Origin of the sequence: Clostridium sp., assembly GCF_017888565.1 — a bacterium.
Lineage (GTDB): Bacteria > Bacillota > Clostridia > Clostridiales > Clostridiaceae > Clostridium.
The window spans coordinates 1-41,682 of the sequence record NZ_JAGHFX010000046.1; the positions used below are offsets into that span (position 1 = coordinate 1).

Here is a 41,682-nt window from a genome sequence, read left to right on the forward strand (position 1 = left end):
ACTCTGAAATCTGGTGATGATGGCGTAGAGGAAACACTCCTTTCCATTCCGAACAGGAAAGTTAAGCTCTACAGCGTCGATGGTACTGCATGGGAGACTGTGTGGGAGAGTAGAACGTTGCCAGGTTGTATGGCTCGATAGCTCAGTCGGTAGAGCAGAGGACTGAAAATCCTCGTGTCCCTGGTTCGATTCCTGGTCGAGCCACCAGGTAAAAAGCACTAACATCTGTTAGTGCTTTTTTATACTTTATAATCCTTTTATTTAAGTTCTTCTAAGACAGCATCAATGTGTCCTTTAACCTTAACTTTTCTAAACTCTTTTACTAAATAACCTTTTTCATCAATAATAAATGTACTTCTTTCTATTCCTAAAACTTTTTTACCGTACATGTTTTTTTCTTTGATGACATCATATAATTCACAAACAATCTTATCTTCATCACTTAATAAAATGAAAGGTAAATTAAATTTTTCAATAAATTTATTATGTGAATTTAAATTATCTTTACTTATTCCAAGTACTATAGCATTTTGATTTGTTATTTTATCTATATTATCTCTGAAATCACATGCCTCTGTAGTACACCCTGGTGTATTATCTTTAGGATAAAAGTATAATATGACTTTTTTTCCTATATAATCGCTTAATTTATGATCTTTTCCATCAGAACCCATAAGAGTAAAATCCGGTGCTAAACTTCCTATTTCCATTATAACATCCTCCTTTTAGATATAATACTAATAATAATTATAATACTATTAATAATTATTATCAACAAATAGTCTAAATATTAATCGTAAATTTAGATTAATTAGATTAATTAGATAAATATTATATATTTTATTATAAACTCTGTTATAATTAATAATGATTAGAATTTAGAATAAAGGAGATATTTCAATGGAAGATAAAATTTTAGCTACCATATCAGGTAGAGAAATTAAGGAATCAGATTTACAAAATATGATAATGAAGTACCCAGCGGATAAAAGAGCATATTTTGAAACAGTAGAGGCAAAGAAGCAGTTATTAGAACAAATGGTTTCTTTTGAGTTAATCAATATGCTAGGTAAAGAGTTAAATATACAAGATACAGAAGAGTATAAGGAAAATGTAAAGCAGGCAGAAAATGATATATTAACTCAGCTAACTTTAAATAAATTATTATTAGAAGTTACTGTTACAGATGAAGATGCATTAAATTATTATAACAATAATAAGGGAGAATTCACTCAACAGCCTACAGTTTCTGCAAAGCATATATTAGTAGATTCAAAAGAACTTTGTGATAAAATTAAGAGTGAAATAGATTCAAAGGAGTTAACTTTTGAAGAAGCAGCTATGAAATACTCAACTTGTCCTTCTAAAGAGGAAGGTGGAAATCTTGGTGCATTTGGAAGGGGAATGATGGTTCCAGAATTTGAAGATGAAGCTTTCAAATTAGATATAAATGTTGTAAGTGAGCCGGTTAAAACACAATTTGGATATCATTTAATAAAAGTTGAAGATAAAAATGAAGGAAGAGAAATACCATTTGAAGAAATAAAAGCTCAAATAGTTAATAAGCTATTACAAGAAATGCAACAAAGAAAATATTTAGATGTTGTAAAAGAATTAGAAAAGAAATATGGAGTTACTAGATCTTAAGAGTTATTAAAAAAGGAATTGATTCATCAATTCCTTTTTTATTTTATAACAATTCATTAAAGCTAAGTATGTATCTATCTGATAGCTTTATTAAAGTATCTTTTTGATTTTCTGATACTTTATCATATATTGAGTAAACGTGCATACCAGCAAGTTTAGCTCCTTTAACAGCTTGTACTATATCTTCAAATACTAAGCAATTTTCTGGTACTATACCTAGTTTTTTTGCAGATAATAAATATATATCGGGATTATCCTTTGATTTTTTTACTTCTTCAGTTGTAGTTATTGCATCGAAATATTGATATATATTATTATTTTTTAATGTAGCCTCTAATAATTCAACTGAATTACTAGTTGCTAATGCTATTTTAATTCCATTTTCCTTTAATAAATCTAAATATGAGATTACGCCATCCTTTAATTTAATAGTATTAGAATAATGATAAAAGGCCATGTCATGCCATGTAGAAATTATTTTATCTACATCATCATTTATATTAAATTTGTTTTTAAAGTATACTGCTGTTTCTGTTAAAGTAAGATGAGTTATTTCCTCTTGAAGATTTTCAGGAACAGGATAACCAAAGTTACCTAGATACTCTTTATCTATTTGAGCCCATATTCCCATTGAATCTATTAATGTTCCATCTAGATCAAATATTACTGCTTTAATATTATTCATATATGTAAACCTCCCATTATATATTATTCAATATGGTATTGTAATGAATTAAGTATTTAGCTTAAGTATAGTAATGATTTTATTAAAAGTTTTATTTTTATATAAAAAGTTCTAAAAACTTATAACAATAGTGAAATCTTTTTCATATACTTATTTTAAGTAGAATTTTGAAAAGGGGATAAGATTTATGTGGATATTAATATTGTGTGCCTATATATCCATAATACCAATAGTATTAATTTCTTGTAAATCTATTGGATTTGATGATAAGCTTAAGGAAGTACATGATTATATAGATTGCAATTAGCTATATAAATAAATATGTGAATACTAAAATAAATCCAATTTTATTTTATAATTATAAAATAAAAAATCCTCTCAAATAGAGAGGATTTTTTTGGTCGGGGTGACAGGGATTGAACCTGCGACCTCATGGTCCCAAACCACGCGCGCTCCCATCTGCGCCACACCCCGAAGTACAGTATAATTATAGTAAGTATAATCTATTATGTCAACACTTTTAAAGTAAAATATTAAAATTATTTTGTACAAATTATAAGTATAAGTTCATAGTACTAGTATCAAATTACGTATAAAATAATAGAGAGTTTATACATTAAAATATAAATATAGTCATATTAGATTATCTTTACTTATGACTATTAAATATGATATCTTTTAAGTAAATTATAAATTTCGGTTATAGTATATTTATCTTTAAGTTATTTAAGATATTTAAAAGTAAATATTAATACATTTAATGAAGAAATATTAAATCTATATTTTTAATTTAAGGTTTTTATAAATTTAATTTGATTGGAGGTCAAAGTTATGAGGGGAAGTACTATAGTTATTATTTTGGGTAGTATAGGATTTATACTAATGGGGTTTTTGTCATTAAAAAGTAAAAAGATGAGGAATTTTTTGAAAGACAGTGGAGCCTATAGTGATATTGAAAAATTTATGAAGCTTAACGGAATATTTAATATATCTATAGGTTTTGTTGGGATTATTTTAGGATTATTAGATTACACATTCATAGAACAATCAAAGTATATAGTAATAATATTTATACTTGTTATTGCTATTGCATCTTTTATCCAAAATAAGCTACTGAAAAAATACAGGAATATATAATTTTATATTCCTGTATTTTTTATTTGAATAAATTTTTTTCACTTACAGTAATATAAATAACAGCATAGATAATTTTATATAGAAATTATTTATAAAACTATTATAAAAATGGTTATATATAACATATAATTATAAAGAGATTTAGATTAATTTAGTTATGTTTACATAACTAAGCATTATCCAGATATGTACAGTATACATTTACATTGTCTAAACATCTCGTTTTTTTAAAAATTACCATTGTCCAAGCTTTCCATAAGTGTTATAATGGTAATATATCACGTAGGGAGAGGGGGATGGTCTAAGGACCAAACACTTATGAAAAAGAAGATTTTATCTATTGTTATGGCAGGTGCTTTAACAATAACTTCGGTAACGCCGGTTTTTGCTACTCCTAATCAGGAAGTAATAGAAAATCAACAAAAATATAATGACATAAATAAGAAGATTGAGGATATTCAAGGGAAGATATATGGTTTAAATGAACAAATAGCACCGTTAGCAGAAAAGGTTGACAACAATCAAAAGCAAATGGATTCTATTAAGGATGAAGTAGAAAACACTAAGAAAGAAATAGAAACTTCAAAGGTTGATATTGCAGAAAAAGAAGAAGTATTAGGAAAGAGATTAAGAGAGCTATACAAATCAGGTGGACAAGGTAGTTACTTAACACTTTTATTTAGTGCGGATAGTTTTAGCGATCTTATATCTAAATTAGATTCTGCTACTAGACTTGTAAACATTGATAAGAAAATAGTAAAAGATTTAGTAGATAAGAAAGAAAAATTAGATGAGAAGGTTACTTCACTAGAAGAAAAAAGAAATGAAATCGCTAAGATAAATGAAGAAATTAAGAAAGATTTAGATGCGTTTAATGAAAAGAAACAGGAGCAAGAAGTTCTTATTGCAGAAGTAGAAGCAGAAAGAGCTAAATTTGATGAAGAGTTTTTATCTGTTGCAGAAAGAAGTCTAGTTGAACATCAACTATCAATACTAGAATCATCTAGTTCAATCACTGAACTTCAAAGTTCTATAAGTAATTTAAGAGATATTATAGATAAACAATTAAAAAGCCCTACTGTAATAGAAGAGATTAATAATTCAATAGAAGCTGCTAAGGTTAAATTAGAAAACTTACAAGCTCAAGAAGCAACAGCGAGTATACCAAATAGAGGATCTGGATCATCAGCTTCAGGTAATGCAATAGTAGATTTTGCATATGGATATCTTGGTACACCTTATGTTTATGGGGCTACAGGTCCGAATAGTTTTGACTGTTCAGGATTTACTAGCTTTGTATACAGAAATGCAGCAGGAATAGATATAACAAGAACTACTTATTCACAAATTGGAGTTGGAACTCCAGTTTCATATGGAGAATTGCAACCAGGAGATTTAGTATTTACTTATGGTTTAGATCACGTAGGAATATATGTAGGTGGAGGTCAATATATACATGCTCCACAACCTGGAGAAGGTGTTAAGGTTTCGCCAGTTACATCATTCTACGCTGCTAGAAGAGTACTTTAATTAGAATTTAATTAATATTTATTATAAACTCCGTCAAATTAGGCGGAGTTTATTTTCTTTAATATTATATTAGCGAATCTTTTATTAATTGAAAGTTTATTAAATAGTTATAAAGTAATTGTTTTATATGATATAATTTAGGATGATTATAAATTTGATAATATGTATATAAATAAAAGCCAATCTGTTCGTAAATAATAGTATTAGTTTATAATAATGGTTGGTAATAAGAAGATATCATAAAAATAATTTGAGGTATTTAAATGAATAGAGAAGTTAGTTTATTAGAAGATGAATCTATTGATGATTTACAATTAGATAACTTATATTTGATCCAAAAAAAATCTGGATTTAGATTTGGAGTAGATGCTGTTTTACTATCAAACTTTGCAAATGTAAAGAAAAAACATAGAGTTATAGATTTATGCACAGGTACTGGAATAGTTCCTTTTTTATTATATGGAAAATATAAACCATCAGAAGTTGTAGGAATAGAAATTCAAAATGAAATGGTTGAAATGGCTAAAAGAAGCAGTAAGTATAATGAATTGGAAGATATTATTAAATTTGAAAATGCTGATTTAAAGGATATGAAGCTGTTGAATCAATTAGGTAAATTTGATGTTTTAACAGTTAATCCTCCATATAAGTTAAATAATTCGGGGATACTGAATCCTAATGATAAGTTAGCAATAGCTAGGCATGAAGTTTTATGCACATTAGAAGATGTGATAATAGCAGCTAGAAAACTTTTAAAAGATAATGGAAGAATGTACATGGTACATAGGCCTGAAAGGTTAATAGATATATTTGAGCTTATGAGAAAGCATAAGATTGAACCTAAAAGAGTTCAAATGATTCAGCCAAATAGCAAAAAGGCTCCTAATATAGTGTTGGTTGAAGGTCAACGTGATGGTGGGGCTTATTTGAAATGGGAAGCACCTCTATATGTATATAATGAAGATGGTAGTTATTCAGATGAATTAAATAAAATATATGGTAGGGAGGTATAGATTTATGGAAAAAGGTAAGTTATATTTAGTACCAACTCCAATAGGCAATTTAAAAGATATAACATTAAGAGCTTTAGAAGTTTTAGAAAATGCAGATATAATAGCGGCAGAGGATACTAGGCAAAGTTTAAAGTTATTAAATCATTTTAAAATAAAGAAAAGTTTATTTAGTTATCATAAACATAATGAGCAAGGTAAGAGCGAAGATATAATAAATAAATTGAAGAATGGTATGAACATAGCACTAATCACTGATGCAGGTACTCCAGGGATATCTGATCCGGGAAGTATTATAGTTGAGAAATGCATAGAGCAAGAAATTGAATTTGAAGTATTACCAGGCGCAACAGCAATAACGACTGCTTTAGTTTATTCAGGGTTAGATACGACGAAATTTATATTTAGGGGGTTCTTACCAAGAGAAAATAAGGAAAGAAATCCTATGGTAGAAGAAATTAAAAATGTTAGAGATACTATAATTTTATATGAAGCTCCACATAGATTATTAGATACCTTAGAATATTTATTAAATAATTTAGGGGATAGAAGAATTGCGATATGTAGAGAGCTTACGAAGCTCCATGAAGAAATTTATAGAGGTAGAATATCATTAGCATTAAAATATTTCATAGAAAATAGACCGAGAGGTGAGTTTGTATTAGTTATTGAAGGTAAATCTGACGATGAAATAAAAGCTGAAAAAGAGGCTTTATGGAGCGATTTAACAATAAAAGAACATTTGATAAAGCTAATAGAAAGTGGAATAGAAAAAAAAGATGCTATAAAATTAGTTGCAAAAGAAAGAAATTTACCTAAAAAAGAAGTTTATAAATACTCAACAGAATTATAATTAAATCCCCTATGATTATATAAAGTCATAGGGGATTTAATTATAAATAATATTTTAAGCATAAGTATTAAAAATTATTTTTTTAATTCAGTTAAACAATTTTTACAGATGTTTTTACCTTTGTAATTTACAACATCTCTAGCATCTCCACAGAAGATACAAGCTGGTTCATATTTCTTTAAGATTATTTGCTCACCATCTACATAGATTTCTAAAGCATCTTTTTCAGCTATATCTAATGTTCTTCTTAATTCAATAGGAATAACTATTCTTCCTAATTCATCTACTCTTCTTACTACACCAGTTGATTTCATTATATTTCCTCCTTAAAACAAGTTTCGACATCTTGCAAGTTAATATTACTAAAAATGTAATTAAAAGTCAACATAAAAGAGAAATATTTTCAAAAAATACATATTTAATTTGCCTTTCAAAGTCATAAATACAATATACTACCATAAATTAGAAAAGTCAATACTATTTAATCAAATTTCCAGATAAATAGCAAAAAAATGTAGAATGGCTTGTCTACTAGCTTATAAAGGAGAAAAAAAGTTTTAAGAAAAATAAAATTAAAAAAAAGCTAATAAAAAAAGAAAAAAATGTAAAAAATAATAAGGTGTATAAATTTTATTATAAGAATTAAATATTTTGTAAAAATTAAGATATGAGAGTTATTTTTTATTGACTTTTAAAGAAATAATAGAATAAAATTAAACAGGCAGAAGTAACTTGTAATAAGTTTATATATACTATATAATTAATATAAGAATAAATTTTTAGAGGTGGATATAATGGTAAAAAAAATAGATACTAATTATATAACAGAAATTGCAGAAGAAATGTCTAATAGTACCATGGTTGGTTATGAGGATTTACCTAAATATGATCTATTTTTATCTCAAGTTATAGATTTTTTAAATGATAAGTTTATAGAAGATAAATATACAAATAATATAGTGCAAAATTATATAAAGAGTGAAGTTATTAGCAAACCAGAGGATGGGAAAAAGAGGGGCTATACTAAAATACATCTTATACAATTAGTACTATTAAGCTATATGAGACCAGTATTGACAACGGAAGAAATTAAAAAGGTTTTCAGCTTGGCATTTAATGAAATAAACGATAGATCAGATGATATAATATCTTGGGAAAAAGCATATAAGATATTTTCAGAAACTCAAAGTGAAAGCTTCAAAGATTTTCTAAGTAAGCCGGCTGTAAATGAAGAAAAGTTAGATAGTATAATTTCAGAATTAAAATTAAATGAAAAAGATGAAAATAGTATAAGAACATTTGTTGTTGTAATGTCACTTATTGCACAAGCAAGTGCTATTAAAAAATTAGTTCAAAAGATAGTAAATGAGTATCATTCAGAATAAATATCATAAAATTATATTAATTTAATAAATAAAACTAAAAATCATCACTTAAGTGCATATGTAAATAGTGGGGTGATTTTATGGAAGAAGTAGTTAATTTAGTGGCTAACTTAGGGTTTCCTATAGCAATTTCCTTATATTTATTAATAAGAATAGAAGGAAAGCTAGAAAGTCTTACAAATAGCATAAATAATCTATCACAAACTATAAATTCAATTAAATAAAAGCTTTCAAAATAAGGTATTGTTAATAATAAGTAGCAATACCTTATTGATTTTAAAGCCTATTAAATATTAATATTTAGGATTATAATATATATATGTTTTGCTTAATAAGATATTTATTAAGACTAGCAATATATTAAATAGTTAATATGCTTATTTAAATAAAATAGTAACATTAGAAGCAGAGATTATTTAAAATATATAGATAGGAAAGAACTTTAATGAAGAATAAAATAATTATTAAAGAATCTGTTAGAGGAATAATAGAATATGTTTTAAAGACTGGTAGTTTAGATGATAGGTATATGGGAAAAAGTAGAGCCTTAGAAGGGACAATAGCTCATCAAAAACTACAAAGCAGTAATGAGACAATATATAGTCAGTATCAAAAAGAGGTAAGAATGGAACATGCCTTTGAAATTGGAGATGTAACATTACTAGTGGAAGGAAGAGCTGATGGTATTATTATAGAAGATAATAATATTTATATAGAAGAAATAAAATCCACAATGAAATCACTCATGTTTATAGATGAAGATTATAATGAATTACATTGGGCTCAGGGAAAGTTTTATGCATATATATATTCTATTCAAAATAAATTAGAAGAAATAAATATAAGATTGAGTTATTTTAATATAGAAACTGAAGAAGTAAAAAGCTTTGATAAAAGATTTAAATTTAATGAATTAGAAGAGTATATTAATTTTATAATAAATGAATACAAAAAATGGATATTATTAAAGTCTAAGTTAAATAGTGTAAGAAATGAATCTATAAAGATATTAAAATTTCCCTTTGATAAATATAGAAAAGGACAAAAGGAGTTAGCTGTTACTTGTTTTAACACAATAAAAGAAAAAGCAGTATTATTTGCTCAAGCACCTACAGGAATAGGTAAAACAATATCAACTATATTCCCTGCGGTAAAATCTTTAGGCGAAGATAGAGGAGAAAGAATTGTATATTTAACAGCTAAAACAATAACTAGAACTGTAGCAGAAGAAGCGGTAAATAAGTTGAAGGATAACGGACTTAAATGTAGAAATATTACATTAACATCTAAGGAGAAAATTTGTTTTAAAGATAAAACTAATTGTAATCCAGAGTACTGTGAATATGCAGTAGATTACTATGATAAGGTAAATAATATTATATTTGATATGCTTGGAAAAGAAGACAATTTTACAAGAGAAAAGATTGAAGGATATGCGAGAGATAATAAAGTATGTCCTTTTGAGCTATCATTAGACTTGAGTTTATGGTGTGACATAATTATATGTGATTATAATTATGCTTTTGATCCTAGAGCAAAATTAAAACGCTTTTTTGAAGAGGATGTTGATAAAAATATATTACTTGTGGATGAAGGTCATAATCTTGTGGATAGAGCTAGAAATATGTTTAGTGCGGGAATATATAAGAGTAAGATAATGCAAGCAAGTAAACTTATAAAGGGGAAAGTACCTAATTTGTATAAAACATTAAATTCTATTAATAAGGAATTAATAGAAGTACGAAGGGAAGTTCAAGAAGCTGAAAGTATTAGTATTTATAAAAAAGAGCAGTATAAGGACTTATATAAATTACTAAGAATATTTTTAAAGGAATGTGATGAGTATCTTATAAAGTCTGTAAATACAGAAGGCTATGAGGAAATAAGAGATTTATATTTTGAAATGAGGAGTTTTATATCAATTTCAGAGCTTTATAGCGATGAGTATGTAACTTTAGTAGAAGTAAATAAGAATGATGTTAAGGTTAAGTTATTTTGTGTTAATCCATCGAAGAACTTATCAAAGGTAGTACAAGAAAGTTATTCTACTACAATATTTTCTGCAACACTAACCCCAATAAATTATTATATAGATTTGCTTGGGGGAGATGAGAAAAGCTATAGAATGAAATTACCATCACCATTTAAGAAGGAAAATTTGGAAATTTATGGATATCCACTTAACATGAGGTTTAAGCAAAGGGAAAATAATGTTGATAATCTATGTGAATTGATTTATAGATTTATAAATGAGCAAATAGGTAACTATATGGTTTTTTTACCATCCTATCAATATCTAAAGCAGATATATCAAAGGTATATAGAATTATATGGTGATGAGAATATTATTTGTCAGGACGAAATTTTAACAGAATCTGAAAAGGAGGAGTTTATAAATAAGTTTCAAGATGGTGCGAATATACTAGCTTTTTGTGTTATAGGAGGAATATTTTCTGAGGGGATAGACTTACCGGGTGATAGGCTCATAGGAAGCATAATAGTAGGAGTAGGATTTCCTAAAATATCTAATGAAGGAGACATAATAAAGGATTATTATGATGAAAAAGGATTTGATTATGCATATATATATCCAGGAATAAATAAAGTAATGCAAGCCGCTGGAAGGGTTATAAGGACAGAAACAGATAAGGGGAGAATATTACTTATAGATGATAGATATTTTACGTTAAAGTATAAAAGTTTGCTTCCAAAAGAATGGGATATAATTAAATAAAACAATAAAGGGAGAGTATAAATGAGAGTTATTGATTTAAGTCACACTATAAATAAAGATATGACTACATATACAAAAGATGAGAAGCCTGAAATATATAATATGGCTACAATTGAAAAGGATGGATTCAATGAGAAGCTCTTAAAGATATGTACACATACGGGAACTCATATAGATGCACCAAGTCATATGATTAACAAAGGAAAAACTATTGAAGAATTTAATATAAGCGAATTTATAGGAATAGCATTTATAATTGATATTTCAAATATTGAGGAAGTAAAAGTTAGTGATTTAATTCAATATGAAGAGAAATTGAGGAACTGTGACTTCTTAATATTAAAAACAGGATGGGAGAAGTATTGGGGAACTAAAAGCTATTTAAATAATTTTCCAAGTTTAACAGAAGAGGCAGCGAAATGGATTTGCGATTTTAGTTTAAGAGGTATAGGTATAGATAGTATATCAATTGATAAGTTTGATAGTATAGATTTTGAAATACACAATGTTGTATTATCTAGAGGTAAACTTATAATCGAGAATTTAACAAATTTGGACAATATAAATAGTGATGAATTTACTTTAGTAGCTACTCCATTAAAGATAGAGGATGGAGATGCTTCTCCTGTTAGAGCAATTGCACTAACGAATTAATGTTTAAATGTTACAAATACAATTATGTTTTAATTATCAGACAGAAATATAGAAATATCGATATCGAGTATTAAGTTTATACATGATATCGATATTTTAGATTTAAAATAAATTAATGTAATTTTAGGATCATAAATTAAAATGTGATTTATAAATAGAAAAGCCTGTAGTTAGCTAAAGATTAATCTATATATAAGTCGTAGCTAGCATTAAATGATTCCCCAACACTAAGTTTTTGAATTCCTTCTTTATCTTTAAATTCTCCATTAAAATTATAAAAATCCGCGTGTCCATACCAAGGCTCGATACAAACAAAAGGTGCTCCTGTTGGTTTAGTCCATATAGCTAAATAAGGGAATCCTGAAAAGTCCATAGATAAACTCTTATTATGATTTTTAGATTTTAAGCTTATTATATTTGATTCTAAATCACCAAAAACTATAGCATCATCTTTAAATAAATCTAAAGATAAGTTTATAATATTTTCATTATTAAAAAATGGTTTTTTAGTACCTGTGAAATTTCCTAAATTACTATTAAGCTCCATTATCCCACAAGTTTCCTTCTTGTTAAATTCAAAGTAATAATCTTCAAATTTTTCTCCTTCTATTAATGGGCACATAAATGCGGGATGGCCACCAATTGAGAAGTAGATATCTTTATCATCAAGATTTGTAACATTATAACCAACTTTAACTCCATTATCTAAAAGTTCATATGAAAGTTTTAAAGAAAATTTATACGGATATACTTTTAATGTATCTTCAGACCATAAAAGCTCAAAGATTATATGATTATCATCTTTTTCAACCATATTAAACTCTCTAGTTCTTGCTAAGCCGTGTTGTGGTAATTCATATTCTTTATTATCAACAATATATTTACCGTTATTAACTTTTCCAACTATAGGGAATAAGATTGGAGAATGATATTTCCAGTACTCTTCATTTCCATTCCATAAATATTCAATTGAATCCTTTTTACTGAACAAGTTATTAAGTTCTCCACCAAAGGTATCAGCAGAGATTTTTATGTTTTCATTTTCTAAAGTATAATTCATCATAAGCACCCTTTCCATTATATAGTTTACATAGAAATTATACTATATTGGAGGTTTTTTAGAAAGAAATAGATAGCTTTGCTTATATATTTTAAAGTATTGTAGTATTATATATAAAGTAACAGTAAAATAAGATAGATATTAATATATTTATTATATTTGATATATAATATAAAAGATTAAATAATAAATAATGTGGTGATTTAATGAGTAAGGTTAAGAATGAGAATAAGAGGTCTGTAATGGATAGTATAGTATATTTCATTGTAAAGATTAACAATGATGATATATTTGCTTTAGGAGCTCAACTTGCATATTATTTGATATTAGCTTTTTTCCCATTTTTAATATTTTTATTAACATTAGTAGGATTTAGTAGATTAAATTCAGCAGATATTTTAGATGGATTAAGGGCTATATTGCCCAATAATGTTTTTACTTTGGTAGATACTACAGTAGTTGAAATAGTAGATACTCAAAATGCAGGTTTATTAGGAGCTTCTATTGCTCTTTCTATGTGGTCTGCATCTTCAGGATTCAGAGCTGTAATAAAGGGTGTTAACAAGGCTTATGATATTAGAGAACATAGATCCTTTATAAAAAGAGCATTTATAGCAATATTTTTTACATTAGCTTTAGCGTTAATAATAATGCTAACTTTAGCTATGTTAGTATTTGGTGAAGTAATAGGTAAATATTTAATATCAATATTGCCATTTCACAATATAATAAGGAATATATGGAATATAAGTAGGTATATAGTAGTAGTACTTGCGATGATTTGGATATTTGCATGTATATATAGATATACTCCAGCTAGAAAAATTCCTTGGAAAGAGGTTTTTCCAGGTGCTATTGCAAGTACTTTAGGATGGATAGTAGTTTCATTAGCATTTTCATATTATATTAACAATATAGCTAATTATTCTAGGTTATATGGAAGTGTAGGGGCAGTATTTATATTAATGACTTGGCTCTATATTACATCAATGATATTAATTTTAGGAGCAGAAATAAATTCGGTTTTATCAATAAGAAAAAGAACGTAATTTTAAAGGTTAAGAAACTTAATGTTTATTAACCTTTAAATATATAATAAAAAGTTTATTAAAAATATACAATACTTTGTTTGTTTTTGTATAGAAAAACACTAACTGGATATAATCAAAGAAGAAATATTCAGGAGGTGCAAAATGAATAAAATAGTATTATTAGGAAAATTAATAAAGGACCCTGAACTTAGGACACTAGAAGGAAGCGACAAAGTATTCACTAGATTTATAATTGCAGTAGATAGAAATTTTAAAGCTCAAGATGGAACAAGGAAATCAGATTTAATTCCAGTTACAGTTTGGGGTAGAAAAGCAGAGGTAGTATGTCAATATATGAGGAAAGGAAGTTATATAAGTTTAAGTGGAAGATTAAGAACAGGAAGCTATGAAGATAAGGACGGAAATAAAAAATATATAGCTGAAGTTGTAGCAGAAGATTTTAAATTCGTAGGAAATAGAAAGGTTGATAAAGAGTTAGAACAAGAAGAAAACTTAGATAATTTTGCAAATTAAAGCTTAAAATATAAATTTAAATAAATAGTGTAAGAGGGTAAGCAATAACTGATTGCTTACCCTCTTACATTTAAAAAGTTTTGAAAATTAATGTTTAAATTGTACCTTTGCTTAATACAGTTGCTTTATCTTCTCCATTTTGAATTCCGTTAATGATTTTAACAGAAGATGATATATCGCCAATTAGTATTCCACCTACAAGTTTATTATTAGCAAAGAATAGTTTTGAATATTTATTATTTATATTATCAACATAGCCTATTCTTTCTAAAGTAGGATCATCAAAGTTTATAGTTCCTGCAGAGAATACTTGTGTGTTCATTGCTGCAAATACTGTTGATGAAACAAATTTCTCGAATTTAATGTTATCGCCTGTAGAATTAGCACCAGCAACTTTTCCCATTTCTATTGCAGCTGGCCAGTTTCCATAATAAACTCCATCTAGTTCGGCAACATCACCACATGCATAAATATCTTTTACGGTTGTTTGCATAAATTGGTTAACAATAACTCCTCTATTGCATTCAATTCCTAGAGGTTGAGCTAAGAATATATTAGATCTAACTCCAACTGAATATATAATAGTATCTACATCAATTACTTTGCCAGTCTTTAAATGAATTGATTTAACTCCATTTTCATCTGCATTTATAAAATCAACAGCTTCTCCTAATAGTACGTTAACAGGAGTTTTATTTACTAAGCTTTCAAACAATTTAGATCCATCTGTATCTAATTGACGAGGAAGCATTCTTTCTGCTAGTTCAACAACTGTAACGTTTATATTACGTTTTTGAATCTCCCAAGCTGCTTCTAATCCTAATAACCCACCACCAATAATAACAACATGTTTTGAGTTTGGTAATTCGTTTTTAAGAGTCTCTACGTCAGAAAGTTTTTTAATTGTATGAATACCCTTAACAGTATTATAAGTCCAAGAATTTATCTCTACTTCTGAATCACTTAATTTAACTTTAGTTGGAGGAACAAAGTTGTAACTACCATTTGCTAAAATTAGCTTGTCATAACGAATTCCTTGTTTATTATCTAATTTTATTGTTTTTGTTTCTTTATCTATGCTATTTACATTAGCTCCAAGAATTTCAATTATATTATTTTCTTTATACCAATTTGATTTTGCAAGATAGAAAGTATCATCAATTTCTTCAGTTATTAAATCAGAAAGTTGAGTTCTAACATATGAATGTTCTGGCTCATTTGATATAAGCTTAATAATAGCACTTTCATTTCTTTCTTTTATAGCTTTTGCAGCATAGAATCCTGCGGCACCATTACCTATGATTACATAGGTCTCTTCCTTATCAATTGAGTAATTTGTCTCTTCTCTCTTAATTTCGATAAACTGGTCACTTCCAGCTCCACATACAGGACAAATTTCAGGAACCGCTTCAGATTCAAAAATTTCTCCGCAAATCACACATTTCCATAGTTTTAAGCCACCGTTTGTAGGTATTTCTTCTATTGTTGGTTTAGATTTTGTCATAGGCGTAAATTTCTTTTTACCTACAATAATTTCTCCAAATCCTACTCCGAATTCATAAGCCTCTTTTAATTCATCATCAGATGGCTTGAAGTTTATTTTTAGACTAGGTCCATAAAGTTTCATATTTAATTCTTTAAATCTTGCTTCCATTCTAGGGATAGCTTCACCACTCCAGCCGTATGATCCAAATGCAGCAGCTAACTTTCCACCGTGAACAACTGGATTTAACTTTGAAAGTATATCACGAATTGGCTCGAGTAATTCACCAACTATAGTAGGTGAACCGCATAATAATCCATCAGATTCTCCTATGCTATTAACTACATCACCTATTTCATGATGTATAACATTAAATAATCTAACCTCAATATTTCCAGAAGCTTCTATACCTCTAGCTATTTCCTTAGCGAGTGTTTCAGTATATCCGTATGCTGATACATAAGGAATTGTAACGATTTTCTTTCCATCTTCAGCTGGGCTTGAGGGAGTACTCCACTCTCTATAAGTTTCAACTATTTTCATAGGTTCTTCCACTAGAACTGGACCATGTCCTGGTAAAATCATATCAATTTCTAAATTTTCAATCTTCTTAATGGCTTTTAATACATATGGCTTATATGGTCCAAAAATACAATCAAAGTAGTATTTTAGTGCTTCCATATAATGCTCTTCATTTTCAACTTTACTATTTATTATTGCTTCAGATGAATAGTGAGATCCGAATGAATCACAAGTTATTAAAATTTCATCTTCAGGTACATAAGTATAGATTGAATCTGGCCAATGTAAGAATGGAGCCGAAATAAATTGTAATGTTTTATTTCCTAAGCTTAATGTATCTCCATCTCCAACAGTTATAGATTCAAAATCTCTATTTGCAATTTTTTTCATAAATTTAATTGCAGGGGCAGAACCCACTACTTTAGCTTTTGGTGAAATTTCTAACAACTTAGCAACTGATCCAGCATGATCAGGCTCCGTATGATCAACAACGATATAGTCAATATTAGAAATATCTATATCTAAATCTTTTAATCTTTCTATATATTCATCAAAAAATTCAACCTTAACAGTTTCAAATACAGCAGTTTTCTCGCTTCCTTTAACTACATATGAATTATAGCTTGTTCCATAAGGTGTGTACATAATAATATCAAAAATTCTTAAATTTGGGTCAAGAGCTCCAACCCAATGTATATCTTTTTTTAGCTCTAAAGATTTCATAAATCGACACCTGCCTTAAAATTAATATTATATAATAATAATTATCATAAAGTTATTATATGTCTAATTATTAACAATATCAATAACTATTTAAAATATTTATTATAAACTTGAATTTTATATTCTTAATTTAAATAAAATATTTTTTATATTTGAAAATTATAATTAAATATAGTTTAACAATAATAAGCTAATATTATTACTAAATCATCAATATAACTATAAATTAGATAAACCTAATAATGGAAAAACACTTAAATCGACAAATAAATTATACGTATTTTTAATATAAATTTAATTTAATTTAATAACAGATATTTAATATAAATCTATAAAGAAAATATTGTAAAAAAATAGAGGAATATTTTACATATAATATAAACAATGTTTGACATTGTTTGTATATTATCTGTGATATGTTTTTAATGTAATAGTTAATAAATCAATTAACAGCCAATAAAGGGGGGGGAATAAAATGTATATTGTTGATAGCTTGTATAATGTTACAAAAAATGAAGAAAGAGAAAGTAGATATTCTTATAGGATGATAAGTGAGGATTTCTATGGTGGACAAGCTTTTGGGATAGAGGCAGAAAGGCAAGATCTAATAGAAGGAAATGTAATAAGTATAGAGAGGGATGAAATCAGAAAGATTTCAAATATAGAAGAAAAAGTTAAAGATCTTCTTAGTTTGATACATGATAATCAAGTATCTCCAATACACCTTGTTGACATATTAGGAGAATATGTTGATGAATATGTATCAGATTTTAATTTATAATTTTAAAGTATGGGTAAAATCATATAAAATCCAATATTTATAGTAAAATATATTTAGAGGTGATTTTTATGATAATTGGAATAGGAACGGACATAATTGAAATAAATAGAATAGAAAAAGCTGTGGAAAAAACAAATGGGTTTATGGATAAGGTATTTACAAATAACGAAATAGAAATGTTTAAAGAGAGAAACATGAGGGTTGAAGTGATTGCGGGAAATTTTGCAGCTAAAGAAGCAATAAGCAAATCATTTGGTACAGGTATAAGGGGATTCTCATTAAGAGAAATAGAGGTATTAAGAGATGAACTAGGAAAACCAATAGTATTTTTAAGTGATAATATAGATAGATTAATAGGGAAATCATATAAATTGAATTTATCAATATCACATAATAACACATCAGCAATAGCATTTGCTATTTTGGAGGAATCATAATGTATATAATGTCAACAAATAACTGTAAAAAAGTAGATAAATATACTATAGATGAGATTGGAATACCAAGCATTGTTCTAATGGAGAATGCAGCAAATGAATTAGTAAATAAAGTAGTCAAATTAGGGGATAAATTTATTATTTTTTGTGGTAATGGAAATAATGGTGGGGATGGATTAGCTATTGCAAGAAAATTAATTTTAAAAGAAAAGGATGTTTATATAGTTATTATAAATCGAAAGGATAAGCATTCTAGGGATTTTTCTATTAATCTAAATATATTAAAAAAAATTACTACTAACATTGCTTATATAAACACTGATGAAGATATTAAAGGTTTAATACCTATATTTAGTAATTATAATATTGCAATAGATTGCATTTTTGGCGTGGGATTAAATAGAAAATTAGATTCTTTTTATATAAAATTAATTAATACTATTAATGAATGCGCTGATATTAAAATAAGTGTTGATGTTCCATCGGGGTTAAATGCAGATAGTGGAGAGATAATGGGAGCATCTATAGAAGCAGACATAACTTATACATTTGAAGTTATGAAAAGGGGATTTATTGAATATAAAGCATTAAGTTATTTAGGGGAACTTAATGTTTTAAATATAGGGATTCCAGAGTATGCTAAGAAAGTTAATTCGGAAAATATATTTGTCTTAGATAGGAATCAATATGCAAAATTATTAAAGAAGAGAAGTTTATATGGTCATAAAGGAAAGTACGGAAAAGTTGCAATTTTAGCAGGTAGCAAAGGATATACTGGAGCAGCATATATAGCTACTGAAGCATGTGTTAAATCGGGGGCTGGTTTAACAACTTTAGTGTCTTCGAAATATGTACAAGATAAATTAAGTTGTAGATTAGTTGAAGCGATGACTTTAGATATAGAGGAGTGTGATAAGGTAAAAAAATTATTGAGTGATTCAGATGTAATTGCAATGGGCCCTGGCATGACAGAAGAAAAATTATATAAAGATATATTAAGTGATATAGGGAGTTATGGAGATAAATTTTTCGTAGTTGATGCAGGTGCACTTCAATTAATAGCAAGAGATAAGATTATAATGAATGCTTTAAAGGGAAAAGCGATATTTACACCACATCCAGGAGAAATGGCAAGGCTTATAGGTAAAACTATATCATTTGTTGAAGAAAATAGAATCGAAATCGCTAAGAGATATGCAAAAGAAAATGAGGTTATAGTAGTATTAAAGGGATATAATACTATAATTACAAATGGTTATGATGTTTACATAAATAATTCAGGTAATAGTAAAATGGCTTCAGGAGGCATGGGGGACTGCCTAACTGGAATTATTTCAGCGTTAATAGGGCAGAGTCACTCACTTATAAATTCAGCCTTACTTGGCACATATATACATGGATTAGCAGGAGAATTTGCATCCCATGAAAAATATTGTACAGTAGCATCCGAAGTTATAGAAAATATATCTAAAGTTATGAATTATATAGCTACTTAAAGATTAAAGTATGAATAAAATCTGATTAAAGCTAATATTAGTAATTATAAATAGTTAAGCTTTAGGAGGATTTATGAAAAAGAAATTATTACTAATACTTATGGTATGTATACCTTTTATATCAATTATTTTAATAATATTATTTAGGGCTACAGCAGAGCCAACTAACGAGGAAATAATAAAATCATTAAAAGAAATAAAAAGCTATACTACAAAAGTAGAATATATAATAAAAAATACGAGGGGAGAAGAAAGGGAAGAAACTACACAATATTACTCAAAAGATATTGGTGGAAGAATTGATTTTGGGGAAGATAGATCAAAAATATATAAAGATAATAAAGTAATAGTGAAAGATGGTATTTCAAATAAAGAATATACTATGGAAGAGGATATGGATGAGATACATTCATTAGCCTTCTTAAATAAATTATTATCATATCCTATTGATGAAAATGGATTTAAAGAAGGACAAGAAGAGTGGGGAGATACAGCATATATAGAGTTTACATGTGAAATATTTTTAAAAAATGATCATCTAGATAAAGTCAAAATTTTTATTGATAAAGAAGAAAAAACTCCAATAGGAGCTATCATTTATGATAAAGATGGAAAAGACAGAGTAAGGATTGTATATAGGGATTTTGAAAAATTAAAGCAATTAGATAGCGGATTGCTAGAATAAGTAAAATAAAAATAACCAGTTCAATATTTAAGTTTGATATTAGTACACGATAAGAAGTTAAAGAAAATGGAGTACATAAGTATAAACAATAGTCTTCACATTAAGAAAAAATAAAAAGCCAGGTAGGTAAAAATCAAGCAAATATGAAAAGTCAAAAGAATAATAAATATCATTAAATTGTATTATTTTTCTTTTAATAAATTATATAAAAATACAAAAAAATATAAAAATAGAAAATTAATCAAGAAAAGTGAAACATAAGTTTTGACAAAGTGACATAATTTGCAATATAATTTATTCATACATAGATTTTTACTACCTGGAGGCAAATTATGTCTAAAAATGTTAAAAAACTACATTTTATAAAAAATACAATTAAAATTAAAAAAAATAGTCAATTTATTGAGTGTGATTTAATAGAATATAATGAAAATCAATTTAATATGGAATTTTTAAAATTAATGAAAGCTGGCTATGAAGAAATGGCAAAAATTAATTTGGAGCTTTCACAACTTCCTTTCGAGTGCGAATGTGCAGATATTAATGAATATGAGAACTGGCTTTGCGGAGTGTGATATTTCTAATGACGACTATGGTAGTAAAAAGAGGGGATATTTTTTATGCAGATTTAAGTCCTGTTATAGGTTCAGAGCAAGGTGGAATTAGACCAGTTATAATAATTCAAAATGATATAGGTAATAAATATAGCCCAACAGTTATAGTAGCGGCTATAACATCTCAGATTAATAAGGCAAAGTTACCGACTCATGTTGAAATTTCTTCAGAAGAATATGGATTAAATAGAGATTCTGTTGTTTTATTAGAGCAGGTAAGGACTTTGGATAAAAAAAGACTAAAAGAAAAAATAGGGCATATGACAGATGCCGATATGAAAAAAGTTAATAAAGCTTTATTAATTAGTTTAAATCTTGCATAAAGTTTTATTTATATAAAAGAGTATATTAAATACTTAAGAAACCCATATTGGGTTTCTTTTATTTATATAGAAAATGATAGAATTTAGAGAAAAGTGATATACTATTTTTAAATAGAATATCACTTTTATTAAAAAATAGGTTATTTTATGAAAAAATAAACAAATAGTATATACAGAATAAAAATGTTATGCTAAAATAATTTTAGAAAATATAGCACAATATAGTTACAGGTAAATTAAAATCTTAGGAGGATAAAAAAATGATTAAAAATGTTGAAGAATTAAGGTCATTAGCTAAAACTGTACGTGGAGATATAGTTTCAATGTTGACAGAATCATGTTCAGGACATCCAGGTGGTTCATTATCAGCGGCAGATATATTAACTACATTATTTTTTGGAGAGATGAACATAGATCCGGAAAATCCTAAGGATGCAGATAGAGATAGATTTGTTTTATCTAAGGGTCATGCAGCTCCTGTTTTATATAGTGTATTGGCGAGAAAAGGATATTTCCCTGTTGAGGAGTTAAATACTTTAAGAAAGATTGGATCAAGATTACAAGGACACCCAAGTATGAAATGCTTACCTGGAATAGATATGTCTACTGGATCATTAGGTCAAGGTATTTCAGTAGCTGTAGGAATGTCTTTAGCAGGTAAAATAGATAATAAAAATTATAGAGTTTATGCACTTTTAGGTGATGGAGAACTTGAAGAAGGTCAAGTTTGGGAAGCAGCAATGTCAGCAGCCCATTATAAATTAGATAATTTAACTGCGTTTATTGACTTTAATGGATTACAAATAGATGGAGATATAACAAAAGTTATGAATCCTTCACCAATAGATAAAAAGTTCGAGGCCTTTGGTTGGAATGTTTTGGTGATAAATGGTCATGACATAGATGAAATACTAAATGCAATAGAAAAAGCTAAAAATTGCAAAGAAAAACCAACAGTTGTTATATGTAATACAATAAAAGGAAAGGGTGTTTCATTCATGGAAAATCAAGCGGCGTGGCATGGAACAGCACCAAACAAGGAACAATGTAAGCAAGCATTAGCAGAAATTGGAGGTAACAATTAATGAATAAGAAGATTGCCACAAGAGAAGCTTATGGAAAAGCATTAGCTTCATTAGCAAATGTAAATGAAAATATAGTAGTTTTAGATGCTGATCTTTCAAAATCTACAAAGACTGCAGATTTTAAAGCTGTTTGTGAAGAAAGATTTTTTAATATGGGAATAGCAGAAGGAAATATGATGGGTGTTGCAGCAGGTTTATCTACTTGTGGTAAAATACCATATGTAAGTACTTTTGCAATGTTTGCGGCAGGAAGAGCATTTGAGCAAATTAGAAACTCTATTTGTTATCCAAAGTTAAATGTTAAAATATGTGCAACTCATGCGGGTCTAACAGTAGGAGAAGATGGGGCCTCTCATCAAGCTATAGAGGATTTAGCTTTAATGAGAAGTATTCCTAACATGACTGTAATATGTCCAGCTGATGCTGTGGAAACTGAAGCGGCTATAAAGGCTATTGCAGAATATAATGGTCCTTGTTATGTAAGACTTGGAAGAGCAGCAGTAAATGTTATAAATGATGAAAAAACTTATGAATTTAAAATAGGAAAAGGTGTAACATTAACTGAAGGCAATGATGTAACGATAGTTGCTACGGGAATAATGGTAGATGTTGCATTAGAAGCAAAAGAAGAATTGGAAAAACAAGGGGTTAATGCGAGGGTATTAAATATTCATACGTTAAAACCTATAGATAAAGAAATATTAGTTAAAGCTGCAAAAGAAACAGGAGCTATAGTTACTGTTGAAGAACATAATATAATTGGTGGACTTGGTTCAGCGGTATCAGAAGTAATAACAGAAGAAATTCCAGTACCTGTATTGAAGGTTGGAGTAAATGATGTGTTCGGAGAAAGTGGATTACCAAACCAATTATTAGAGAAATATGGATTAACAACAACTAATGTTGTAGAGAAGGCTAAAAAAGCAATTTCTTTAAAAAAATAATAAGTTTACTATAATAATTTAAAATAAATCACCAAAATAGCTATATTTACCACTAAAGCTGTAGAAAATATCTACAGCTTTTTATTTTTAAATTTTAAATTACAATTAACCAAATTAGTAATATAATAGTAAATGAAGTTTATTTAATTATTCTAAAAAATATTAATATAAGATTTGGATAGAAAATAATAAAATGAGGAAAAATAATAGAAATTCTCTAAGAAAGGGGGATATATATGAATTATAAAATAAAGGAATATATATTAATACTGCTGGGGGTATTTTTAGTTGCACTGTCTTTAGAATATTTCTTTATACCTAATAATATTGCCGCAGGGGGATTAACAGGTCTTGCAATAGTAATAAATTATTATATACCAGCTATATCAACAGGACCTTTAGTATTTATTATGGATTTGGTATTGTTTGTTGTTGGTTTTATTTTTCTTGGAAAAAATTTCGGAGTAAAGACTATAGTTTCAAGTTTTAGTTTAGCAGGAATGATGACTTTTATTGAAAAGTTTTTAAATCCACAAGCTATAACAAATGATTTAATGTTAGCTTCAATATTTGGAACTTTAATTACTGCAGTGGGAATGGCCATAGTATTTAACGCAAATGCATCAACCGGGGGCACAGACACAATAGCAAAAATATTAAATAAATTTTTTCATATTGATATAGGTAAGTCTTTATTAGCTGTAGATTTTATAGTAACCTTATTAGGGGCTATTACTTTTGGTATAAACATAGGGTTGTATGGGCTGCTTTCAGTAATAATTAACGGAATTGCTATAGATAAGGTAATAGAAGGATTCCATGCATGTAAAGAAGTAACGATTATTAGTAGTAAACATAATGATATTGCAAAATTTATAATGAATGACTTAGAAAGAGGATGCACATATTTAAAGGGCGTTGGTGGTTTTACAGGAAAAGATACTTATATTTTATATGCAGTCTTAGGCAGAAGTGAATTTATAAAATTAAAGCAATATATAGGAAAAATAGATGAAAAAGCATTTATAACAGTTGGTGAAGTCCATGAGGTTATGGGAGAAGGTTTTAAAAACATACAATAATAGTTAAGGATGGGACTATTTATTAGGAGGAGAATAAAAGGACATATGAAGAAGTTAAAAGAATATATTTTATCTACAATAGGAGTAGCAATAGTTGCCTTCGGACTAGAATATTTTTTCTTTCCACTTGATATAGCAGCAGGTGGAGTTTCAGGATTAGCTCTAGCTATAAATCAATTAATAGATATTAATCCAAGTATATTAGTTTTTGTATTTAATTTCATATTATTTGCTCTTGCATTTTTCTTAATTGGTGGATCTTTTGGAGCAAAGAGTATATATGCTACAGTAATGATGTCAGTAATAATGTGGGTTTTTGAATCATTTTTTGAACCAAAAGCAATCACAGATAATTTAGTTTTAGCTTGTGTATTTGGGTCAGCTGTATTAGCTTTAGGTACAGCAATCACGTTTTATCAAGATGCTTCAACAGGTGGAACGAGCATAATTGCTAAAATTATTAACAAATATTTTCACGTACCAATAGGTCAAGGATTATTATTAGCTGATTGTACAGTAACTTTATTAGCTATTTACTCATTTGGTGTAGAAAAAGGATTATTTGGACTTTTAAGTGCAACCCTAATAGGAATATTAGTTGATAAGTTTATTGCAGGAATAAATCCTGTTAAGCAAGTATTTATAGTTACAAATAAAGAAAGATTAGTCGTAGACTTTATAAATAATGATATTAATAGAGGGTGTACAATATTAACAGGAAAAGGTGGATATACAAAAGAAAACATGACAGTAGTATATACCGTATTAACATCGAAACAATTTATAACTCTAAAGCAATTTATAAAAAATAATAACCCAGAGGCGTTCTTAACGGTAAGTGAATCTACAGAGGCCCTAGGTAAAGGCTTTGCAGATTATTAAGAAATAATGAAAATTTTGAAGAAAACTGAATAATTATAGATTTTCTTAGTTGTAAAAGCATAAAAAAAGTTTTTCCTTAGACTTTGTTATGCTATAATAACGCTATAGGTTTAACAACTTAAAAAAAATACGCTGATGCGAGGTGTTGTGAAATGATAGAATTTAAGAATGTATCTAAGCTGTATGATAATAATGTTAAGGCTTTAGCAGATGTAAATATAAATATAGAGTCAGGTGAATTTGTATTTTTAGTTGGACCTTCAGGAGCAGGGAAATCGACTTTTATTAAGATGTTAATTAAAGAAACTGAGCCAACAGTTGGAGACATAACAGTTACAGGGAAAAAACTTTCAACAATAACAAGAAGGCAAATACCTTATTATAGAAGAAAGATAGGTATGGTTTTTCAGGATTTTAGACTAATACCTACATTAAATGTATATGAAAATGTTGCTTTTGCAATGAGAGTAGTAGAAGCTTCTCAGAAGGAAATTAGAAAGAGAGTTCCTATGGTATTATCTTTGGTTGGACTTTCTCATAAGTACAAGATGTTCCCAAATGAATTATCGGGAGGAGAGCAACAAAGAGTTGCACTAGCAAGAGCAATAGTTAATAATCCATCAGTTTTAATATGTGATGAACCAACTGGTAATCTAGATCCGGAAACAGCTAAGGAAATAATGGATCTATTAGAGGATATAAACAGAGCAGGTACAACCATATTAATGGCGACTCATGCTAAGGATATAGTTGACAATATGAAGAAGAGAGTTATTGCTATAGAAAAAGGATGTATAGCAAGAGATACTAAGAGGGGGATGTACGAAAATGAAGATTAATACATTAAAGTACTTTTTTATAGACGCTTTAAAAAGTCTTAAAAGAAACAGAACATTAAGTATAGCAGCAATGATTACTGTACTAATAACATTCTTTATATTTGGTACATTTACTTTATTAGGTTTAAACTTTAATAAGGCAATAGAAGATGTTGCATCAAAAGTAGAAATTAAGGTTTTCTTAAAAGATGATATAAAGTTATTAGATCAAAGAGAAATAGAAATGAAATTAAATGAACAAGAAGGAGTTAAAGAAGTAATATATGAATCAAGGGAAGAAGCTTTTGTAAACTTTAAAGAAAGCTTAAAAGATAATCCAGGATTATTACAAGGATATGATTTACAAAACAATCCACTTCCAAGTTCATTTATAGTAAAATTAGAAGACCCGGAATATGCAAATGCTATTAGTAATGCTGTTAAAGAGATGAGTGGGGTAGAAAATATATCAAATCAGCAAGATATGATAAATACTATAAGTAAGTTTGTTGGTGGGGTTAGAATAGCTGGCTTAGTATTATTTGCTGTATTCACAGGGGTATCTATATTCTTAATAACTAATACAACAAAAATAACAGTATATACAAGAAGAAAAGAAGTTGGAATAATGAAATTTGTAGGAGCTACTGATTGGTTTATAAGGTGGCCATTTATAATTGAAGGAATGATAATCGGTACAGTAGGTTCATTACTTGCAAGTTTACTATTATTTGGATTATATAAATGGGCTTATGGCTACATAGTATCCAATATGTTCCTTGTTGCATTAGTTGTTCCTGGTTTTGTACTTGGAACATTAACTTGGATATTCCTTTTAGGTGGAATAATAGTTGGAGCTGTAGGAAGTATAGTTGCATTAAGAAAATTCTTAGATGTATAAAATGTCAAATAAAAAGAGAGAATAATTGATGTGTTTAAGTGGAGTTTATCTCCACTTAAAACATATTTAAAGAAATCTAGTAGTATAGATAATGTATATATAATCTAAGAGAGTTTTATGAAAGGAAGTATTAAGATATGGAGGATAACAATAGTAAAAGTAGAAGAAATAATAAATTTAAAAAACCATTAATTATAGTAGGGATAGTTATAGTATTTTTGTTTTCAAATATAATGTTTTTTTATATAGGAAATATATTTGCGTTTAATGGGTTAAGTTTAAAGAATGTAAGCGAAGATGTTGCAAAAGATTTGAATGAAATCAAAGATGTGAAGAAATATGATTTACTATTTCAAGTAAGGGATGCACTACTTGCGAAATATGATGGAGAAATAGATGATAATAGTCTTTTAGAAGCTGCAATTAAAGGAATGACACAGTCACTGAAAGATCCATACACTGTATTTATGAATTCAGAGGAATACAAATCATTTGTAGAGCAAAGTGAAGGTCATTTCGTAGGAATAGGGGCTCAGCTTGGAATTAAAGATGATAAAGTAACAGTTGTAGCGCCTATAGAAGGCTCACCAGCAGAATTAGCTGGCCTAAAAAGCGGAGATGTTATATTAAAAGTTGATGGTACAGATATAACAGAGCCTAATGTAGAAAAAACAGTATCTATGATAAAAGGTGAACAAGGAAAATCAGTAACATTAACAGTTGCTAGAGAAAACTCACAAGACCTTGATATAAAAATAGTTAGAGATGTAATTAAAGTAGTTTCAGTTAGAGGCGAAATAATAGATGGAAATATAGGATATATACAAATATCATCTTTTGATGAAGATGTAGCAAAGAACTTTAAAGAAAAGATAGTTGAACTTAAAAATCAAGGTATGAAGGGAATGATTTTGGATTTAAGAGGAAATCCAGGTGGCTTCTTGGGAGAAGCGGTTAATGTAGCTTCACAATTTATACCAAAAGGAGAAGTAGTAACTTATACTATAGATAAATATGGCAACAAACAAGAATCTCAATCTGTAGGTGGAGAAGCAGAAGGTATGCCTTTAGTAATATTAATAGATGGAGGCAGTGCTTCAGCATCAGAAGTAGTTACTGGAGCATTAAGAGATTATGGTGCTGGAACTATAGTTGGAACAAAAAGCTTTGGTAAGGGTGTAGTACAACAATTAATAGAATTTAAAGATGGAAGTGGTGGATTAAAAGTAACAACTTCAAAATATTATACTCCTAACGGAGAAAATATACACAAGATTGGAATAAAGCCTGATATTGAGGTGACAATTCCTGAAGAAATTTTATCAAAGGAATATGATAGAAGTATAGATCCGCAATTTAACAAAGCAGTAGAGGCGATGAAAGATAAGTTAAAATAGGAGGCTCACAAATGGAGTTAATACTATATACATTAAGAACAGTAGCATATGCCATAATTGAGCCCATGCACATATTCATGCTAGTAGTTTTAGGAATAATGTTCTATTTAAAGAATAAAAGAATAACAATAATGCAAAAAATGACTATTGGGGAGGGGATTAACTCCCCTTTAGAGCTTACCTTATCACAGATTTCATTAGGGATAATAGGTGGAGCTGTAGTAAGTTTAATTATGAGTAGTCTAGGAATCATATTTAATGAGAATTCTGGAATAGAAATAATGTTTATGATATCAATTTTATTACTATTTATAAAGAAGCGATTTATATGTTTTTCTTATTCAGGGGCAGTATTGGGAATAATAAGTATTATATCAGGTATTTTATCTAATATAACCAATACTGAATCATATATTAATGTAAATATATTATCACTTATGACGTTTGTTGGAATTATGCATGTAGTTGAAGGGATTCTAGTGATTTTTGATGGTGCTAGAGGAGCTATACCTGTATTTTCAAATAGGGATGATAAAATAGTAGGTGGATTTGCATATAATAGATATTGGGCTTTACCAGTAGCTATATTTATAGCTTTTTCAGGAAGTATTTCAAGTGTTACTACATCAGCTATTGATACTCCTAATTGGTGGCCAATAATAAATAGGGCAGAAACATTATTGATATTAAGTAGTGCTATAATAGGTGCGATACCTTTATATGGAGTCATAGGGTATAATTCTGTATCATTTACTAAAGATAAGATCAAAAAGCCTATTTATTCGGGAGTTGGAATATTAATTTATGGAATTTTATTAACATTGATAGCACAACTTTCGCAGTTTGGGATAGTTGGACAAATTATTGTTATAACTTTTGCACCGTTAGGACATGAAATAATGATTAAAATCCAAAAGAAAATCGAAGAAGCAGGAAAATATATTTATGTGACTGATGATGATGGAGTTTCTGTATTAGAAGTTTCACCAACTTCACCTGCATATGAAGCTGGTATAAGACGAGGAGATAAAATAATAGAAGTTAATAACGTAAAAACTGTTTCAGAAGTAGAAATATTTAAAATAGTTAGGGATAGTATTGAAGAGATTTCGGTTAAAATTAGAAGAATTTCCGGGGAAATAATCGATTTAAATATAATACCAAACAATAAAAGATTAGGATTGCTTCTCGTACCTAAAATGGTTAAAGTGGATGATGCGTTAAGTGTAGATAATGATGATTTTAAAAAAGTATTGGAGCAAATGAAGAGAAAGCGATAAGCTTTCTTTTTATTTCTATAATTATTTTTAAAGTAATAAGTAATAAATTTGAGGCTTTGAAAATGTAATTGTTTAAGCTGTTGAAATTATCAGTATAGAGTGAGAAGTAAAGAATTAAGGAACATCTATTTTGTTATTAATTCTTTATTTAATAAAAAGATTATAATTAATTGTATAAGGTAAGTATAAAGGATAAAATATAAACATAATAACTAAAATTTATGGGGGTGAAAAAATGCCGGAATTTAAAATTGAATCAAAATTTAAGCCAACTGGAGATCAGCCACAAGCTATTGAGAGTTTAGTAAATTCAATAAAAAGAGGAGATAAAGGTCAAACTTTATTAGGAGTAACTGGATCAGGTAAAACATATACCATGGCTAATATAATAGAAAAACTTCAAAAACCAACAATTATTTTAGCACATAATAAAACATTAGCAGCTCAATTATGTTCTGAGTTTAAAGAGTTTTTTCCTAACAATATTGTGGAATACTTTGTTTCATACTACGACTACTATCAGCCTGAAGCATATGTACCACAAACGGATACATTTATAGAGAAGGATGCATCTATAAATGATGAAATTGATAAACTTCGCCATTCTGCTACATCAGCTTTGTTAGAAAGAAGAGATGTAATAATAGTAGCATCTGTATCTTGTATATATGGGTTAGGTAATCCAGAAGAATATAAAAAGTTGACTATTTCTCTAAGAACAGGCATGGAAAAAGAGCGAGATGAGATAATTAGAAAACTTATAGAGATACAATATGAAAGAAATGACATAGATTTTGCAAGAGGAAGTTTTAGAGTTAGGGGAGATTCTTTAGATATAATTCCTGCATCATCATCTAATAAAGGAATTAGAGTAGAGTTTTTTGGAGATGAAATTGAAAGAATTAGAGAATTTGATGTTTTAACCGGAAACATATTAGGAGAAAGAAATCATGTTTCTATTTCTCCAGCATCCCACTTTGCTACTTCTCCAGAAGTTTTAGAAAAAGCAATAAAAAGTATTGAAGATGAATTGGAAGATAGATTAAGAGAATTAAATAGTCAAGAAAAATTATTAGAGGCTCAAAGATTGAGGCAAAGGACTAATTATGATATAGAGATGATCAGAGAAATGGGATATTGTAGTGGAATAGAGAACTATTCAAGAATATTAGATGGTAGGGATCCTGGGACTCCACCTCAAACATTACTTGATTATTTTCCAGATGACTATTTAATGTTTATAGATGAGAGTCATGTTACTTTACCACAATGTAGAGCAATGTATGCTGGCGATAGATCAAGAAAAGATACACTAGTAGAATATGGATTTAGGTTACCATGTGCATATGATAATAGACCATTAAAGTTTCCAGAATTTGAAGGGAAAATGAATCAAGTAGTTTTTGTAAGTGCTACGCCAAGTCAGTATGAGATAGATCATTCAACAAATATAGCAGAGCAAGTCATAAGGCCGACGGGATTAATTGATCCGGTTATAGAAATAAGACCAGTGGAAGGCCAGATAGATGATTTATATTCAGAAATTAAAAAAACTACAGAAAAGGGTTTTAGAACTCTTATAACAACGCTAACTAAAAGAATGGCAGAGGATTTAACTAAATATTTAAAAGACCTAGGTATTAAAACTACCTATATGCATTCAGATATAGAAACGATAGAAAGAATGAAAATTATAAGAGATTTGAGGCTTGGGGAATTTGATGTATTAGTTGGTATTAACCTTTTAAGAGAGGGATTAGATATTCCAGAAGTTGCGTTAGTAGCAATATTAGATGCGGATAAAGAAGGGTTCTTACGTTCAGAGACTTCATTAATTCAAACTATAGGAAGAGCAGCAAGAAACTCAGAAAGTAAAGTAATAATGTATGCTGATAATATTACTAAGTCAATGGACAAAGCGATAAAGGAAACCGAAAGAAGAAGAGAAATTCAAATGAAGTATAATGAGGAACATGGAATTACTCCTCAAACTATAATTAAAGAAGTAAGGGAAGTTATTGAAGCTACAAAGGCATCAGAAGAAAAAGTTGAATATAAGGCTGAAGGCGCTAAGAAAGTTTCAGAAAAGGATAAGAAGAAATTAATTAAGAAATATACTGAAGAGATGATGGAAGCAGCTAAGAACTTACAATTTGAAAGAGCTGCAGAATTACGTGACATAATTAATGATTTGAAAAGTAAGTAATTAGGTGATAATATGATGTATTTATTAGAAAAATGTAAGTTATGTCCTAGAAATTGTGGTGTAAATAGGATAAATGGAAAAAGAGGATTTTGTGGAGCAGGGGATAAAATAAGGGTAGCAAGGGCTGCCCTTCATTATTGGGAAGAACCATGTATATCTGGAGATAGTGGCTCTGGAACAGTATTTTTTTCTCATTGCACATTAAAATGTGTATTTTGTCAAAATTATAATATAAGTCAATGTGAATGGGGAAAAGAAATAACAGTAGGGAGATTAGCAGAAATATTTATAGAGTTGCAAGACAAAGGCGCTTTAAATATAAATTTAGTTACTCCAACTCATTATGTTCCTCAAATAATCGAAGCTATTGTTATATCTAGAAAAAATGGACTAAAACTCCCTATAATTTATAATAGTAGTGGATATGAAAAAGTAGAAACTATAAAGTTGTTAAAAGGATATATAGATGTATACTTACCAGATATGAAATACTTTGATACAAAATATTCAAGTAAATACTCTAAGGCTAAGGATTACTTTAATTATGCTAAGGATGCGATTAATGAAATGGTAAGTCAAGTTGGTGAAGTTGAGTTTGATGAAAAAGGAATAATACAAAAAGGAGTAATAATAAGGCATCTTATGTTGCCAGGGCTTTTATTTGACTCTAAAAAGATAATAGATCATATTTATAATACATATGAAAATAAAGTCTATATTAGTATTATGAATCAGTACACACCTTTAGATCAAGTAAAGTCATACCCAGAAATTGATAAGTCTTTAAATCAAAAGCATTATGATGCTATTATTGATTATGCTTTAAATTTAGGTGTTAAAAATGGGTTTATACAAGAAGAAGGAACGGATAAAGAAAGTTTTATCCCATTATTTAATTTTGAAGGAGTTTAAAAAGGGGCGTTAAGCCCTTTTGATTTTATATTATAATTTTTAATATTACATTTTAATGACTATTTATAGGTTAAGGAGCAATCCATTAATAAAGGAATGAGAAAGTGAAAGAATCAAAAAGTTAATGATGTTTGCGAAGCAAAACTTAAAACAAATTAGTGAAGGATATAAAAATAGGTATTTGAAATAATAAGTAAAGTTAGAAAAAGCTTTTTATAAATAATTTAATATATAATTGACAATAATTATATTAAAATTTAGAATATAATAAAGAACGTTTGTTCGAGATTAATTTTAGAAAAGAAATGAAACACTAATGTTATAAAATAAGAAGGGGCAAATTAGTATGAAAGATAAAATTATTATAAGAGGTGCAAAAGTACATAATTTAAAAAATGTATCATTGGAAATTCCAAGAGATAAATTAGTTGTATTTACTGGGTTATCTGGATCAGGAAAGTCTTCTTTAGCATTTGACACTTTATATGCAGAAGGACAAAGAAGATATGTAGAATCACTATCATCATATGCAAGACAGTTTTTAGGACAAATGGATAAGCCTGATGTAGAGTATATAGAAGGTTTATCTCCTGCAATATCTATAGACCAAAAAACTACAAGCAAGAATCCACGATCAACGGTTGGGACTATAACTGAAATATATGATTATTTAAGATTATTATATTCAAGAATAGGAAAACCGTATTGCCCAAAATGTAAAATTCCAATTGAACAACAATCTGTTGATCAAATTGTGGATAGTGTAATGTCCATTGGGGATAAAACTAAAATTCAAGTTTTAGCTCCTATGATAAGAGGAAAAAAGGGGCTTCATGAAAAGGTGTTAGATAACATTAAGAGAAGTGGATTTGTTAGAGCAAGAATAGATGGATCTATATATGAATTAGCAGAAGAAGAAGTTACATTAGATAAGAATAAAAAACATAATATAGAAGCTGTTGTTGATAGAATAATTATTAAAAATGGTATAGAAGGAAGATTAACAGATTCAATTGAGACTGCATTAAAATTAGCAGATGGGTTAGTAATTATAAATGTAATAGATGGAGAAGATATATTATTTAGTGAAAATTTTTCATGCCCACAATGCGGAATGAGTATAGATGAATTGGCACCTAGATTGTTTTCATTTAACTCACCTTTTGGAAAATGCGATTACTGTGATGGATTAGGAACTTTAATAGAATTAGATGAAGACTTAATAATTCCTAATAAAGATTTAAGTATATTAGAAGGTGCTATTGCTACTTGGGGAGAAGGTAGACTAAAAGAAGACTCTTGGACTTATGCAATATTGAAAGCATTAAGTGAGGAATATGATCTAGATTTAAGTAGGCCAGTAAAGGAACTTAGTAGAAAAGAATTAGATCTATTGCTATATGGTACTAATGGTAAAAAAATGAAGGTTATTTACACTAAGGATGGTGTTAAGTCACAATATTCATATGCATATGATGGTGAAATAAATTCTTTAAAAAGGCGATATAGAGATACTAACTCTGATATCATAAAGACTGAAATTGAACAATATATGAGTAATAATAAATGTCCTAAGTGTAAAGGGGCAAGATTAAAAAATGAAGCGCTAGCAGTTAGAGTTGGTGAGAAAAATATTTATGAATTCACAACATTATCAATAAAAGAAGAGTTTGAATATATTAATTCTTTGATTTTATCTGAAAAAGATCAAATAATAAGTGATCAAATAATTAAAGAAATTAAAAGTAGACTTAAATTTTTAATTGATGTAGGATTAGATTATTTAGACTTAGCAAGAAATTCTGGTACATTGTCTGGTGGAGAGGCCCAAAGAATAAGACTTGCAACACAAATAGGTTCGGCGCTTATGGGAGTACTATATATTCTAGATGAACCAAGTATAGGGCTACATCAGAGAGATAATGATAGGTTAATAAATACATTGAAAAATTTGAGAGATATAGGTAATACTGTAATAGTAGTTGAACATGATGAAGATACTATAAGGGAAGCTGATTTTATAGTTGACATAGGACCAAGAGCTGGAGAACATGGGGGAGAAATAATTGCAGCAGGTACTGTTGAAGATATAAAAAAGTGTAAAAAATCTCTAACAGGTCAATACTTAATAGGAGAAAAGAAAATCGAAATTCCAAGTGAAAGAAGAATAGGAAATGGAAATTTTATAACTGTTAAGGGCGCTAAAGAAAATAATTTAAAAAATGTAAATGTAAAATTTCCTTTAGGAACATTAACTATGGTAACTGGGGTATCAGGTTCTGGAAAAAGTACTTTAGTTAATGAAATATTATATAAAGGATTAAATAGATTAGTCAATAGAAGTAAAATTCCTGTAGGAAATCACAGAGAAATAATTGGATATGAAAATATTGATAAAATAATAGATATAGATCAAAGTCCAATAGGAAGAACTCCAAGGTCAAACCCTGCTACTTACACGGGTGTTTTTGATATAATAAGAGAATTGTTTTCTACAACTCCAGAGGCTAAAATGAGGGGATATAAGCCAGGAAGATTTAGCTTTAATGTAAAAGGTGGTAGATGTGAAGCTTGCGCTGGAGATGGAATAATAAGAATAGAAATGCAATTTTTATCTGATGTATATGTTCCTTGTGAAGTATGTAAGGGTAAAAGATATAATAGGGAAACTTTAGAGGTTAAGTATAAAGGGAAATCAATAGATGATGTACTTAATATGACTGTTGAAGAAGCTTTAAAGTTCTTTGAAAATCTTCCAAGAATAAAGAATAAGTTAGAAACATTAAATGATGTTGGACTTGGATATATAAGACTAGGGCAGCCTTCAACTCAATTATCAGGAGGAGAAGCTCAAAGAATAAAGTTAGCATTTGAACTTTCAAAGAGAAGTACAGGTAAAACACTATATATTTTAGATGAACCAACAACAGGACTTCATATAGATGATGTAAGTAAACTTGTTGAAATACTTCAAAGGCTCGTTGAAGCTGGAAATACAGTAGTAGTTATAGAGCATAATTTAGACTTAATAAAGTGTGCAGATCATATAATAGATTTAGGACCAGAAGGTGGAGATAAAGGTGGAACTATAGTTGCAATAGGTACTCCAGAACAAGTAAGTGAAGTAAATAATTCATATACTGGGAAATATCTTAAAAAGATGTTAAGATAAGTTAAGTATACTTGTTATTTTTGACTAGAAGTTTTAATATATAATGGTAATAAAATACTGATTTTGAGGTGAAGAGATGGGTTTTTCAAGGCTGATGACATTAGTTTTTGGTGTGGCATTTATGATAATACTTTATTTTATAATATATTATGCACTAAAAATAATGTACAAGGATGTAAAGGGCGGTGGAAGAAGGAAACAATCTTCTGCTAAAAAGAATTATGGCATAGAAGTACTAAGTACAGGAGAGAACTCAAATTTAGAAGAGGGATCTATTTTATTGTTAAGAGGAACTATAACTATAGGTAGAAAAGAGGGAAATACAATAAAATTAGATGATCAATATGCTTCAGGAAATCATGCAAAAATAATAGTTAAAAATAATGAGATAGTAATAGAGGATTTAAATAGTACTAATGGCATTTTTATAAATGATGAGAGAGTTAACGGATATTCAAAGATAAGAGCTAACGATCTTATAAGAATAGGTAGTGCTATATTTAAGGTTATAAGAGCAGAGAAGAACTAGAGGTGAGTTTATGAATAGTGCATTAAAGTTGGAAAAAAGAGTTCTGAAATTAATTTATCTACTATGCTTACTTCTATTTACTAATTTGGCTCTACTAAAAAAGCCCTTTGATACCAAAGCATTAATCATAGGTATAATTCTATGTATAATAATAGGATTTTCCCACTATTTAATAAGGCGGTTTTATCCTGATGGGGATAAGTTTATGCTTATATTTTCAAGTATATTAGCTGTAGTTGGGATAGCAATACTATACAGATTAGATCCTAGTTTTGCTATAAAACAATTAATATGGGCTGTACTTGGAATAATAGCATATATAGCTATAGTTGTAGCGTTGCCAGATTTGAAGGGGTTTGCGAAGTATAAAAAAATATATATGATTGTTACTTTAATATTTATGCCTATGGCATTGATATACGGACTTATATTTAATGTGGAGACAAATGGGGCGATGAACTGGGTTTATATAGGACCTTTTGGGTTCCAGCCATCTGAATTCGGAAAAATAGCATTAGTTTTATACTTAGCTTCTTCTCTTATGACATATGAGAGTAAAAATGTGATTAAAGAAGATTTTAAACAATTAATAGAGCCAGCTGTTATTGTTATGTTTTCATTAGTTTGTATGGTTCTTCAAACAGATTTAGGATCGACTTTAATATTTTTTGGAATATCTGTAACTATGTTATATATTGCAACTTCAAAGAAAAAATATGTCTTTACATGTTTAGGACTTTCTGCGATAGGAGCAGTGGGAGCTTATGGCGTTTTTGGGCACGTACAAAGAAGAGTGAAAATTTGGCTTGATCCATGGAAGTATGCTAGTAATGAAGGTTATCAAATAGTTCAAGGTTTATATGCCATATCATCAGGTGGATTATTTGGAGTAGGGCTAGGAAATGGATATCCAGATTTAATATTTGCAAGTGAGAGTGATTTCATTTTTGCTGTTATTTGTGAAGAGTTCGGAATTATATTTGCAGTAGGATTAATGATAATATATTTCTTGTTATTTTATAGAGGCATAAGAATAGCATTTTTAACAAATGATAAGTTTAGTCAATTAGCTGCTGTTGGGTTCAGTACAATGATAGCGTGTCAGACTTTAGTTATTATAGGTGGAATATTTACTGTTATACCACTTACAGGTATAACTTTACCACTGATAAGTTATGGTGGTAGTTCTATGTTAACAATGTTTTTTGCTCTTGGTATATTGCAAAAGATATCAGAAGAGTATTAAAAAATATATAAAATTGTAATAAAATGTAGTATTATATAAGAAAAGGTAATGGTGAGAATCATTACTTTTTTTGTTTATGGATAATTAATTACTTTAATTAAAAAAGAAATAGCCATGGTTTTAGGAGGGCATATTTTGTATGGAAAAGGAAAGAAGATGAAATTGGAAGAGGGAGTTAATAACAAGATTGAATTTAGAGACAGTAGAAAGTTGAAAGCTAGCAATAAAAGAAGATTAACTATAACTCAAAAAATATTAATATTTCTTATTATAATTACTCTAATATCAAGTTTTTCGTTGGCTACATATTCATCATTAATATCGTATAAAACTGAGACAACTAGGGTAAAAGAAGCTTTAGAGCAAACAAAGGGATTTGGAAGAAGCTTAATTAGTAAGATGATTGTTGATTTAGAAGATTTAATATATTCAGTAGAGAAGGGAATAAAAAATAAGGATAGAGCCAATAGTTTTATAGATTCATTTATGAAAAACAATTCAGCTGTATCTTCCATAGCTGTTAAGAATGAGAAGAATGAATTTGTAGCATATTCAGGAGGACTAAGTAGATCATACATAGATGGATTAACTTTTGTTCAAGGAGGATCAATGGGGGTATCTTGGTCAAATACTATAATATCAGGAGACAAAGGTTTCATTGTTATAAAAGTTAACATAGATAATAAGGATTATTTTATTCAGATTTCAACATCAATGTTCCAAGATCAGATTAATTCAATAAATATAGAGGGGATAGAAGTGGATTTAACAGATAGTTTTGGAACAATAATGGCAAGTAATAATAAAGATAAAATAAACACAAAACTTAATGATGAACTAAGTAAAATAATTGATCAAAATAAAGATGAAAACGAAGTCAAGATAGGTAATGATAGAAAAATATTTACGTATCATAAATTTACAAATAACTTCAAGATTACAAGTATTTATGATAAAAGTAGTTTAAATAAAAGTATTATTACAAGTATAATATATATATTAATAATAACTATAATATTTTCTGTAGTAATAATAGTAGTTGCATCTACTATAATAAAAAAGTATTTAAATGCTATAATTGATATAAATAATATGAGTAAATCTATGGGAGAAAAAGATTTTACTAAAAGATCAAAAGTAGATTTAGATGACGAAATTGGTGATGTTATAAACGAATTAAATAATTCTTTTGATATTCTTAAAGTAGTAATGAAAGATAATCTTTCTTTATCAGAAGTTTTAACCGAGAATACTGCAAGGATAGATGAGTCATCTAATGAAATGTATGAAGCTTCTAAGCAGGTGGCTACATCTATTGAAAACATTTCTACAGTAACACAACAACAGGCTGATAGTATGGTTGATATATCTAATAATGTTAATATTTTAGGTGATTCTATAAAGGAAGTTTCTAAAACCATTAATGTGCTAAATAATTTATATTCGGTATTAAGTACCAATGTGAAAAGTAATAATGAAGGAATGCAAGAGTTATTAGGAGATAATTTAAATCTTCAAAAATCTATAAAAGATCTATCTGATGATATATTAGATATCTCAGTAAGTACAAATAAAATAAAAGATTTTGTAAATATTATAGATGATATAGCAAATAGTATAAATTTAATATCTATCAATGCATCTATAGAAGCTGTACATGCAGGTGAGTTTGGAAAAGGTTTTGCTGTAGTTGCAAAGGAAATTAACAAGCTTGCTGAAAATTCTAAAGAGGCTACTGAGATAATAAAAATTACAACATCAGATATTCATAAAAAGATAAATAGAACAGTTGAAATATTGGATGAAACAAGAAGTATTTCTATAAAAGAAAGCAATAGTGTCAAAAATACTGCTGAGTCATTAAAAGTTATAAGTGGCGAGATTATGGTTATGAGGAGTGCTATAGAATCTATAATAAACTCCAATAATGTTGTAACATCTAAGAAAGAAGAGATATTACATATAGTTGAGAGTAGTGCAGCTTCAATGGAAGAAATTGCAGCTGCAACTGAAGAAATTACAGCTATAACAGAAGAACAATTTAGTTCTACAGAAGAAATAACGAATATGGTTGCAGATTTAAGAGAATTAGCAAAAAAGATGGAAGAAAGTATTGGAGAATTTAAGGTATAATTAAAGATTTTGATGTATAATATAAAAGGAGTATTGCAATAAGTACAATACTCCTTTACCTATTACTTAATATGATACGTATTTTTAATTTTATAGTTTAAATATATAATTTTATAGTTATAATGATATTAATAGGTTTTACAAAATAAGGAGGACTTTATGAACGACTTAGCAAAAAGTATAAGAAACATTATGGTGATATTTCTTTTTTGCTTTATAGCATTAATATCATATATAGCCTATTTTCAAGTGTTTGAGGGACCTGATATAGCAAATGATTCAGGAAATAAAAGACTTTGGGCGAAAAGAAATGAGGTTTTAAGAGGAACTATATATGATAGAGATGGAAATCCATTAACCAATAGTATTAGATTAGATAAGTTCAATCAAAGTAGAGAATATGTATATGGAGATCTGTATGTTCATGCATTAGGATATATAGATGAAAGGTTTGGAATTACTGGTCTAGAGGAAGAATATGATAATGAGTTATCAAAGTACAGTAGCTTCTCTAATGGAGTTAGAAGCTTATTAAAGAACTTTGATTTAAAGAAAGCATTTGAAAATAGAGATGAAGAAAAAGTAGGAAATGGAATAGTGACTACATTAGACTATAATCTTCAAAAAGTAGCTTATGATGCAATGGGGGATTTAAAAGGAGCTGTAGTTGCATTAAATCCAAAAACTGGTGAAGTATTAGCTATGGTTTCAAAACCTACATATGATCCAACTAATTTGGAACAAACTATAGAAGATGCAAATACTGGTGTAGATACTGAAAGTAAGCTATTAAATAGAACAATAAATGGACTATATCCTCCGGGGTCTGTATTTAAGACAGTAACATTAGCAGGAGCTTTAGAAAATGATCCAAGTATAGAGGGAAGAACTTTTAATGATACTGGAAAAATAACTTTTGATGATGGTACAGAACTTAATAATTATATGAAGCAAGCTCATGGGAACTTGGATCTACAGATGGCATATAGAGTTTCAAGTAATGTTGTTTTTGGAACATTAGCAATGGAAATGGGAAATGAAAAGTTGAAGGAAGTATCAGAAAGATTTGGATTTAATTCTAGGGTTCCAGGTATAGGGATGTCTATTTCTGAAAGTAGATTTCCTTCTTTGAAAGATTATGAATTAGGAAACATAGCACAAAGTGGGATAGGTCAGGCAAGTGTATTATCAAGCCCAATGCAAATGGCAATAGTAGCTGCAACTGTGGCAAATGATGGAGTATTTATGGAGCCTAAGTTAGTAAACAAGATAGTAGATAAAGATGGAAACACAATTAAGGAAATACCAAATAAAACCTTAAAGAGTGATGTTGTTTCAAAGGAAATAGCAAACATAATAAAGGATTATATGGGATATTTAGTTTCTAATAATATATATAGATGGCCAGCTTTCGAAGGAACTAATGCTGGAGGTAAAACAGGGACAGCGGATTATATGCTAGAGGATGGCTCGGAAGGAGTTCCTCATGGGTGGTTCATATCAGCGGCTCCTTTGGATGATCCTAAAATTGCAATTGCAGTAATAGTAGAAGAAGGTGAAAATGGTGCAGGTTCAGCAGCTGATATAGCTTCAAAAGTTGTAAGAGCAGCTGTACTTGGAGAATAATAAAAAAAGGTCGAGAATTTTAAACTGGTCCCTATGTCAAGGACATTTTAAAAAAGAGAGTTAGGAAGCTAAGAGCTGATTTCTGTATTGAACAGGAGTCAGCTTTTTTAAGTTCCACTGACAACGGTCATTATTATAATAATCA

Annotated in this window: 38 protein-coding genes, 2 tRNA genes and 1 rRNA gene; 34 read left to right on the plus strand and 7 right to left on the minus strand. The window is 28.5% G+C overall.

What is annotated here, in order from left to right:
- Positions 1 to 9: 9 nt before the first annotated feature.
- Together rrf and J7M87_RS08480 are read left to right on the plus strand one after the other, a co-directional pair.
- A 5S ribosomal RNA gene (gene rrf / locus J7M87_RS08475) occupies positions 10 to 126 on the plus strand.
- Positions 127 to 131: 5 nt separating this feature from the next.
- Positions 132 to 207 (plus strand) — tRNA-Phe (locus J7M87_RS08480).
- Positions 208 to 257: 50 nt separating this feature from the next.
- On the opposite strand, the gene bcp is transcribed toward J7M87_RS08480, so the two are convergent.
- Complete coding sequence (gene bcp / locus J7M87_RS08485) at positions 258 to 710, minus strand: thioredoxin-dependent thiol peroxidase (RefSeq protein ID WP_291650582.1); 453 nt, start codon at positions 708 to 710, stop codon at positions 258 to 260.
- Positions 711 to 900: 190 nt separating this feature from the next.
- On the opposite strand from bcp, the gene J7M87_RS08490 reads away from it, so the two are divergent.
- A complete protein-coding gene (locus J7M87_RS08490; protein WP_291650583.1) occupies positions 901 to 1,647 on the plus strand; it encodes a peptidylprolyl isomerase in 747 nt (248 codons plus the stop codon).
- A 43-nt stretch (positions 1,648 to 1,690) separates the two neighbouring features.
- Here J7M87_RS08490 and J7M87_RS08495 read toward each other — a convergent pair whose 3' ends face one another.
- Both J7M87_RS08495 and J7M87_RS08500 read right to left on the minus strand, forming a co-directional pair.
- Positions 1,691 to 2,332, minus strand: coding sequence for an HAD family phosphatase (locus tag J7M87_RS08495; RefSeq protein ID WP_291650585.1), 642 nt, complete (start codon positions 2,330 to 2,332; stop codon positions 1,691 to 1,693).
- 398 nt (positions 2,333 to 2,730) lie between these two features.
- A tRNA-Pro gene (locus J7M87_RS08500) sits at positions 2,731 to 2,806 on the minus strand.
- 357 nt (positions 2,807 to 3,163) lie between these two features.
- Between J7M87_RS08500 and J7M87_RS08505 the strand changes: the two genes are divergently transcribed.
- From J7M87_RS08505 to rsmI, 4 genes are all read left to right on the plus strand, one after another.
- The gene (locus J7M87_RS08505; protein WP_291650587.1) at positions 3,164 to 3,469 is read left to right on the plus strand and encodes a hypothetical protein; all 306 of its coding nucleotides are present in this window, start codon (positions 3,164 to 3,166) and stop codon (positions 3,467 to 3,469) included.
- Positions 3,470 to 3,787: 318 nt separating this feature from the next.
- Positions 3,788 to 4,999: a C40 family peptidase gene (locus tag J7M87_RS08510; RefSeq protein WP_291650589.1), complete on the plus strand. Its 1,212-nt coding sequence runs from the start codon at positions 3,788 to 3,790 to the stop codon at positions 4,997 to 4,999.
- 263 nt (positions 5,000 to 5,262) lie between these two features.
- The gene (locus tag J7M87_RS08515; RefSeq protein WP_291650592.1) at positions 5,263 to 6,012 is read left to right on the plus strand and encodes a tRNA1(Val) (adenine(37)-N6)-methyltransferase; all 750 of its coding nucleotides are present in this window, start codon (positions 5,263 to 5,265) and stop codon (positions 6,010 to 6,012) included.
- Positions 6,013 to 6,016: 4 nt separating this feature from the next.
- Positions 6,017 to 6,862 (plus strand): 16S rRNA (cytidine(1402)-2'-O)-methyltransferase, encoded by an 846-nt coding sequence (rsmI, locus tag J7M87_RS08520; protein ID WP_291650594.1) that lies wholly within the window; start codon positions 6,017 to 6,019, stop codon positions 6,860 to 6,862.
- Between the two features lie 74 nt (positions 6,863 to 6,936).
- On the opposite strand, the gene J7M87_RS08525 is transcribed toward rsmI, so the two are convergent.
- Positions 6,937 to 7,176 carry an AbrB/MazE/SpoVT family DNA-binding domain-containing protein gene (locus J7M87_RS08525; protein WP_008676225.1) on the minus strand — a complete coding sequence of 80 codons (240 nt, stop codon included), beginning with the start codon at positions 7,174 to 7,176 and terminating at the stop codon, positions 6,937 to 6,939.
- Between the two features lie 480 nt (positions 7,177 to 7,656).
- On the opposite strand from J7M87_RS08525, the gene J7M87_RS08530 reads away from it, so the two are divergent.
- The 4 genes from J7M87_RS08530 to J7M87_RS08545 all read left to right on the plus strand — a co-directional run bounded on the left by J7M87_RS08530 (position 7,657) and on the right by J7M87_RS08545 (position 11,635).
- Positions 7,657 to 8,247 (plus strand): DUF1836 domain-containing protein, encoded by a 591-nt coding sequence (locus J7M87_RS08530; protein WP_291650598.1) that lies wholly within the window; start codon positions 7,657 to 7,659, stop codon positions 8,245 to 8,247.
- 80 nt (positions 8,248 to 8,327) lie between these two features.
- The gene (locus tag J7M87_RS08535) at positions 8,328 to 8,471 is read left to right on the plus strand and encodes a YvrJ family protein (RefSeq protein ID WP_195264456.1); all 144 of its coding nucleotides are present in this window, start codon (positions 8,328 to 8,330) and stop codon (positions 8,469 to 8,471) included.
- Between the two features lie 221 nt (positions 8,472 to 8,692).
- Complete coding sequence (locus J7M87_RS08540) at positions 8,693 to 10,981, plus strand: ATP-dependent DNA helicase (protein ID WP_291650601.1); 2,289 nt, start codon at positions 8,693 to 8,695, stop codon at positions 10,979 to 10,981.
- Positions 10,982 to 11,002: 21 nt separating this feature from the next.
- Positions 11,003 to 11,635: a cyclase family protein gene (locus J7M87_RS08545; protein ID WP_291650602.1), complete on the plus strand. Its 633-nt coding sequence runs from the start codon at positions 11,003 to 11,005 to the stop codon at positions 11,633 to 11,635.
- Between the two features lie 181 nt (positions 11,636 to 11,816).
- Here the strand turns inward: J7M87_RS08545 and J7M87_RS08550 are convergent, their stop codons facing one another.
- A complete protein-coding gene (locus J7M87_RS08550; RefSeq protein ID WP_291650604.1) occupies positions 11,817 to 12,695 on the minus strand; it encodes an aldose 1-epimerase family protein in 879 nt (292 codons plus the stop codon).
- Positions 12,696 to 12,901: 206 nt separating this feature from the next.
- Here J7M87_RS08550 and J7M87_RS08555 point away from each other — a divergent pair, with 206 nt between their 5' ends.
- On the plus strand, positions 12,902 to 13,744 hold the full coding sequence (locus J7M87_RS08555; protein ID WP_291650606.1) for a YihY/virulence factor BrkB family protein: 843 nt from the start codon (positions 12,902 to 12,904) through the stop codon (positions 13,742 to 13,744).
- 144 nt (positions 13,745 to 13,888) lie between these two features.
- Complete coding sequence (locus J7M87_RS08560; RefSeq protein WP_291650608.1) at positions 13,889 to 14,260, plus strand: single-stranded DNA-binding protein; 372 nt, start codon at positions 13,889 to 13,891, stop codon at positions 14,258 to 14,260.
- A 94-nt stretch (positions 14,261 to 14,354) separates the two neighbouring features.
- Here J7M87_RS08560 and J7M87_RS08565 read toward each other — a convergent pair whose 3' ends face one another.
- Positions 14,355 to 16,988 carry an FAD-dependent oxidoreductase gene (locus J7M87_RS08565; protein WP_291650610.1) on the minus strand — a complete coding sequence of 878 codons (2,634 nt, stop codon included), beginning with the start codon at positions 16,986 to 16,988 and terminating at the stop codon, positions 14,355 to 14,357.
- 475 nt (positions 16,989 to 17,463) lie between these two features.
- Between J7M87_RS08565 and J7M87_RS08570 the strand changes: the two genes are divergently transcribed.
- From J7M87_RS08570 to J7M87_RS08670, 21 genes are all read left to right on the plus strand, one after another.
- Entirely contained in the window at positions 17,464 to 17,769 is a 306-nt protein-coding gene (locus J7M87_RS08570; protein WP_291650611.1) for a DUF6514 family protein, read from the plus strand.
- A gap of 68 nt (positions 17,770 to 17,837) precedes the next feature.
- A complete protein-coding gene (gene acpS / locus J7M87_RS08575; RefSeq protein WP_291650613.1) occupies positions 17,838 to 18,206 on the plus strand; it encodes a holo-ACP synthase in 369 nt (122 codons plus the stop codon).
- Positions 18,206 to 19,702 carry an NAD(P)H-hydrate dehydratase gene (locus J7M87_RS08580; protein WP_291650615.1) on the plus strand — a complete coding sequence of 499 codons (1,497 nt, stop codon included), beginning with the start codon at positions 18,206 to 18,208 and terminating at the stop codon, positions 19,700 to 19,702. Before acpS ends, J7M87_RS08580 begins: the two co-directional genes overlap by 1 nt.
- A 73-nt stretch (positions 19,703 to 19,775) precedes the next feature.
- Complete coding sequence (locus J7M87_RS08585; RefSeq protein ID WP_291650617.1) at positions 19,776 to 20,387, plus strand: germination lipoprotein GerS-related protein; 612 nt, start codon at positions 19,776 to 19,778, stop codon at positions 20,385 to 20,387.
- 332 nt (positions 20,388 to 20,719) lie between these two features.
- Positions 20,720 to 20,962, plus strand: coding sequence for a hypothetical protein (locus J7M87_RS08590; protein WP_291650619.1), 243 nt, complete (start codon positions 20,720 to 20,722; stop codon positions 20,960 to 20,962).
- Between the two features lie 8 nt (positions 20,963 to 20,970).
- Positions 20,971 to 21,324 (plus strand): type II toxin-antitoxin system PemK/MazF family toxin, encoded by a 354-nt coding sequence (locus J7M87_RS08595; RefSeq protein ID WP_035284811.1) that lies wholly within the window; start codon positions 20,971 to 20,973, stop codon positions 21,322 to 21,324.
- 260 nt (positions 21,325 to 21,584) lie between these two features.
- Complete coding sequence (locus J7M87_RS08600; protein WP_291650621.1) at positions 21,585 to 22,409, plus strand: transketolase; 825 nt, start codon at positions 21,585 to 21,587, stop codon at positions 22,407 to 22,409.
- Positions 22,409 to 23,353, plus strand: a complete 945-nt coding sequence (locus J7M87_RS08605; RefSeq protein ID WP_291650623.1) for a transketolase family protein — start codon at positions 22,409 to 22,411, stop codon at positions 23,351 to 23,353. The genes J7M87_RS08600 and J7M87_RS08605 overlap by 1 nt, the downstream gene beginning before the upstream one ends.
- A gap of 236 nt (positions 23,354 to 23,589) precedes the next feature.
- The gene (locus J7M87_RS08610; RefSeq protein WP_291650625.1) at positions 23,590 to 24,435 is read left to right on the plus strand and encodes a YitT family protein; all 846 of its coding nucleotides are present in this window, start codon (positions 23,590 to 23,592) and stop codon (positions 24,433 to 24,435) included.
- Between the two features lie 45 nt (positions 24,436 to 24,480).
- Positions 24,481 to 25,317 (plus strand): YitT family protein, encoded by an 837-nt coding sequence (locus J7M87_RS08615; protein WP_291650627.1) that lies wholly within the window; start codon positions 24,481 to 24,483, stop codon positions 25,315 to 25,317.
- 152 nt (positions 25,318 to 25,469) lie between these two features.
- Positions 25,470 to 26,156: a cell division ATP-binding protein FtsE gene (gene ftsE, locus J7M87_RS08620; protein ID WP_291650629.1), complete on the plus strand. Its 687-nt coding sequence runs from the start codon at positions 25,470 to 25,472 to the stop codon at positions 26,154 to 26,156.
- Positions 26,146 to 27,036: a permease-like cell division protein FtsX gene (gene ftsX, locus J7M87_RS08625; protein WP_291650631.1), complete on the plus strand. Its 891-nt coding sequence runs from the start codon at positions 26,146 to 26,148 to the stop codon at positions 27,034 to 27,036. The genes ftsE and ftsX overlap by 11 nt, the downstream gene beginning before the upstream one ends.
- Before the next feature lie 137 nt (positions 27,037 to 27,173).
- Positions 27,174 to 28,433 (plus strand): S41 family peptidase, encoded by a 1,260-nt coding sequence (locus J7M87_RS08630; protein ID WP_291650633.1) that lies wholly within the window; start codon positions 27,174 to 27,176, stop codon positions 28,431 to 28,433.
- Positions 28,434 to 28,444: 11 nt separating this feature from the next.
- Entirely contained in the window at positions 28,445 to 29,713 is a 1,269-nt protein-coding gene (locus J7M87_RS08635) for a PDZ domain-containing protein (RefSeq protein ID WP_291650635.1), read from the plus strand.
- 235 nt (positions 29,714 to 29,948) lie between these two features.
- Positions 29,949 to 31,919 (plus strand): excinuclease ABC subunit UvrB, encoded by a 1,971-nt coding sequence (gene uvrB / locus J7M87_RS08640; protein ID WP_291650636.1) that lies wholly within the window; start codon positions 29,949 to 29,951, stop codon positions 31,917 to 31,919.
- Positions 31,920 to 31,934: 15 nt separating this feature from the next.
- Positions 31,935 to 32,831: a radical SAM protein gene (locus J7M87_RS08645; protein ID WP_291650638.1), complete on the plus strand. Its 897-nt coding sequence runs from the start codon at positions 31,935 to 31,937 to the stop codon at positions 32,829 to 32,831.
- 346 nt (positions 32,832 to 33,177) lie between these two features.
- A complete protein-coding gene (gene uvrA, locus J7M87_RS08650; RefSeq protein WP_291650640.1) occupies positions 33,178 to 36,003 on the plus strand; it encodes an excinuclease ABC subunit UvrA in 2,826 nt (941 codons plus the stop codon).
- A gap of 76 nt (positions 36,004 to 36,079) precedes the next feature.
- Positions 36,080 to 36,532, plus strand: a complete 453-nt coding sequence (locus J7M87_RS08655) for an FHA domain-containing protein (protein WP_291650642.1) — start codon at positions 36,080 to 36,082, stop codon at positions 36,530 to 36,532.
- 10 nt (positions 36,533 to 36,542) lie between these two features.
- Positions 36,543 to 37,778, plus strand: coding sequence for an FtsW/RodA/SpoVE family cell cycle protein (locus J7M87_RS08660; RefSeq protein ID WP_291650643.1), 1,236 nt, complete (start codon positions 36,543 to 36,545; stop codon positions 37,776 to 37,778).
- A 135-nt stretch (positions 37,779 to 37,913) separates the two neighbouring features.
- Positions 37,914 to 39,911, plus strand: a complete 1,998-nt coding sequence (locus J7M87_RS08665; RefSeq protein WP_291650645.1) for a methyl-accepting chemotaxis protein — start codon at positions 37,914 to 37,916, stop codon at positions 39,909 to 39,911.
- A gap of 159 nt (positions 39,912 to 40,070) precedes the next feature.
- On the plus strand, positions 40,071 to 41,537 hold the full coding sequence (locus J7M87_RS08670; RefSeq protein ID WP_291650647.1) for a penicillin-binding protein 2: 1,467 nt from the start codon (positions 40,071 to 40,073) through the stop codon (positions 41,535 to 41,537).
- A gap of 60 nt (positions 41,538 to 41,597) precedes the next feature.
- Here the strand turns inward: J7M87_RS08670 and J7M87_RS08675 are convergent.
- Positions 41,598 to 41,682, minus strand: an 85-nt coding sequence (locus J7M87_RS08675; protein WP_291648866.1) for an IS3 family transposase, incomplete at its 5' end; no start/stop codon positions are given.

Coding starts and splice junctions, on each gene's coding strand:
- bcp (WP_291650582.1), bottom strand. CDS start 710: ATGGAAATAGGAAGTTTAGCACCGGATTTTACTCTTATGGGTTCTGAT.
- J7M87_RS08490 (WP_291650583.1), top strand. CDS start 901: ATGGAAGATAAAATTTTAGCTACCATATCAGGTAGAGAAATTAAGGAA.
- J7M87_RS08495 (WP_291650585.1), bottom strand. CDS start 2,332: ATGAATAATATTAAAGCAGTAATATTTGATCTAGATGGAACATTAATA.
- J7M87_RS08505 (WP_291650587.1), top strand. CDS start 3,164: ATGAGGGGAAGTACTATAGTTATTATTTTGGGTAGTATAGGATTTATA.
- J7M87_RS08510 (WP_291650589.1), top strand. CDS start 3,788: ATGAAAAAGAAGATTTTATCTATTGTTATGGCAGGTGCTTTAACAATA.
- J7M87_RS08515 (WP_291650592.1), top strand. CDS start 5,263: ATGAATAGAGAAGTTAGTTTATTAGAAGATGAATCTATTGATGATTTA.
- rsmI (WP_291650594.1), top strand. CDS start 6,017: ATGGAAAAAGGTAAGTTATATTTAGTACCAACTCCAATAGGCAATTTA.
- J7M87_RS08525 (WP_008676225.1), bottom strand. CDS start 7,176: ATGAAATCAACTGGTGTAGTAAGAAGAGTAGATGAATTAGGAAGAATA.
- J7M87_RS08530 (WP_291650598.1), top strand. CDS start 7,657: ATGGTAAAAAAAATAGATACTAATTATATAACAGAAATTGCAGAAGAA.
- J7M87_RS08535 (WP_195264456.1), top strand. CDS start 8,328: ATGGAAGAAGTAGTTAATTTAGTGGCTAACTTAGGGTTTCCTATAGCA.
- J7M87_RS08540 (WP_291650601.1), top strand. CDS start 8,693: ATGAAGAATAAAATAATTATTAAAGAATCTGTTAGAGGAATAATAGAA.
- J7M87_RS08545 (WP_291650602.1), top strand. CDS start 11,003: ATGAGAGTTATTGATTTAAGTCACACTATAAATAAAGATATGACTACA.
- J7M87_RS08550 (WP_291650604.1), bottom strand. CDS start 12,695: ATGAATTATACTTTAGAAAATGAAAACATAAAAATCTCTGCTGATACC.
- J7M87_RS08555 (WP_291650606.1), top strand. CDS start 12,902: ATGAGTAAGGTTAAGAATGAGAATAAGAGGTCTGTAATGGATAGTATA.
- J7M87_RS08560 (WP_291650608.1), top strand. CDS start 13,889: ATGAATAAAATAGTATTATTAGGAAAATTAATAAAGGACCCTGAACTT.
- J7M87_RS08565 (WP_291650610.1), bottom strand. CDS start 16,988: ATGAAATCTTTAGAGCTAAAAAAAGATATACATTGGGTTGGAGCTCTT.
- J7M87_RS08570 (WP_291650611.1), top strand. CDS start 17,464: ATGTATATTGTTGATAGCTTGTATAATGTTACAAAAAATGAAGAAAGA.
- acpS (WP_291650613.1), top strand. CDS start 17,838: ATGATAATTGGAATAGGAACGGACATAATTGAAATAAATAGAATAGAA.
- J7M87_RS08580 (WP_291650615.1), top strand. CDS start 18,206: ATGTATATAATGTCAACAAATAACTGTAAAAAAGTAGATAAATATACT.
- J7M87_RS08585 (WP_291650617.1), top strand. CDS start 19,776: ATGAAAAAGAAATTATTACTAATACTTATGGTATGTATACCTTTTATA.
- J7M87_RS08590 (WP_291650619.1), top strand. CDS start 20,720: ATGTCTAAAAATGTTAAAAAACTACATTTTATAAAAAATACAATTAAA.
- J7M87_RS08595 (WP_035284811.1), top strand. CDS start 20,971: ATGACGACTATGGTAGTAAAAAGAGGGGATATTTTTTATGCAGATTTA.
- J7M87_RS08600 (WP_291650621.1), top strand. CDS start 21,585: ATGATTAAAAATGTTGAAGAATTAAGGTCATTAGCTAAAACTGTACGT.
- J7M87_RS08605 (WP_291650623.1), top strand. CDS start 22,409: ATGAATAAGAAGATTGCCACAAGAGAAGCTTATGGAAAAGCATTAGCT.
- J7M87_RS08610 (WP_291650625.1), top strand. CDS start 23,590: ATGAATTATAAAATAAAGGAATATATATTAATACTGCTGGGGGTATTT.
- J7M87_RS08615 (WP_291650627.1), top strand. CDS start 24,481: ATGAAGAAGTTAAAAGAATATATTTTATCTACAATAGGAGTAGCAATA.
- ftsE (WP_291650629.1), top strand. CDS start 25,470: ATGATAGAATTTAAGAATGTATCTAAGCTGTATGATAATAATGTTAAG.
- ftsX (WP_291650631.1), top strand. CDS start 26,146: ATGAAGATTAATACATTAAAGTACTTTTTTATAGACGCTTTAAAAAGT.
- J7M87_RS08630 (WP_291650633.1), top strand. CDS start 27,174: ATGGAGGATAACAATAGTAAAAGTAGAAGAAATAATAAATTTAAAAAA.
- J7M87_RS08635 (WP_291650635.1), top strand. CDS start 28,445: ATGGAGTTAATACTATATACATTAAGAACAGTAGCATATGCCATAATT.
- uvrB (WP_291650636.1), top strand. CDS start 29,949: ATGCCGGAATTTAAAATTGAATCAAAATTTAAGCCAACTGGAGATCAG.
- J7M87_RS08645 (WP_291650638.1), top strand. CDS start 31,935: ATGTATTTATTAGAAAAATGTAAGTTATGTCCTAGAAATTGTGGTGTA.
- uvrA (WP_291650640.1), top strand. CDS start 33,178: ATGAAAGATAAAATTATTATAAGAGGTGCAAAAGTACATAATTTAAAA.
- J7M87_RS08655 (WP_291650642.1), top strand. CDS start 36,080: ATGGGTTTTTCAAGGCTGATGACATTAGTTTTTGGTGTGGCATTTATG.
- J7M87_RS08660 (WP_291650643.1), top strand. CDS start 36,543: ATGAATAGTGCATTAAAGTTGGAAAAAAGAGTTCTGAAATTAATTTAT.
- J7M87_RS08670 (WP_291650647.1), top strand. CDS start 40,071: ATGAACGACTTAGCAAAAAGTATAAGAAACATTATGGTGATATTTCTT.